This window comes from Streptomyces sp. NPDC059010 (genome assembly GCF_042740355.1).
Taxonomy (GTDB): domain Bacteria; phylum Actinomycetota; class Actinomycetes; order Streptomycetales; family Streptomycetaceae; genus Streptomyces.
This window is the reverse complement of sequence record NZ_JBHYJA010000008.1, coordinates 126,271-182,281: the sequence shown is the minus strand read 5'-3', so window position 1 is coordinate 182,281 and position 56,011 is coordinate 126,271. Positions and strand designations below refer to the sequence as shown.

The 56,011-nt window shown below is 70.7% G+C and carries 49 protein-coding genes (1 of these 49 cut by a window edge); 30 read left to right on the top strand and 19 right to left on the bottom strand.

Features of this window, described 5'->3' with window-relative positions; genetic code table 11:
• Positions 1–253 carry the 3' portion of a rhodanese-like domain-containing protein gene (locus ACFWYS_RS10845; protein ID WP_384765869.1) on the top strand. 77 nt of this gene lie to the left of the window's left edge, so only the last 253 of its 330 coding nucleotides appear in the window; its start codon lies beyond the left edge, outside the window; it ends in the stop codon at positions 251–253.
• Between the two features lie 75 nt (positions 254–328).
• On the opposite strand, the gene ACFWYS_RS10840 is transcribed toward ACFWYS_RS10845, so the two are convergent.
• Positions 329–1,486, bottom strand: a complete 1,158-nt coding sequence (locus ACFWYS_RS10840) for an acyl-CoA dehydrogenase family protein (RefSeq protein WP_384765776.1) — start codon at positions 1,484–1,486, stop codon at positions 329–331.
• A gap of 252 nt (positions 1,487–1,738) precedes the next feature.
• Between ACFWYS_RS10840 and ACFWYS_RS10835 the strand changes: the two genes are divergently transcribed.
• The 3 genes from ACFWYS_RS10835 to ACFWYS_RS10825 are packed head-to-tail and all read left to right on the top strand — an operon-like array spanning position 1,739 to position 4,460.
• Positions 1,739–2,497: a DUF5819 family protein gene (locus ACFWYS_RS10835; RefSeq protein WP_384765775.1), complete on the top strand. Its 759-nt coding sequence runs from the start codon at positions 1,739–1,741 to the stop codon at positions 2,495–2,497.
• Positions 2,494–3,720 (top strand): HTTM domain-containing protein, encoded by a 1,227-nt coding sequence (locus tag ACFWYS_RS10830; RefSeq protein ID WP_384765774.1) that lies wholly within the window; start codon positions 2,494–2,496, stop codon positions 3,718–3,720. Before ACFWYS_RS10835 ends, ACFWYS_RS10830 begins: the two co-directional genes overlap by 4 nt.
• Positions 3,717–4,460, top strand: coding sequence for a TrmH family RNA methyltransferase (locus ACFWYS_RS10825; RefSeq protein ID WP_384765772.1), 744 nt, complete (start codon positions 3,717–3,719; stop codon positions 4,458–4,460). The genes ACFWYS_RS10830 and ACFWYS_RS10825 overlap by 4 nt, the downstream gene beginning before the upstream one ends.
• Positions 4,461–4,464: 4 nt before the next feature.
• Here the strand turns inward: ACFWYS_RS10825 and paaN are convergent, their stop codons facing one another.
• A complete protein-coding gene (gene paaN, locus ACFWYS_RS10820; RefSeq protein WP_384765771.1) occupies positions 4,465–6,156 on the bottom strand; it encodes a phenylacetic acid degradation protein PaaN in 1,692 nt (563 codons plus the stop codon).
• Positions 6,157–6,316: 160 nt separating this feature from the next.
• On the opposite strand from paaN, the gene ACFWYS_RS10815 reads away from it, so the two are divergent.
• Together ACFWYS_RS10815 and ACFWYS_RS10810 are read left to right on the top strand one after the other, a co-directional pair.
• Positions 6,317–7,834 carry a 3-hydroxyacyl-CoA dehydrogenase gene (locus ACFWYS_RS10815; RefSeq protein ID WP_384765770.1) on the top strand — a complete coding sequence of 506 codons (1,518 nt, stop codon included), beginning with the start codon at positions 6,317–6,319 and terminating at the stop codon, positions 7,832–7,834.
• Between the two features lie 16 nt (positions 7,835–7,850).
• Positions 7,851–8,441, top strand: coding sequence for a TetR/AcrR family transcriptional regulator (locus ACFWYS_RS10810; protein ID WP_384765769.1), 591 nt, complete (start codon positions 7,851–7,853; stop codon positions 8,439–8,441).
• Between the two features lie 90 nt (positions 8,442–8,531).
• Here the strand turns inward: ACFWYS_RS10810 and ACFWYS_RS10805 are convergent, their stop codons facing one another.
• The gene (locus ACFWYS_RS10805; RefSeq protein WP_384765867.1) at positions 8,532–9,017 is read right to left on the bottom strand and encodes an Lrp/AsnC family transcriptional regulator; all 486 of its coding nucleotides are present in this window, start codon (positions 9,015–9,017) and stop codon (positions 8,532–8,534) included.
• A 190-nt stretch (positions 9,018–9,207) separates the two neighbouring features.
• On the opposite strand from ACFWYS_RS10805, the gene pdhA (ACFWYS_RS10800) reads away from it, so the two are divergent.
• From pdhA (ACFWYS_RS10800) to ACFWYS_RS10775, 6 genes are all read left to right on the top strand, one after another.
• Positions 9,208–10,344, top strand: coding sequence for a pyruvate dehydrogenase (acetyl-transferring) E1 component subunit alpha (gene pdhA / locus ACFWYS_RS10800; protein WP_384765767.1), 1,137 nt, complete (start codon positions 9,208–9,210; stop codon positions 10,342–10,344).
• Positions 10,341–11,345: an alpha-ketoacid dehydrogenase subunit beta gene (locus tag ACFWYS_RS10795; protein ID WP_384765766.1), complete on the top strand. Its 1,005-nt coding sequence runs from the start codon at positions 10,341–10,343 to the stop codon at positions 11,343–11,345. The genes pdhA (ACFWYS_RS10800) and ACFWYS_RS10795 overlap by 4 nt, the downstream gene beginning before the upstream one ends.
• Positions 11,345–12,817 (top strand): dihydrolipoamide acetyltransferase family protein, encoded by a 1,473-nt coding sequence (locus tag ACFWYS_RS10790; protein WP_384765764.1) that lies wholly within the window; start codon positions 11,345–11,347, stop codon positions 12,815–12,817. Before ACFWYS_RS10795 ends, ACFWYS_RS10790 begins: the two co-directional genes overlap by 1 nt.
• A 64-nt stretch (positions 12,818–12,881) precedes the next feature.
• Positions 12,882–13,970 (top strand): NTP transferase domain-containing protein, encoded by a 1,089-nt coding sequence (locus ACFWYS_RS10785; protein ID WP_384765763.1) that lies wholly within the window; start codon positions 12,882–12,884, stop codon positions 13,968–13,970.
• Positions 13,967–15,397: a molybdopterin molybdotransferase MoeA gene (locus ACFWYS_RS10780; RefSeq protein WP_384765761.1), complete on the top strand. Its 1,431-nt coding sequence runs from the start codon at positions 13,967–13,969 to the stop codon at positions 15,395–15,397. The genes ACFWYS_RS10785 and ACFWYS_RS10780 overlap by 4 nt, the downstream gene beginning before the upstream one ends.
• Positions 15,385–16,491 (top strand): potassium channel family protein, encoded by a 1,107-nt coding sequence (locus ACFWYS_RS10775; RefSeq protein WP_384765760.1) that lies wholly within the window; start codon positions 15,385–15,387, stop codon positions 16,489–16,491. Before ACFWYS_RS10780 ends, ACFWYS_RS10775 begins: the two co-directional genes overlap by 13 nt.
• A 24-nt stretch (positions 16,492–16,515) precedes the next feature.
• Here ACFWYS_RS10775 and ACFWYS_RS10770 read toward each other — a convergent pair whose 3' ends face one another.
• Together ACFWYS_RS10770 and ACFWYS_RS10765 are read right to left on the bottom strand one after the other, a co-directional pair.
• On the bottom strand, positions 16,516–17,364 hold the full coding sequence (locus ACFWYS_RS10770) for an ABC transporter permease (RefSeq protein WP_384765758.1): 849 nt from the start codon (positions 17,362–17,364) through the stop codon (positions 16,516–16,518).
• Positions 17,361–18,359: an ATP-binding cassette domain-containing protein gene (locus ACFWYS_RS10765; protein ID WP_384765756.1), complete on the bottom strand. Its 999-nt coding sequence runs from the start codon at positions 18,357–18,359 to the stop codon at positions 17,361–17,363. The genes ACFWYS_RS10770 and ACFWYS_RS10765 overlap by 4 nt, the downstream gene beginning before the upstream one ends.
• Before the next feature lie 160 nt (positions 18,360–18,519).
• On the opposite strand from ACFWYS_RS10765, the gene ACFWYS_RS10760 reads away from it, so the two are divergent.
• Positions 18,520–19,500 carry an NAD(P)H-quinone oxidoreductase gene (locus tag ACFWYS_RS10760; RefSeq protein WP_384765754.1) on the top strand — a complete coding sequence of 327 codons (981 nt, stop codon included), beginning with the start codon at positions 18,520–18,522 and terminating at the stop codon, positions 19,498–19,500.
• A gap of 93 nt (positions 19,501–19,593) precedes the next feature.
• Here ACFWYS_RS10760 and ACFWYS_RS10755 read toward each other — a convergent pair whose 3' ends face one another.
• Positions 19,594–20,007 (bottom strand): hypothetical protein, encoded by a 414-nt coding sequence (locus ACFWYS_RS10755; RefSeq protein WP_384765753.1) that lies wholly within the window; start codon positions 20,005–20,007, stop codon positions 19,594–19,596.
• 760 nt (positions 20,008–20,767) lie between these two features.
• Here ACFWYS_RS10755 and ACFWYS_RS10750 point away from each other — a divergent pair.
• Positions 20,768–21,328: a PadR family transcriptional regulator gene (locus tag ACFWYS_RS10750; RefSeq protein WP_384765751.1), complete on the top strand. Its 561-nt coding sequence runs from the start codon at positions 20,768–20,770 to the stop codon at positions 21,326–21,328.
• Positions 21,329–21,414: 86 nt separating this feature from the next.
• A complete protein-coding gene (locus ACFWYS_RS10745) occupies positions 21,415–21,957 on the top strand; it encodes a bacterial proteasome activator family protein (protein ID WP_384765750.1) in 543 nt (180 codons plus the stop codon).
• Positions 21,958–22,024: 67 nt separating this feature from the next.
• On the opposite strand, the gene ACFWYS_RS10740 is transcribed toward ACFWYS_RS10745, so the two are convergent.
• Positions 22,025–23,689 carry a protein kinase gene (locus ACFWYS_RS10740; protein ID WP_384765748.1) on the bottom strand — a complete coding sequence of 555 codons (1,665 nt, stop codon included), beginning with the start codon at positions 23,687–23,689 and terminating at the stop codon, positions 22,025–22,027.
• Between the two features lie 352 nt (positions 23,690–24,041).
• On the opposite strand from ACFWYS_RS10740, the gene ACFWYS_RS10735 reads away from it, so the two are divergent.
• From ACFWYS_RS10735 to ACFWYS_RS10720, 4 genes are all read left to right on the top strand, one after another.
• Positions 24,042–25,601: a protein kinase gene (locus ACFWYS_RS10735; RefSeq protein WP_384765746.1), complete on the top strand. Its 1,560-nt coding sequence runs from the start codon at positions 24,042–24,044 to the stop codon at positions 25,599–25,601.
• A gap of 474 nt (positions 25,602–26,075) precedes the next feature.
• Positions 26,076–27,278, top strand: coding sequence for a pyruvate dehydrogenase (acetyl-transferring) E1 component subunit alpha (gene pdhA / locus ACFWYS_RS10730; RefSeq protein ID WP_384765745.1), 1,203 nt, complete (start codon positions 26,076–26,078; stop codon positions 27,276–27,278).
• 1 nt (position 27,279) lies between these two features.
• Complete coding sequence (locus ACFWYS_RS10725) at positions 27,280–28,284, top strand: alpha-ketoacid dehydrogenase subunit beta (RefSeq protein ID WP_384765743.1); 1,005 nt, start codon at positions 27,280–27,282, stop codon at positions 28,282–28,284.
• A 10-nt stretch (positions 28,285–28,294) separates the two neighbouring features.
• Positions 28,295–29,707 (top strand): dihydrolipoamide acetyltransferase family protein, encoded by a 1,413-nt coding sequence (locus ACFWYS_RS10720; protein WP_384765741.1) that lies wholly within the window; start codon positions 28,295–28,297, stop codon positions 29,705–29,707.
• 63 nt (positions 29,708–29,770) lie between these two features.
• Here the strand turns inward: ACFWYS_RS10720 and ACFWYS_RS10715 are convergent, their stop codons facing one another.
• Positions 29,771–30,709, bottom strand: a complete 939-nt coding sequence (locus ACFWYS_RS10715; protein WP_384765739.1) for a D-alanyl-D-alanine carboxypeptidase family protein — start codon at positions 30,707–30,709, stop codon at positions 29,771–29,773.
• A gap of 270 nt (positions 30,710–30,979) precedes the next feature.
• Between ACFWYS_RS10715 and ACFWYS_RS10710 the strand changes: the two genes are divergently transcribed.
• The gene (locus ACFWYS_RS10710; RefSeq protein WP_384765737.1) at positions 30,980–31,525 is read left to right on the top strand and encodes a hypothetical protein; all 546 of its coding nucleotides are present in this window, start codon (positions 30,980–30,982) and stop codon (positions 31,523–31,525) included.
• Positions 31,526–31,604: 79 nt separating this feature from the next.
• Here ACFWYS_RS10710 and ACFWYS_RS10705 read toward each other — a convergent pair whose 3' ends face one another.
• Positions 31,605–32,513: a D-alanyl-D-alanine carboxypeptidase family protein gene (locus ACFWYS_RS10705; protein WP_384765735.1), complete on the bottom strand. Its 909-nt coding sequence runs from the start codon at positions 32,511–32,513 to the stop codon at positions 31,605–31,607.
• A gap of 212 nt (positions 32,514–32,725) precedes the next feature.
• Between ACFWYS_RS10705 and ACFWYS_RS10700 the strand changes: the two genes are divergently transcribed.
• Together ACFWYS_RS10700 and ACFWYS_RS10695 are read left to right on the top strand one after the other, a co-directional pair.
• A complete protein-coding gene (locus ACFWYS_RS10700; RefSeq protein WP_384765734.1) occupies positions 32,726–33,388 on the top strand; it encodes a GntR family transcriptional regulator in 663 nt (220 codons plus the stop codon).
• Positions 33,385–34,683 carry a nitrate/nitrite transporter gene (locus ACFWYS_RS10695; RefSeq protein WP_384765732.1) on the top strand — a complete coding sequence of 433 codons (1,299 nt, stop codon included), beginning with the start codon at positions 33,385–33,387 and terminating at the stop codon, positions 34,681–34,683. Before ACFWYS_RS10700 ends, ACFWYS_RS10695 begins: the two co-directional genes overlap by 4 nt.
• Before the next feature lie 57 nt (positions 34,684–34,740).
• Here ACFWYS_RS10695 and ACFWYS_RS10690 read toward each other — a convergent pair whose 3' ends face one another.
• Together ACFWYS_RS10690 and ACFWYS_RS10685 are read right to left on the bottom strand one after the other, a co-directional pair.
• A complete protein-coding gene (locus ACFWYS_RS10690) occupies positions 34,741–35,535 on the bottom strand; it encodes an SAM-dependent methyltransferase (RefSeq protein WP_384765730.1) in 795 nt (264 codons plus the stop codon).
• 85 nt (positions 35,536–35,620) lie between these two features.
• Complete coding sequence (locus ACFWYS_RS10685; RefSeq protein ID WP_384765728.1) at positions 35,621–36,445, bottom strand: maleylpyruvate isomerase family mycothiol-dependent enzyme; 825 nt, start codon at positions 36,443–36,445, stop codon at positions 35,621–35,623.
• A 202-nt stretch (positions 36,446–36,647) separates the two neighbouring features.
• Here ACFWYS_RS10685 and ACFWYS_RS10680 point away from each other — a divergent pair, with 202 nt between their 5' ends.
• Entirely contained in the window at positions 36,648–37,445 is a 798-nt protein-coding gene (locus tag ACFWYS_RS10680) for a carbon-nitrogen family hydrolase (protein WP_384765727.1), read from the top strand.
• A 47-nt stretch (positions 37,446–37,492) separates the two neighbouring features.
• On the opposite strand, the gene ACFWYS_RS10675 is transcribed toward ACFWYS_RS10680, so the two are convergent.
• Both ACFWYS_RS10675 and ACFWYS_RS10670 read right to left on the bottom strand, forming a co-directional pair.
• Positions 37,493–37,990, bottom strand: coding sequence for an LURP-one-related/scramblase family protein (locus tag ACFWYS_RS10675; protein ID WP_384765726.1), 498 nt, complete (start codon positions 37,988–37,990; stop codon positions 37,493–37,495).
• A complete protein-coding gene (locus ACFWYS_RS10670; RefSeq protein ID WP_384765724.1) occupies positions 37,987–38,976 on the bottom strand; it encodes a GlxA family transcriptional regulator in 990 nt (329 codons plus the stop codon). Before ACFWYS_RS10670 ends, ACFWYS_RS10675 begins: the two co-directional genes overlap by 4 nt.
• Positions 38,977–39,029: 53 nt before the next feature.
• Here ACFWYS_RS10670 and ACFWYS_RS10665 point away from each other — a divergent pair, with 53 nt between their 5' ends.
• Together ACFWYS_RS10665 and ACFWYS_RS10660 are read left to right on the top strand one after the other, a co-directional pair.
• Positions 39,030–39,422 carry a cupin domain-containing protein gene (locus tag ACFWYS_RS10665; protein WP_384765723.1) on the top strand — a complete coding sequence of 131 codons (393 nt, stop codon included), beginning with the start codon at positions 39,030–39,032 and terminating at the stop codon, positions 39,420–39,422.
• 551 nt (positions 39,423–39,973) lie between these two features.
• Complete coding sequence (locus ACFWYS_RS10660; RefSeq protein WP_384765721.1) at positions 39,974–41,830, top strand: NHL domain-containing thioredoxin family protein; 1,857 nt, start codon at positions 39,974–39,976, stop codon at positions 41,828–41,830.
• Here the strand turns inward: ACFWYS_RS10660 and ACFWYS_RS10655 are convergent.
• The 4 genes from ACFWYS_RS10655 to ACFWYS_RS10640 all read right to left on the bottom strand — a co-directional run bounded on the left by ACFWYS_RS10655 (position 41,818) and on the right by ACFWYS_RS10640 (position 46,349).
• Complete coding sequence (locus ACFWYS_RS10655; RefSeq protein ID WP_384765720.1) at positions 41,818–42,069, bottom strand: DUF6458 family protein; 252 nt, start codon at positions 42,067–42,069, stop codon at positions 41,818–41,820. The genes ACFWYS_RS10660 and ACFWYS_RS10655 overlap by 13 nt on opposite strands.
• 66 nt (positions 42,070–42,135) lie before the next feature.
• Positions 42,136–43,434: a M18 family aminopeptidase gene (locus tag ACFWYS_RS10650; protein ID WP_384765718.1), complete on the bottom strand. Its 1,299-nt coding sequence runs from the start codon at positions 43,432–43,434 to the stop codon at positions 42,136–42,138.
• Positions 43,435–43,547: 113 nt separating this feature from the next.
• Positions 43,548–45,374 (bottom strand): acyl-CoA dehydrogenase, encoded by a 1,827-nt coding sequence (locus tag ACFWYS_RS10645; RefSeq protein ID WP_384765716.1) that lies wholly within the window; start codon positions 45,372–45,374, stop codon positions 43,548–43,550.
• Between the two features lie 132 nt (positions 45,375–45,506).
• A complete protein-coding gene (locus ACFWYS_RS10640) occupies positions 45,507–46,349 on the bottom strand; it encodes an intradiol ring-cleavage dioxygenase (protein ID WP_384765715.1) in 843 nt (280 codons plus the stop codon).
• A gap of 181 nt (positions 46,350–46,530) precedes the next feature.
• Here ACFWYS_RS10640 and ACFWYS_RS10635 point away from each other — a divergent pair, with 181 nt between their 5' ends.
• Positions 46,531–47,007: an SseB family protein gene (locus ACFWYS_RS10635; protein WP_384765713.1), complete on the top strand. Its 477-nt coding sequence runs from the start codon at positions 46,531–46,533 to the stop codon at positions 47,005–47,007.
• Positions 47,008–47,042: 35 nt separating this feature from the next.
• Here the strand turns inward: ACFWYS_RS10635 and ACFWYS_RS10630 are convergent, their stop codons facing one another.
• A complete protein-coding gene (locus ACFWYS_RS10630; RefSeq protein ID WP_384765711.1) occupies positions 47,043–47,780 on the bottom strand; it encodes a TetR/AcrR family transcriptional regulator C-terminal domain-containing protein in 738 nt (245 codons plus the stop codon).
• A gap of 134 nt (positions 47,781–47,914) precedes the next feature.
• On the opposite strand from ACFWYS_RS10630, the gene ACFWYS_RS10625 reads away from it, so the two are divergent.
• The 3 genes from ACFWYS_RS10625 to ACFWYS_RS10615 all read left to right on the top strand — a co-directional run bounded on the left by ACFWYS_RS10625 (position 47,915) and on the right by ACFWYS_RS10615 (position 51,824).
• Positions 47,915–49,456 (top strand): MFS transporter, encoded by a 1,542-nt coding sequence (locus ACFWYS_RS10625; RefSeq protein ID WP_384765709.1) that lies wholly within the window; start codon positions 47,915–47,917, stop codon positions 49,454–49,456.
• A gap of 191 nt (positions 49,457–49,647) precedes the next feature.
• Complete coding sequence (locus ACFWYS_RS10620; RefSeq protein WP_384765708.1) at positions 49,648–50,628, top strand: pirin family protein; 981 nt, start codon at positions 49,648–49,650, stop codon at positions 50,626–50,628.
• A gap of 134 nt (positions 50,629–50,762) precedes the next feature.
• Positions 50,763–51,824: an AI-2E family transporter gene (locus tag ACFWYS_RS10615; protein ID WP_384765706.1), complete on the top strand. Its 1,062-nt coding sequence runs from the start codon at positions 50,763–50,765 to the stop codon at positions 51,822–51,824.
• On the opposite strand, the gene ACFWYS_RS10610 is transcribed toward ACFWYS_RS10615, so the two are convergent.
• Positions 51,791–53,941, bottom strand: a complete 2,151-nt coding sequence (locus tag ACFWYS_RS10610) for a SpoIIE family protein phosphatase (RefSeq protein WP_384765704.1) — start codon at positions 53,939–53,941, stop codon at positions 51,791–51,793. The genes ACFWYS_RS10615 and ACFWYS_RS10610 overlap by 34 nt on opposite strands.
• Positions 53,942–54,131: 190 nt before the next feature.
• Between ACFWYS_RS10610 and aspS the strand changes: the two genes are divergently transcribed.
• Positions 54,132–55,895, top strand: a complete 1,764-nt coding sequence (aspS, locus tag ACFWYS_RS10605) for an aspartate--tRNA ligase (RefSeq protein ID WP_384765702.1) — start codon at positions 54,132–54,134, stop codon at positions 55,893–55,895.
• Positions 55,896–56,011 lie beyond the last annotated feature (116 nt).

Sequence of the window (56,011 nt, the reverse complement as noted above, 5' to 3'; positions counted from 1 at the left end):
GGGCCACGCCGAAGGCGCCCTGCACATCCCCATCAGCGAGTTCGTGGCCCGCTACGGCGAGCTGACCGAAGCCGCCCCGCAGGACGGCCGCGTCCATGTGATCTGTCGCTCCGGCGGCCGGTCGGCGCAGGTCACGATGTACCTGGTCCAGCAGGGCATCGACGCCGTGAACGTGGATGGCGGCATGCAGGTGTGGGCGGCGGCCGGACGCCCCGTGACGACGGACGAGGGCAAGCAGGGGTTCGTGCTGTAGCGCGCCCGGCGCCGACGCGACTCCACCGTCGCGACCTCACCGCCGCTACCCCAGCAGCGCGACCTCACCGCCGCCCTACCCCAGCGGATGCGCCGCCAGCAGCTCCCCCAGTGCCTCTTCGTGGGCCGCCGCCGGGCCGAGTGCCAGTTCCAGGTGCTTGGCCCAGGCGTGGTACCGGTGCAGCGAGTAGTCGACGTCGGCGCCGAAGCCGCCGTGCAGATGCTGGGCCGTCTGCACGATCCGCCGGACGCCCTCCGAGGCCCAGATCTTGGCGACGGCGACGTCTCCGGAGGCGGGCAGTGCGCCCCGCGTCCCCGAGGTGATCCGCCAGGAGGCCTGCCACAGGGTGGCCTCCATCGCGCGCAGGTCGATGTAGCGGTCGGCGGACTGCACGGCGACCGCCTGGAACGTGGCGATGGGATGCCCGAACTGCTCCCGCTTGCTCGCGTACTCCGAGGTCATCCCCAGCACCCGCTCGCCCAGCCCGAGCGCCAGCGCACACGTCCCGATGGCGAGCAGCTCCCGCAGCCACTCCCACGCCCCCTCCGCCTCGATGACGTCCCGCGCCGCCAGCCGCACCGACTCCAGCCGCAGCTCCCCCAGCCGCTCCCCGCTGGTCGAGAACTGCTCGGCGAGCGAGACCCCCTCCACGCGCCCGTCCACGCCCCCCTCCACGCCGCGCGCCACCAGCGCGAGGACGGTCCGGTCGGCGGCCGTACGGGCCGGCACGACGACGAGATCGGCGTCGTACGCCCAGGGCACCATGGTCTGCACCCCGTCCAGCACCCACCCGGAGCCGTCCTGCCGGGCGGTCACCGCGAGCTCGGCCGGGTCGTGGCCGGTGCGGCCGTGCGCGGCGACCGTCAGCACGACCTCCCCGCGTCCCGCCCGCGCGAGCAGCCCGGCCTTCAGCTCGGGGCCGCCGTAGGCCTGGACGGCCGCGATCGCCGCGCTGCTCTCCAGCAGCGGCACCCGGGCCAGTACCTTCGCCGACTCGCGCAGCACCAGGCACAGCGCGACGGCGTCGAGGCCTGCACCGCCGTACTCCTCAGCGAGGAGCAGGCTCAGCAGGTCCGCGTCCGCGAGCCGGCCCCACAGCGGGCGGTCGAAGTCGTCGGCGACGGCGCCCGGGGTGAGCGCCGGAGAGGGCACGGCGTCCGGCGCGACCCCGGCGAACACCCCGCGCGCCGCCTCGGCCGCCGCCTGCTGCTCCTCGGTGAAGGTGAAGTCCACGGTCCCTGCCCTTCCACACGCACGGCGATCTGACGGAATCGATCCGACGGTTCGATCTGACGGTGCGTCAAGATAGAACAGGTTCTAGAAGAAGGGAATGCTCCGGGTAAGACGCTCTTACCGCTTCTTGAGACCCCCGTATGGTGTGGGGAAACGGCGGCCCGACAGGGGCTGTGCCCGGCGGGTGTGCCTGAGTACCGTTCCCGGCGAGCGCCCGGAGCAGACGGACCGGAATCGGGGAACGAAACGGAAATGGCAGACGCGCACGCCGCAGGCTCGGCCGCCCGGCACGGGCCCGACGAGGAGCCGCAGGCCGACCCGCCCGCGCCGCCGTCCCCCGAACCCCGCATCGGCGTGGCCGCCCTCTCCCTGCGCTACCAGATCGGTGCCGCCCTCGCCCTCGCGGTCGTCGCGATCGCCGTCTGTGTCCACATCGGCATGGTCTTTCTGCACGTCGCCCCGCCGAACACGGTCACCAAGCAGCACGGCAAGGCGATCGACGACTGGATATACCCGGAGTTCGAACAGAACTGGAAGCTGTTCGCCCCCAACCCGCTGCAGCAGAACATCGCGGTGCAGGTCCGCGCCGAGGTCGCCACCGGCGACGGCGGCACCCGCACCACCGGCTGGTACGACCTGTCCGCCCAGGACGGCCGGGCCATCGACGGCAATCTGCTGCCCAGCCACACCCAGCAGAACGAGCTGCGCCGGGCCTGGGACTTCTTCCTCGCCACGCACGACACCCAGAACCGTCCGGTGGGACTGCGCGGCGCCCTGTCCGAGACATATCTGCGGCACATAGTGGAGCTGCGCCTCGACCGCGCGGACGCGGCCGGTGCGGGCGGCGTCGTCGAACGCGTCCAGGTCCGCTCCCGCACCACCAATGTGCGCCCCCCGAAGTGGAGCGACGAGCAGGTCTCGGACAAGCCGACCTACCGCGTGCTGCCCTGGTGGTGGGTCCCGAAGGACGGGGCCGACGCCGCGGCGGCGACCCAGGAGGTCGCCCGGTGAACCGCTTCGCCCTCGCGATCTCCTCCGCCATCGCCCGCGTCACCGAGTCCGCCCTCGGCCCGTACCAGACGGCCGTGATCCGCATCGGCTTCGCCGCGACCTGGCTGCTGTTCCTGCTGCGTGAGTTTCCCCACCGCCAGGAGATGTACGGCCCCGACGGCCCCTGGGACTTCGACCTCGCCCAGCAGCTGATCGGGACGAACGGCTCCTTCACCGCCCTGATCTGGTCGAGCGGCGGCTTCTGGTTCGAGACCGTCTACGTCTTCGCCGTCCTGACCAGCGTTCTGCTGCTGCTCGGCTGGCGCACCCGGACGATGTCCGTGCTGTTCATGGTCGGCGTGCTCTCCCTGCAGAACCGCTCCATCTTCATGGGCGACGGCGGCGACAACGTCCTGCACCTGATGTGCGTCTACCTCGTCTTCACACGCTGCGGCCAGGTCTGGTCGCTGGACGAGCGCCGGGCCCGGCGCAGCAGCGCGGCACACGCGCGTGGCGAGCGGATCGCGCCGGACCGGATGGGCCCGGCGCTGTGGAGCGTGCTCGGGTTCGTGCTGGTCGCGGTGACCGCGGCCGGCCGTCTGGACGGCGACCTCACCGTGCCGCTGATCCTGTGGCTCGTCTGGCTGTCGCTGGGCGTGTGGTGGATCGTCGGCCGCCGGGCGCGCACGGCCGAGCCCCGGATCCTCCTCGACGTCATCGGCAACATCGTGCACAACGGCGCCCTGCTGGTGATCATGGCCGAGGCGTGCCTGATCTACGCGACCGCCGGCTGGTACAAGATCCAGGGTTCCCGCTGGCAGGACGGCACCGCCGTCTACTACCCGCTGCATCTCGACTACTTCTCCCCCTGGCCCGCCCTCGCCGACCTGCTGTCCTCCAGCGGCGCGATGGTCATGCTGATCACCTACGGCACGGTCCTCGTGCAGGTCGCCTTCCCGTTCACGCTGTTCAACCGGCGGGTCAAGAACGTGCTCCTCGCCGCGATGATCACCGAGCACGCGGTGATCGCGGTCGTCCTGGGCCTGCCGTTCTTCTCCCTCGCCATGATCGCGGCGGACGCGGTCTTCCTGCCGACGACGTTCCTGCGCCGCCTGGGCGGCTGGGCGGCACGCGCGCGTGAACGCCTGTCGCGCCTGGCCCGGCGCGGCGACGACCCCGCGGCGCCTACCGGACCGCGCGCCCCGGAGAACCCCGAGCACGCGCACGTAGGCTTCCCGGCATGACCGTGACCTCCTGGAACCGGCTCGCCGGGACCTCCGTACTGCTCGACGGCTTCCACGCCCTCAAGCACGCCGTCCGCTTCGGCGCCGAGGTCCCGTTGGCGGTGGCCGTGGACCGGGAGGCGGCGCTGGCCCTCGCCGACGAGCTGGCGCCGGACGTGCGGGAGCCGCTGGACGCGCTGCTGACCGAGGTCCCGGAGTCGACGTACACGTCCCTGGTGCCGCGCCCGCACCCCACGGCGGTAGCCGCCCTGGCGGTACGTCCGTCCCGCACGGCCAACCTCGCAAAGCTGGCCCACACCCCGCGCACCGCCCCGGTCGTGGTCCTCGACAACCCCCGCAACCTCGGCAACGCGGGCGCCGTGATCCGCCTGGCCGCCGGCTTCGGCGCGACCGGCGTGGTCACCACCGGCACGCTCGACCCCTGGCATCCGACGGTCGTACGCGGCGGAGCGGGACTGCACTTCGCGACGGCCGTGGAGCGGCTGGACGTGGCCGAGCTGCCGCCGGGACCGCTCTTCGCGCTGGACCCGGAGGGCGACGACATCCGGGGCGTGAAGCTCCCGGACGACGCCGTCCTCGCCTTCGGGTCGGAGCGAAGCGGCCTGTCGGCCGAACTACGCGCGCGTGCCGACCATTTGGTGGCCTTGCCGATGCGCCCCCAGGTCTCCAGCTACAACCTCGCCACCAGCGTGGCGATGACGCTGTACCACTGGAGCGCCGGGTCGGGCAGCGCCCCTTGAGTTCTCAGGCCTCCCGACGCACCTCGACGACCCGGAACCGGTTGGCCACGAACGCCCCGTCGCACAGTGCCGAGTTGGCCGCAGGGTTGCCGCCCGACCCGTGGAAGTCGGAGAACGCGGCCGTCTGATTGACGTACACCCCGCCCGTGAGGTTGAGCGACAGCTGGGCGGCCTCCTCCAGGCAGACCTCCTGGATCGCCGCCTCGACCTCGTCGTCGGTCGTGTACGCGCCGACGGTCATCGCGCCCTTCTCCCGCACGGTCCGCCGCAGCAACTCCACCGCCTCCGCCGCCGAGTCGACCGCGACGGCGAACGACACCGGCCCGAAGCACTCGCTCATGTACGCGGCCTCGTCGTCCGGCTTGGCCCCGTCCAGCTTCACGATCACCGGCGTACGCACGACCGCGTCCGGGAACTCCGGGTTCGCGATCTCGCGGGAGGAGAGGGCGACTTCGCCCAGCCCGGCGGCGGCCTCCAGCCGTGCCTTCACGTCCGGGTTGACGATCGCGCCGAGCAGCGCGTTCGCGCGGGCGTCGTCGCCGAGGAGGCCGTCGACCGAGCGGGCGAGGTCGGCGACGACCTCGTCGAAGGTCTTGGGGCCCTCATCGGTACGGATGCCGTCGCGGGGGATGAGCAGGTTCTGCGGGGTGGTGCACATCTGGCCGCTGTACAGGGACAGCGAGAAGGCCAGGTTGGACAGCATCCCCTTGTAGGTGTCGGTGGAGTCGACGATCACCGTGTTGACGCCGGCCTTCTCCGTGTAGACCTGCGCCTGGCGGGCGTTGGCCTCCAGCCAGTCGCCGAACACGGTCGAGCCGGTGTAGTCGATGATCCGGATCTCGGGGCGGGTGGCCAGGGTCTTCGCGATGCCCTCGCCGGGCCGCTCGGCGGCCAGCGCGACCAGGTTCGGGTCGAAGCCCGCCTCGGCCAGCACCTGCCGCGCGACCTGCACGGTGAGCGCGAGCGGGAGCACCGCGCGCGGGTGCGGCTTCACGAGCACTGCGTTGCCGGTGGCCAGGGAGGCGAACAGGCCGGGGTAGCCGTTCCAGGTCGGGAAGGTGTTGCAACCGATGACCATGGCGACACCGCGCGGGACCGGCGTGAACTGCTTGTTGAGCGCGAGCGGGTCGCGCTTGCCCTGCGGCTTGGTCCACTCCGCCGTGTCGGGGGTGCGGACCTGCTCGACATACGCGTACGCCACCGCCTCCAGGCCGCGGTCCTGCGCGTGCGGGCCGCCCGCCTGGAACGCCATCATGAAGGCCTGGCCGGAGGTGTGCATGACCGCGTGCGCGAACTCGTGCGTCCGGTCGCTGATCCGCTTGAGGATCTCCACGCAGACCACCGCGCGCATCTCCGCGCCCGCGTCCCGCCACTGACGCATGCCCGCCCTCATGGCCGGCAGCAGGACATCGACATCGGCGTGCGGGTACTCGACGCCCAGCTCGATGCCGTACGGGGAGACCTCGCCGGTCACCCAGCCGTCGGTGCCGGCCTGGCCGAGGTCGAGGCGGGTGCCCAGGAGGGCATCGAAGGCGGCCTTGCCCGCAGCCGCGTCCAGGCTGCCGTTCTCGCCGTAGGCCTTGGGGTGCTCGGGGTGCGGTGACCAGTACGCGCGGGTGCGGATCGCTTCCAGCGCCTGGTCGAGGGTGGGCCGGTGCTTGGCGATCAGCTCGTGGGCGGTCAGTTCGGCGGCCATGCGGGACCAACTCCTCGTTTCCTGAGCTCCTCGTCGAGCTCATGACCTGGGCACAGACATGGGCAGGAACAGCCAGACAGAGTTAGAGTAACCGAACGATCGGTCGGGACAAGGGGGTCCGCCGCATCTGTGGAAAACCCCGTGCGGGAGGATCGCGCACATGACAGCAATCGACCTCAGCAGCCCCGTGGCCGTCGTCGGCACCGGCACCATGGGCCAGGGCATCGCCCAGGTCGCATTGGTCGCCGGCCATCCCGTACGGCTGTACGACACTGTGCCCGGACGGGCCCAGGACGCGGCCGACGCGATCGGCGCGCGCCTCGACCGGCTCGTCGAGAAGGACCGCCTCACCGCCGCCGACCGCGACGCGGCCCGCGCGCGGCTGCGCCCCGCCGAGGCGCTCGCCGACCTCGCGGACTGCGCGCTGGTCGTCGAGGCCGTCCTGGAGCGGCTCGACGTCAAGCAGGAGCTGTTCCGCGAGCTGGAGGGCGTCGTCGGCGAGGACTGCCTGCTCGCCACCAACACCTCGTCCCTGTCGGTCACGGCGATCGGCGGCGCCCTCGCCAACCCGGGCCGCCTCGTCGGACTGCACTTCTTCAACCCCGCGCCGCTGCTGCCGCTGGTCGAGGTCGTCTCCGGGTTCGCCACCGACGTCACGTCGGCCACGCGCGCGTACGAGACGGCACGCGCCTGGGGAAAGACGCCGGTCGCCTGCGCCGACACTCCCGGTTTCATCGTCAACCGCATCGCCCGGCCCTTCTACGCCGAGGCCTTCGCGGTCTACGAGGCGCAGGGCGCCGACCCGGCCACCATCGACGCCGTGCTGCGTGAGTGCGGCGGCTTCAGGATGGGCGCGTTCGAGCTCACCGACCTCATCGGGCAGGACGTCAACGAGTCCGTCACGCACTCCGTATGGCAGTCGTTCTTCCAGGACGTGCGCTTCGCGCCCTCGCTCGCCCAGCGTCGCCTGGTCGAGTCGGGCCGGCTCGGCCGCAAGAGCGGGCACGGGTGGTACGACTACGCAGCGGACGCCGAGTCCGCCGAGCCGCACACCGCGGAGAAGGCCGCGCAGCCCGCCTATGTCGTCGCCGAGGGCGATCTGGGCCCGGCTTCCGAACTGCTCGCGCTGATCCGCGAGGCGGGCATCCCGGTGCGCGAGGAGGACGAGGACCACGGCACCCGCCTGGTGCTGCCCAGCGGAGGCCAGCTGGCGCTCGCCGACGGCCAGACGTCGGTGGAGTTCCGCGACGTCGTCTACTTCGACCTCGCCCTCGACTACCGTCGGGCCACCCGGATCGCCCTGTCCGCCTCCCAGGACACCTCGCCGGGGACCCTCACCGAGGCCATCGGCCTCTTCCAGGCGCTCGGCAAGGACGTCAGCGTCATCGGCGACATCCCCGGCATGATCGTCGCCCGCACGGTCGCCCGGGTCGTCGACCTCGCGCACGACGCCGTGGCCAAGGGCGTGGCCACCGAGGAGGACATCGACACCGCGATGCGCCTGGGCGTGAACTACCCGCTCGGCCCCTTCGAGTGGAGCCGCAGGCTCGGCCGCAACTGGGCGTACGCCCTCCTCGACGACCTGCATCTGCGCGACCCCTCCGGGCGGTACGCGCCGTCCCTCGCGCTGTACCGCCACGCGTACGCCTCCGACAAGCGCGAGGGCAGCACCTCATGACCCGGAAGGGCACCCCATGACCACCGCCAAGCGCGACACGTACACGCCGGAGACGCTGCTCTCCGTCGCCGTGCAGGTCTTCAACGAGCGCGGCTACGACGGCACCTCCATGGAGCACCTCTCCAAGGCGGCCGGCATCTCCAAGTCGTCGATCTACCACCACGTCGCGGGCAAGGAGGAGCTGCTGCAGCGCGCCGTCAGCCGTGCCCTCGACGGCCTCTTCGGGATCCTCGGCGAGGAGCACGCGCGCGTGGGGCACGCCGCCGACCGCCTGGAGTACGTCGTACGGCGCATGGTCGAGGTGCTCATATCCGACCTGCCCTACGTGACGCTGCTGCTGCGCGTGCGCGGCAACACCGACACCGAGCGGTGGGCCCTGGAACGGCGCCGCGACTTCGACCACCGGGTCGCCGAGCTGCTCAAGGCGGCCGCGGCCGACGGGGAGGTGCGCGCCGACGTGGAGGTGCGGCTGGCGACCCGGCTCGTCTTCGGGATGATCAACTCGATCGTGGAGTGGTACCGCCCGGACGGTCGCGGCATGAACGAACGCGAGGTCGCCGACACCGTGGTGCGACTGGTCTTCGGGGGACTGCGGCAGGAGGGCTGACCACGTCTTCCGCGGCGGCCGGCTGACCATGTCCTGGGCGGCGGCCGGCTGAGTACGCGCGCGTGGCCGGTGAGTACGCCGCCGATGCGCTCAGCCCTGCGGCTCCAGGTCCTCCTCCTCGAACACCAGCAACGTGCGCGTGCTGAGCACTTCCGGGATCGCCTGGAGGCGGGTGAGGACCAGCTCGCGCAGCGCGCGGTTGTCGGGTGTGTGCACCAGGAGCAGGACGTCGAAGTCGCCGCCCACCAGGGCGATGTGGGAGGCGCCGGGCAACTGGCGCAGCTGTTCGCGGACCGTGCGCCAGGAGTTCTGGACGATCTTCAGCGTGATGTACGCCGAGGTGCCGTGGCCCGCGCGCTCGTGGTTGACGCGGGCGCCGAAGCCACGGATGACGCCGTCCTCGATGAGGCGGTTGATGCGGGCGTAGGCGTTGGCGCGCGAGACATGGACCCGCTCGGCGACCGACCGTATCGACGCGCGGCCGTCGGCCTGGAGCATCTGCAGGATGTCCTGATCGATGGCGTCGAGCGGACGCGGCGGCGGCAGGGGGGCTCCGCCGTCCTGGCTCTCGGCCATTTGTTCAGGAGCCATGTCCCCCCACCTTCCTCCCGTGGACGTACTGCGTTCATTGGAGGCTGTGGAGAACCGTTTGTCCACAGCCTGAGGGGGCCTGTAGCCAAAATGTGCCGACGACCGAACAATCGGTAGGTGAGGCGCCTCACAGTCGACGCGCCTCCCGTAGCCACTCCCACGAGGAGGTGCCGTCATGACGGTCATGGAGCAGCGGGGCGCGTATCGGCCATCGCCGCCGCCCGCCTGGCAGCCCCGTATGGACCCCGCGCCGCTGCTGCCCGACGCCGAGCCGTACCGCGTCCTCGGCACGGAGGCGGCCGCGAAGGCCGACCCCGGCCTGCTGCGCCGGCTGTACGCCGAGCTGGTGCGGGGCCGTCGGTACAACGCGCAGGCGACCGCGCTCACGAAGCAGGGCCGCCTCGCGGTGTATCCGTCCAGCACCGGCCAGGAGGCCTGCGAGGTCGCCGCCGCGCTCGCCCTTGAGGAGCGCGACTGGCTCTTCCCGAGCTACCGCGACACCCTCGCCGCCGTCGCCCGCGGCGTGGACCCCGTCGAGGCGCTGACCCTGCTGCGCGGTGACTGGCACACCGGCTACGACCCGCGCGAGCACCGCGTGGCCCCCCTGTGCACGCCGCTCGCCACCCAGCTTCCGCACGCCGTCGGCCTCGCCCACGCCGCCCGCCTCAAGGGCGACGACGTGGTCGCGCTCGCCATGGTCGGCGACGGCGGCACCAGCGAGGGTGACTTCCACGAGGCGCTGAACTTCGCCGCCGTATGGCAGGCGCCGGTCGTCTTCCTGGTCCAGAACAACGGCTTCGCGATCTCCGTCCCGCTCGCCAAGCAGACCGCGGCCCCGTCGCTGGCCCACAAGGCCGTCGGCTACGGCATGCCCGGCCGCCTGGTCGACGGCAACGACGCGGTCGCGGTGCACGAGGTGATCGGCGACGCCGTACGGCACGCGCGTGCGGGCGGCGGTCCCACGCTGATCGAGGCGATCACCTACCGCATCGACGCCCACACCAACGCCGACGACGCGACCCGCTACCGCGGTGACACCGAGGTGGAGACCTGGCGCGGGCACGACCCGATCGCCCTCCTGGAGCACGAGCTGACCGAGCGCGGCCTGCTCGACGAGGACGCCAAGCAGGCCGCGCGGGACGCCGCCGAAGCGATGGCCGCCGACCTGCGCGAACGCATGAACCAGGACCCGGCGCTCGACCCGATGGACCTGTTCACGCACGCCTACGCCGAGCCCACCCCGCAACTGCGCGAACAGCAGGCCCAGTTGCAGGCGGAGCTGCACGCCGAGTCGGAAGGCCCGCACCGATGACCACCGTCGCCGTCAAGCCGGCCACCATGGCGCAGGCCCTCACGCGCGCGATGCGCGACGCCATGGCCGCCGACCCCACCGTGCATGTCATGGGGGAGGACGTCGGCACCCTCGGCGGTGTCTTCCGCGTCACCGACGGGCTCGCCAAGGAGTTCGGCGAGGACCGCTGCACGGACACGCCGCTGGCCGAGGCGGGCATCCTCGGCACCGCCGTCGGCATGGCCATGTACGGCCTGCGCCCGGTCGTGGAGATGCAGTTCGACGCGTTCGCCTACCCGGCGTTCGAACAGCTCATCTCGCACGTCTCACGCATGCGCAACCGCACCCGCGGCAAGATGCCGCTGCCCATCACCGTGCGCGTGCCCTACGGCGGCGGCATCGGCGGCGTCGAGCACCACAGCGACTCCTCCGAGGCGTACTACATCGCGACCCCGGGGCTCCATGTCGTCACGCCCGCGACCGTCGCGGACGCCTACGGGCTGCTGCGCGCCGCCATCGCCTCCGACGACCCGGTCGTCTTCCTGGAACCCAAGCGGCTGTACTGGTCGAAGGACTCCTGGAACCCGGAGGACCCGCAGAGCGTTGAACCGATTGGCCGCGCGGTGGTGCGGCGCTCGGGGAGGAGCGCCACGCTCATCACGTACGGACCGTCCGTGCCCGTCTGCCTCGAAGCCGCCGAGGCGGCCCGGGAGGAGGGGTGGGACCTGGAAGTCGTCGACCTGCGCTCGCTGGTGCCGTTCGACGACGAGACGGTCGCCGCCTCGGTACGGCGGACCGGACGGGCGGTCGTCGTACACGAGTCGGGCGGGTTCGGCGGACCGGGAGGGGAGATCGCGGCCCGGGTCACGGAGCGCTGCTTCCACCATCTGGAGGCGCCGGTGCTGCGCGTGGCCGGGTTCGACATCCCCTATCCGCCGCCGATGCTGGAGCGTCACCACCTGCCCGGCGTGGACCGGATCCTGGACGCCGTGGGGCGTCTGCAGTGGGAGGCGGAGAGCTGATGGCCCAGGTGCTGGAGTTCAGGCTGCCGGATCTCGGCGAGGGCCTGACCGAGGCGGAGATCGTCCGCTGGCTGGTGGAGGTCGGTGACGTCGTCGCCGTCGACCAGCCGGTCGTCGAGGTGGAGACGGCCAAGGCGATGGTCGACATCCCCTGCCCCTACGCCGGTGTGGTCACGGCCCGCTTCGGCGAGGAGGGCACCGAACTGCCCGTCGGGGCGCCGCTGGTGACCGTGGCGGTGGGCGCGTCGGCCTCCGACGGCGAGACCGAGGGCTCGGGGAACGTGCTGGTGGGGTACGGCACCTCCGAGGCACCGGCACGGCGCCGCAGGGTGCGGCCGGCCGCACCGACGCCGCCCGCCGCTGCGACGCCGCCGGTGGCGAACGGCGCCGTCGCGCGTGAGGTCACGCCGCCCGCCGAGAGCGTGGCGCGGCCGGTCGGGACCGGGGCGGGGCACGGCACGACCGGTCATGACACCACCGCTCAGGCCCCCGCCGTCCACGGACGTGGCACGGCACCGGCTGACGAGGAGACCCGTAGCGACGGTCCCGTGCCCGTGATCTCCCCGCTCGTGCGCCGCCTCGCCCGCGAGAACGGCCTCGATCTGCGGGAGCTGCACGGTTCCGGGCCGGACGGGCTCATCCTGCGGGCCGACGTCGAGTACGCCCTGCGGGCCGCCGAGGTGCACGGCCGCGGAGCGCAGCCGACGGCCGAGCCGCACACCCGTGTGACGCCGACGACCCCGGCGCCCGCGCAGGCCCCCGCCCGCTCCTCCGCGCCCCCCGCCGGCATCCGCGTCCCCCTCAAGGGCATCCGCGGCGCCGTCGCCGACAAGCTCTCCCGCAGCCGGCGGGAGATCCCGGACGCGACCTGCTGGGTGGACGCCGACGCCACGGAGCTCATGCGGGCGCGCACGGCGATGAACGCCGCCGGTGGACCGAAGATCTCCCTTCTCGCCCTGCTGGCCCGTATCTGCACCGCCGCCCTGGCCCGGTTCCCCGAGCTCAACTCCATGGTCGACATGGAGGCCAGGGAGATCGTCCAGCTCGACCATGTGCACCTCGGATTCGCCGCGCAGACCGAGCGAGGGCTCGTGGTGCCGGTCGTCCGGGACGCACACGCGCGGGACGCGGAATCGCTGACCGCGGAGTTCGCCCGGCTCACGGAGGCGGCCCGCACGGGCACCCTCACACCGGCGGAACTCACCGGCGGCACCTTCACGTTGAACAACTACGGCGTGTTCGGCGTCGACGGCTCCACACCGATCCTCAACCACCCCGAGGCCGCGATGCTCGGCGTCGGCCGCATCATCCCCAAGCCGTGGGTGCACGAGGGCGAGCTGGCGGTGCGCCAGGTCGTCGAGCTCTCGCTCACCTTCGACCACCGGGTCTGCGACGGCGGCACGGCAGGAGGCTTCCTGCGGTACGTGGCGGACTGCGTGGAACACCCGGCGGTGCTGCTGCGCACACTGTGACGGTGCCACGACCCGTCCCCTCCCCTGCGTTCCCTGTGATCGTGAGGGCACGCATACTCGGGGGGTGACCGCGTACGAGCCGACGGGCGCGCAGGGCGCCGCCGACACCGGGAACGACGTCGCGTACGACGCCGTCGTGCTGGCCGGCGGCGGTGCCCGGCGCCTCGGCGGTGTGGACAAGCCCGCCCTGCGCGTCGGCGGGCGTGCCCTGCTCGACCGGGTGCTCGCCGCCTGCGCCGACGCGCACACCACGGTCGTGGTCGCGGACCCCCGGCCCACCGCACGGCCGGTGCTCTGGGCGCGCGAGGACCCGCCCGGCGGTGGCCCGCTCGCCGCCCTGGACGCCGGGCTGCGGCACACCACGGCCGAGTACGTCGTCGTCCTCTCGGCCGACCTGCCGTTCCTCGACGAGGGCACGGTCCGCCGGCTGCTGACCGCCCTGCGCACCAGCGGCGCCGACGGCGCGCTGCTCACCGACGCCGACGGCCGCGACCAGCCGCTCGTCGCCGCGTACCGCGCGTCCGCGGTACGCCGCGAACTGGCCGCGCTCGCTCATGGGCAGGACGGCATCACCGGCCCTCGGGGCGCCGGCCGCGCCGGTCCTGCGGACGGTGCCCGCACCGGTTCCCCAGACGCCGCCCGCACCGCTTCTCAAGCCCCCGGTCCCCCCAGTCCCCCCGGTCTCACCGGTCTCCCCCTGCGCCGGCTGACCGGCGTGCTGGACCTCACCCGCGTCCCCGACCCCGTCGCGTCGTTCGACTGCGACACCTGGGACGACATCGCCACCGCCAGGGCACGCATCAGGGAGCATGGTCACGTGTTGGATGAATGGATTTCCGCAGTCAAGGACGAACTGGGCCTCGACCTCGACGTCGACACCAAGGTGCTGCTGGACCTCGCCCGCGACGCCGCCCACGGCGTGGCCCGGCCCGCCGCCCCGCTGACCACCTTCCTCGTCGGATACGCGGCGGCACAGGCCAAGGGCGGCGAGGGTGGCCCCGAAGCCGTCGCCGAGGCATCCCGCAAGGCCACCGCCCTCGCCCTGCGCTGGGCGGAGGAGGCGGCCGCAGCCAAACCCGACGCCGCCAAGCCCGCCGCAGCCGAGCCCGATGCCCCCGAGGCCACCCCCGACACCCGTCCGGACGCCGGATGACCGCCCGCGGCATCCAGGCGGACGAGGGCGCCGAGGACCTCGACGTCGAGGAGGTGCTCGCCCTAGTGAACGACCACACCGGCCACCACGGCCCCGGCGACCACGGCCCCGGCCACCCCAGCAGCGGCCACCACGCCTCCGGCGACCACGTGCCCGCCCCCACCCCGCACGCCCCGGGCAGCCACCCCCCGAGCCCTCACTCCCCAGACCGCCACCACAAGGCCACCCCCTGGCCCGAGGCCCGCGACATCGCCGCCCGAGCCGCCCGCAACGCCACCCGGGCCGCCGGCCGCGCCCCCGTCTCGGTCCCCCTGGACGCCGCCCTCGGCCTCACCCTGGCCGCTCCCCTCACCGCCCTCACCGACCTGCCCTCCTTCGACACCTCGGCGATGGACGGCTGGGCGGTCGCGGGCCCCGGCCCCTGGGACGTACGGGACGAGGGCGTCCTGGCCGGCCACGGCGAGTCCGAGCCGCTCACCGACGGCGAGGCCGTCCGTATCGCGACCGGTGCCCGCATCCCCCCCGACACCAACGCCGTCCTGCGCAGCGAACACGGCCGCTCGGACAGCCAGGGCCGTCTGTACGCCACCCGTGAGGTCCAGCCCGGTCAGGACATCCGCCCGCGTGGCCAGGAGTGCCGTAACGGCGACCAACTGCTGGCCGTGGGCACCGTCGTGACCCCGGCCGTGCTCGGTCTCGCCGCGGCCGCCGGATACGACACCCTCACCGCCGTACCCCGCCCCCGCGTCGAAGTCCTCGTCCTGGGCGACGAGTTGCTCACCGAGGGGCTCCCGCACGACGGCCTGATCCGGGACGCCCTCGGCCCGATGCTGCCGCCCTGGCTGCGCGCCCTCGGTGCCGAGGTCATCGGCCTGCGCCGGATCGGCGACGACGCCAAGGCCCTGTACAAGGCCCTCACCAAGTCGGACGCCGACCTCATCGTCACCACCGGCGGCACCGCGGCCGGCCCCGTCGACCATGTCCACCCCACCCTGGAGCGCATCGGCGCCGAACTCCTCGTGGACGGCGTGAAGGTGCGACCCGGCCACCCCATGCTGCTGGCCCGCACCAAGGAGGACCAGCACCTCGTCGGCCTGCCCGGCAACCCCCTCGCCGCCGTCTCCGGCCTGCTCACGCTCGCCGAACCCCTGCTGCGCACGCTCGCCGCACGCCCGGCCCCGGAGCCGTACACGCTGTCCCTGAAGGAGGCGGCGCACGGGCATCCCTACGACACCCGGCTGATCCCCGTCGTGCTGCGCGGTGACCACGCGGTGCCGTTGCACTACCACGGTCCGGCCATGCTGCGGGGCATGGCGGCGGCCGACGCCATCGCCGTCGTACCACCGGGCGGCGCACGGGCCGGTCAGGAGTCCGAGCTGCTCGATCTGCCCTGGGCGACCGCCGGCATCGAGGTGTGTTTCACGTGAAACTTCCGGGCCAGGACGCGATAGCCCGTGAGGCGGATGAGCGGGTCGCGACCTATCGGGTCAAGCTCCCCAAGAAGATCGTGGAACATCCGTTCCGCCAGGTCGCCAAGCGGGTGCTGATCGCCCTGGGGCTGCTGGTCGCGACCGCCTTGATCGTCTACGCCGATCACGACGGCTACAACGACAACTCCGACGGCGCCGTCGACCTCCTCGACGCCTTCTACTACGCGACCGTCAGCCTCTCGACCACGGGATACGGCGACATCACCCCGGTCAGTGACGCCGCCCGGCTCACCAATATCTTCGTCATCACGCCCCTGCGCGTGCTGTTCCTGATCATCCTGGTCGGCACCACGCTGGAGGTCCTCACCGAACGGACCCGCGAGGAATGGCGTCTGAATCGCTGGAGGTCCACCTTGCGTGACCACACCGTCGTCATCGGCTTCGGTACGAAGGGCCGTTCGGCGATCCAGACCGTCTGCGCGACGGGCCTGCGGAAGGACCAGGTCGTCGTGGTCGACCCGAGTTCCAAGGTCATCGAGGCGGCCGTGGCCGACGGGTACGCCGGGGTCACGGGGGACGCGACGCGCAGCGAGGTTCTGAAGCGTGCCGAGGTGCACAAGGCGCGGAAGATCATCATCGCGACCCAGCGCGACGACACCGCCGTCCTGGTCACGCTGACGGCCCGGCAGCTCAACCGCGGGGCGAAGATCGTGGCCGCGGTGCGTGAGGAGGAGAACGCCCCGCTGCTGAAGCAGTCCGGCGCCGACGCGGTCATCACCAGCGCCAGCGCGGCCGGCCGGCTGCTCGGCCTCTCCGTGCTCAGCCCCGCCGCCGGCATGGTGCTGGAGGACCTGATCCAGCAGGGCAGCGGGCTCGACATCATCGAACGGCCGGTCGTGAAGGCCGAGGTGGGCAGGAAACCGCGGCAGACGGACGACCTGGTGGTGAGCGTCCTGCGCGGGCACCGGGTGCTCGGATACGACGATCCGGCCGTCGGGACACTGGAGTTGACGGACCGGCTGATCACGATCGTACGGGCGACGCCGAGCGCCCAGGTCGCCCCGGACACCCGGCGTCTGCTGGAGGGCTGACGCCCCGCCCGACAGCCCGTTCGGCTACTTGCGGTTGTACAGCCGCATCGTGATCGGCCCGAAGACCAGCACGAACAGGCCTGCCCAGCCCAGCGACCAGGCGACCTCGTCCGCCGGCCAGTCGCCCGCCATCAACCCGCGTACGGCGGAGGACAGATGGGTGATCGGGCTGTTGTTGACGAAGGCCTGGAGCCAGCCCGGCATGGTCTTCGGGTCGACGAAGACGTTGGACAGGAAGGTCAGCGGGAAGATCACCATCATGCTGACGCCCATCACCGACTTCTCGGAGCGCAGCATCAGCCCGAACATCGTCCAGATCCACGAGAACGCGAACGAAAAGGCGACCAGCAACGCGATCCCGGCGAGCACTCCGGCCACGCCGCCGTCCGGGCGGTAGCCCAGGATGATGCCGACAGTGAGCATCACGACGGACGCGATGGTGTAGCGCAGGGCGTCGCCGAGCAGATAGCCGACCATCGTCGACGGCCGCCAGATGGGCAGCGAACGGAAGCGGTCGAAGACGCCCTTCTCGATGTCGGTGTTCACCGAGACACCGGTGTACATCGTGATCATCACGACCGACATCACGAGGATGCCCGGCAGCAGGAACTGGATGTACTCCTTCGGTGACCCGGCCAGGGCGCCCCCGAACAGGTACGTGTACATCAGCACCATCATGATCGGGAACGCGGTGACGTCGAAGAGCTGCTCCGGGACGTGCTTGATCTTGAGGATCGCCCGCCAGCCGAAGGTCAGCGAGGCCGACCAGGCACTCGGACGCGGCGGCCGCTGACCGCCGACGAGCAGCGCGGCCAGCGACTCGGCGCTGACGGGGGCGAGATCCTGGGTGTCGGTGCTCGTCGCGGTGCTCATGCCGCCACCTCGTCCTTCGGGCTCTGGGTGTCGTGTCCGGTGAGGGCGAGGAACACCTCGTCCAGGCTGGGCTGCCCCAGCGAGAAGTTGTCCACGGTGATGCCGCCGCGGGCCAGTTCGCCGAGCGCCCGGGCGGCCTGCTCGGCGGCGATGCCACTGGTCGCGGTGGAGACCCGGGCGGTCAGGGCGACCGGGTCGGGCTCCAGCTGCACCTGCGCGTCCAGGGTCCGGCGCAGCACCTCGGCCGCCTCGGGCCGCTGCTCCGCGTCCCGCAGCCGTACATGCACGGACCCGGCGCCGACCGACGCCTTCAGTTCGCCCTTCGTCCCCTCGGCGATGACCTTGCCGTGGTCGATGACGGCGATACGGGACGCCAGTTGGTCGGCTTCGTCCAGATACTGCGTGGTCAGCAGCACGGTGGTGCCCTGCGCGACGACCGCGCGGACGATGTCCCACACCTGGTTGCGGCTGCGCGGGTCGAGACCGGTCGTCGGCTCGTCGAGGAAGAGCAGGTCAGGGGTGTTGAGAATGGACGCGGCGATGTCGATACGGCGCCGCATACCGCCGGAGTAGTGCTTGACCTGCTTCCCGGCCGCCTCCGTCAGCCCGAAGGCCTCCAGGAGTTGCGCCGAACGCTCCCGCGCGGCCTGCTTGCCGTGCCCGAGGAGCCGGCCCAGCAGGACCAGGTTCTCGGTGCCGGTGAGGTCCTCGTCCACGGAGGCGTACTGGCCGGTGAGGCTGACCCGGCCGCGCACCTCGTCGGCCTCACGGACGACGTCGTGCCCGAAGACATGGGCCTCGCCGCCGTCGGGTCGCAGGAGGGTGGCGAGCATCTTCACCGTGGTGGTCTTGCCGGCGCCGTTCGGGCCGAGGACGCCGTAGACCGCACCGGCCGGAACCGCGAGGTCCACGCCGTCGACGGCCCGTGTCTCACCGAACGTCTTCACCAGGCCGGCGGTCTCGATGGCGAGACCGGACGTCGTCTGCGTGCTCATGCTTCGGGTCCTTCCGAGTGGTCCTTCCGCGTTCTTGGGCTACGCATGGAGAGACTTTTACGGTCGCGCAAACTCATCGGTCGCGCACCGGGATTTCTCACGGGACCCGCCCAAGGACCGAGCGGAAGGAGACCGGAGACCGAGGAGTAGCGTCCTGCCCATGCATGCGATCACGATTCCCGAACCTGGTGGGCCCGAGGCGCTGGTGTGGGACGAGGTCCCCGATCCCGTGCCCGGCGAGGGCGAGGTACTGGTCGAGGTGGCGGCCGGGGCCGTCAACCGCGCCGACATCCTGCAACGGCAGGGCTTCTACAACCCGCCGCCCGGCTCCTCCCCCTACCCCGGCCTGGAGTGCTCCGGCCGGATCGCCGAGATCGGCCCCGGTGTCTCCGGCTGGGCCGTCGGCGACGAGGTGTGCGCGCTGCTCGCGGGTGGCGGCTACGCCGAGAAGGTCGCCGTACCGGCCGGTCAGCTGCTGCCCGTGCCCAAGGGCATGAGCCTGACGCAGGCCGCCGCGCTGCCCGAGGTGGTCTGCACGGTCTGGTCCAACGTGTTCATGGTCTCCCACCTGCGCCCCGGCGAGACCCTGCTCGTGCACGGCGGCTCCAGCGGCATCGGCACCATGGCCATCCAGCTCGCCAAGGCCGTCGGCGCCAAGGTCGCCGTCACCGCGGGCTCCAAGGAGAAGCTGGACCGGTGTGCCGAGCTGGGCGCCGACATCCTCGTCAACTACCGGGAACAGGACTTCGTCGCCGAGGTCAGGAAGGCCACCGACGGGGCCGGAGCCGACGTCATCCTCGACAACATGGGCGCCAAGTACCTCGACCGCAACGTCCAGACCCTCGCCGTCAACGGGCGCCTCGCGATCATCGGTATGCAGGGCGGCGTCAAGGGCGAGCTCAACATCGGCGCGCTGCTGGCCAAGCGCGGCGCCATCAGCGCGACCTCGCTGCGGGCCCGTCCGCTCGCCGAGAAGGCGGCGATCGTCGCGGCCGTACGCGAGCATGTCTGGCCCCTGCTGGACGCCGGCCACGTCCGTCCGGTCGTCGACCGCGAGCTCCCGATGAACGAGGCGGCCGAGGCACACCGGGTCGTGGAGGAGAGCGGCCATGTCGGGAAGGTGCTGCTGGTCGTGCCGTAGGGGTACGGGCCGGGGGTCTGCCTGATCCGGAACACCTCAAGGCATCCGGAACACCTCACCGGAACACCTCAAGGGAAGGCCGGAAGGCACCCGCTAGCCGCGTCGCAGCCGTAGTCCGACGAAGGCCAGGCCCAGACCGAGTCCGATCAGCACCAGCCCCGCGCCGAGGGGCAGGATCTGCAGGACGGGCTCGGTGGGGTCCGCGGCGTGCGGGACGGGATGCCGTACGGAGTGGCCCGCCGGGGCGGACGGGCCGGTGGCGGCGTCCCCGGCGGGGTCGTCGGAGGCACCCGCGCTCTCGGGCGCGCTCCCGCCGTCGTCCTCGCCCTCCGCCTCGCGCGACGTCGAGCCGTCCCGTTCCTCGCCCCTCTCACGGCGGTCCCGCTCGCCCCTCTTCGCCTCCTCGTCCTCCAGCGGCCCCTTCTCACGCCCCGGCCGCTTGCGCCCCTCACCCGCCCGGCTGCCAGCCCGGGACGGATCGTCGGAGGGGTCGGGACGCCCGCTCACGGGCCCGTGAGCGGGAGAGGGCGACGTCCGCGCCGTTCCGGACTCGCCGGACTCGTCGGACTCGCCGGAACCAGCGGATTCCCGAGGCTCTCCGGACCCCTCGTCGGACCCCTCCTCGGACTCCTCGGGCCCGGCGGAGGGGACGGAGGCCCCCTCGGACGCGTCCCCGGAGTCGGAGGAAGGCCGGGAGTCCACAGAGGACCCGGAGGGCCCGGAGGAGTCGGAGGAATCGGAGGATTTCCCGGAAGAGCCCTCAGATGAGCTCCCAGAAGAGCTCTCAGCCGAATCCCCCGAAGTCCCCTTGGCGGAGTCCTCCGAAGACCCCTTGGCGGAATCCCCGGCCTTCCCGCCTTCCCCGCCTTCTCCGGCGGCCTCCGTGGGTTCCCCCGTAGGCCCGGACGGCCGCCCCCAGGACGCAGCCGCAGCCGCGGACGAAGCCGCGGACGAAGACGCAGCCGCAGCCGTGGCGCCGACGGAAGCCCCGGCCCCGAGCCCCGCCGCGCCATGCAGCCCCTCGACGCCGTACGACACCTCAGCCCCGCACAGCCCCACTATCACCCCCATCCCCACCCCGACCAGCACTCTCCCTGCACACGGCGAGGGGACGAGGGCCCGCGGGCCACCGAAGGCGGCGCGCGGCCGCACCCGTCGCTTTCGCACCACGGTTGGCCATGCAGTCATGGAAACAACCCTCACAGCACCCCGCACACCCGGCATTCCGGACTCCGCCACCCGACCGAATCCGGCGCACAATCCGGTTATGTCGATACGACACGGGCTGCTGGCGCTCCTGGAACCCGGCGCCCGCTACGGCTCGCGACTGCGCACCGAGTTCCAGGAGCGCACGGGCGGGACCTGGCCGCTGAACATCGGGCAGGTCTACACGACCCTCGGCCGACTGGAGCGGGACGGCCTGGTCGTCCAGGAGGGCGTGGACGAGGCGGGGCGGGTGCTCTACGCCCTGACGGAGGCGGGCCGCACCGAGCTGCGGGCCTGGTTCACACGGCCGGTGCAGCGGTCGAGTCCGCCCCGCGACGAGCTGGCGATCAAGCTGGTGATGGCGGTCGGGGCGCCCGGCGTCGACATACGCGAGGTCGTGGGGGCGCAGCGCAGGCATGTGGCCGAGGCCCTGCACGGCTATGTACGGCAGCGGGCCGAGGCGCTGGCCAGGGCGCACGAGCACCCGCAGGAGATGGCCCGGCTGCTCGTCCTGGAGCAGCTCGTCTTCCACGCCGAGGCGGAGAGCCGCTGGCTCGACGTCTGTGAGGTGCGGCTGCTGCGGCTGAGCCGGGACGGAGGGGCTGCGGGGGCGCCGGAGTGACGGAAAGTCCCGCAACGTAAACGGTGGATCTCTCCCCACCGGGGGCACCACGATGATGAGCTGTACGGGTGCGAGAGAATGGCGGCATGGAGATGCCGAGGAACGACAGGCAGCCCGAGCACCCCCAGATCCTGGTCGTGGGCCAGGACGGGATGGCGCTCAGCGGCGGCAACGGAGACGAGGACTCCCGCGAGGTCCCGGTGACGGAGCAGGTCGAGCAGCCTGCGAAGGTCATGCGGATCGGCAGCATGATCAAGCAGCTGCTCGAAGAGGTGCGCGTGGCTCCCCTGGACGAGGCGAGCCGGGTCCGGCTGAAGGAGATCCACGCCAGCTCGGTGAAGGAGTTGGAGGACGGCCTGGCCCCGGAACTCGTCGAGGAGCTGGAGCGGCTCTCCCTGCCGTTCACGGACGAGGCGACCCCGAGCGACGCGGAACTGCGGATCGCGCAGGCCCAGTTGGTCGGCTGGCTGGAGGGCCTCTTCCACGGCATCCAGACCACGCTCTTCGCCCAGCAGATGGCTGCCCGGGCCCAGCTGGAGCAGATGCGCCGCGCCCTGCCGCCGGGAGTCGGCGGCCACGAGGACGGTGAACACATCCAGGGCGGCCGCGCGGGAGGACCGTACCTGTAGCCACCGCCCCCCCGATACGCCAAGGGCCCGGCAGCCGACGCTGCCGGGCCCTGTCACATCAGGGGTGTCACTGGGGGTTGCCCGTCGAGACCTCGATCGTGATCTCCGGCGGGTTGTCCGGATCGAAGTCCTCGGTCGACTTGGGCGTCTGCCGCATGACGGTGCCCTGGCCGAACGTGTTCTCGTCCACGTCCTGCTTCTCGTACTTCCACCCGGCGGCCTTGAGGCATTCCTCGACCGACGGCCAGTACTTGAACGAGAAGTCCGGCATCCGCACCTTGTCGGGGTCGAGGTACGACTCCTGCGGCTCGGTGCACTCGGACGTCTCGATCGTCCTTGAGGTGTCACCCTCGCGGTACCCGGCCTTCTTCGTCACCGACGGCGTCGCGCTCGCGGTCGAGCCGCCGCTGCCGCCCCCGTCGTCCTCGGTGCCGCCGCCGTTCAGCGTCAGCGCCGCGATCAGGCCGCCCACCGCGAGGATGGAGACGACGATCGAGCCGATGATCACCGGCCGGTTGTTCTTCCCGCCGCCCGAAGTGCCGGGCCGCTGGGGCGAGATGGTGTACGGCGGCGGGGTCGCGAGGCCCTGCTGCGGGGCGTAACCGGCCGGCGGCGTCTGGAACCCGGCCGGCGCCGGCGTCTGGTAGCCGGGCTGCTGCGGGTAGCCGTACGCCGGCGAGGGCATCGACGGCGGCGGGGTGCCGTACGGCGCCGGGGGCGGGGTCTGCTGGTACGGCGTCTGGACGGGGCCCGCGGGCGGGGGCGTCTGGCCGACCGGCGGGAACACCGCGGCGCCGACGCCCTGACCGCTCTGCGTGTGCGCGCCGGGCACGATGCTCGGCGGGGCCGCCTGGAAGGACGCGGCCACCCGCTGGCACTCCTCGCGCATGGCGTCGGCGCTCGGGAAGCGTTCGTTCGGATTCTTCTTCAGTGCACGGGCGACCAGCGCGTCCACGGCCGGCGGCAGGGCGCGGTTGATCGAGGACGGAGCCACCGGCTCCTCCTGCACATGGGCGTACGCGATCGCCAGCGGCGAGTCCGCGTCGAACGGAAGCCGCCCGGTGACGAGTTGGAACAGCATGATGCCGACCGAGTACAGGTCGGAGCGGGCGTCGACCGCCTTGCCGAGGGCCTGTTCCGGCGAGAGGTACTGGGGGGTGCCGACCACCATGCCGGTCTGTGTCATGGATGTCACACCGGACTGCATGGCCCGCGCGATGCCGAAGTCCATCACCTTGACCACGCCACGCTTGTTCAGCATCACGTTGCCCGGCTTGATGTCCCGGTGGACCAGCCCCATCTCATGGCTGATCTCCAGCGCCGCGAGCACATCCGAGGTGATCTTCAGCGCCTTGTCGACGGGCACCGCGCCGAACTGCCGCACGTCCTCGTCGAAGACCGAGCTCAGCGGCCGGCCCTCGATGTACTCCATGACGATGTACGGCGTCGTCATCCCGTCGAGGCTGTCCTCGCCGGTGTCGAAGACGGAGACGATGTTGGTGTGCGTGAGCTTCGCCACGGCCTGGGCCTCGCGCCGGAAGCGCTCGCGGAACGCCTGCTCACGGCCGAGTTCGGTGTGCAGCGTCTTGATCGCGACCTGCCGGTCGAGCACGCTGTCGTAGGCGAGGTGCACCGAGGCCATGCCGCCCTCGCCGAGCAAGTCGCGCAGCTGATAGCGGTTACCGGCGAGTGACCGACCCGCGTACCGGCCCTGTGCGCCGTCCTGGCTCATGTTCTGCGTCCCCCGTAGCCTCTTGGGCGCCTGCGGTTCCCGTGGATCGGGTGATCCGCGTGATCCAATGTGCTATTCCCGGCCAAGTCTGCCCCACGGCACTGACAGGTCAAGCGCGGTGCCCGTTCCGTGACCGTACGCGAAGGGAGCGTCGCGGAAGCGTTACAGGGGCTGTACGGCCGGTGCACAGAATTTGCACGAGGGGCCGGGGTACCGGTTTGATGGCCGGTCCGGCTCCTTCCGGTTTGGGGCGACCGTCTCGGACCGACGCCTTGCGCGAAGGCTGTAGCGTGGCCGACGGAGACCGTAACAACACCGCGCGCACCGCGGGCAGAAACGACGGCGAGGACTGATGGCACAGCAGCAGCGCGCTCAGGGCCCGTCCGACCCCGAGGCGGCTGGCGGCGGTATGTCAGACGCGCCGGAAATGTGGGGTAATGGCGGACTTGTCGGGGACGGCCGTTATCGGCTGACCCGCAGACTCGGCCGGGGCGGCATGGCCGAGGTGTTCGCGGCCGAGGACGTGCGCCTCGGACGCACCGTGGCGGTCAAGCTGCTGCGCTCCGACCTTGCCGAGGACCCGGTGTCCAAGGCCCGCTTCACGCGCGAGGCCCAGTCGGTGGCCGGCCTCAACCACCATGCGATCGTGGCCGTTTACGACTCCGGCGAGGATGTCGTGGGCGCGCACAGCGTGCCGTACATCGTCATGGAGATCGTCGAGGGCCGCACCATCCGCGACCTCCTCCTCAACGCCGAGGCGCCCGGCCCCGAGCAGGCCCTGATCATCGTCTCCGGTGTGCTGGAGGCCCTCGCCTACTCGCACCAGCACGGCATCGTGCACCGCGACATCAAGCCCGCCAACGTCATCATCACCAACAACGGCGCCGTGAAGGTGATGGACTTCGGCATCGCCCGTGCCCTGCACGGCGCGCAGTCGACGATGACCCAGACCGGCATGGTCATGGGCACCCCGCAGTACCTCTCGCCGGAACAGGCCCTCGGCAAGGCGGTCGACCACCGCTCCGACCTGTACGCGACGGGCTGCCTCCTCTACGAACTCCTCGCGCTGCGCCCGCCGTTCACCGGTGAGACCCCGCTGTCGGTGGTCTACCAGCATGTCCAGGACATCCCGACCCCGCCGTCCGAGGCCTCCGACGCGGTGCCGCCGGAGCTCGACGGCCTGGTCATGCGCTCGCTCGCCAAGGAGCCGGACGACCGCTTCCAGACCGCCGAGGAGATGCGCGGCCTCGTCCAGTACGGCCTGCAGATGCTGTACGACCAGGGCGGCCACACCGGCACCTGGAACACCGGCCCGGTGGCCATGCACGAGGGCCGGCACACCCCGGCCGCGGGCTTCGCGAACACGACCGTCATGGGGCACCCCCATGACTCCGGCTCCGGTACGACGCAGATCCCGCAGCCGATCCTGCCGAACCGGTACGGCGGCGGGGACGACGACGGCTTCGAGGGGCACGGCAACCGGGGCAGCGGCCGCGGCAAGCTGTGGCTCCTCGCCGTCCTCGCGGTGATCGCCATCGCGGCCGGTGTCGCGTGGGCGGTGAACCACGGCGGCGGTGACGGCGGCGGCGGGGGCACCAAGCAGACGCCGACCACCTCGCAGACCACCGACGAGGACAAGGCCACCGAGACGCCGAGCGACGAGCCGACCGAGGAGCCGACCGAGGAGGCCACCGACGACGGCACGGGTACGGGCACCGACCCGACCTACGAGCCGACCGAGGACCCCACGTACGAGCCGACCCAGGATCCGACGTACCAGCCGACCGAGGACCCGACCACGGCCGAGCCGACCGAGGAGCCCACGGAGGAGCCCACCGAGGAGCCGACGGAGGAGCCCACCGACCCGGCGACGCTGCCGACGGATCCGACGGGCGACACCGGCGGCGTCTGACCGGCCACCGGCACGGTCCGGCCGAAGAGAACATCCCCACGCGCGCGTGCGGCCCGGAAACGGGCTCCACGCGCGCGTGTCGTTTCAAGGCCGAGCCGGCCCATTCATACGATCTTGGCCCGTTTGTGTATGTGACTGGCGTCACGCGACTTCGGTGATCCCGACCTCGGTGACTCTTCCCGTGACCTGGGTCACCGATATAACGTGCCGTTGTTCCGGCCCCCTGCAAGGCTGTGACCAGGAGTTGTTCCCGGCTTCCGCGATTTACTTGGATATCCAAGCAAAATCGCAGGTCAGGAGGGGTTTCACAGAAATGTGGAGCACTGGGTAACGTGCATTTTGCAGGGCGCTCGCCGGGGCACCTGTCACGCCTGTTCCCGTACGAGCGCTCCCACCCTGTGCGCCCCGAGGGTTGCAGGTGAGCCGCACTGGCACCCGGCGAACCCGGGTAGCCGGACCGACGGAGGAGCACACGTGACCGTGGAGAGCACTGCCGCGCGGAAACCGCGACGCAGCGCCGGTACCAAGAGCACGGCCGGCAAGCGCACGACCGCAACGAAAACCACGAGCCAGGACCCCGAGCTCGTACAGCTGCTGACGCCCGAGGGCCAGCGCGTCAAGAACGCCGAGTACGACAAGTACGTCGCCGGCATCACCCCCGAAGAGCTCCGCGGCCTCTACCGCGACATGGTGCTCACCCGACGCTTCGACGCCGAGGCCACCTCCCTGCAGCGCCAGGGCGAGCTGGGCCTGTGGGCGTCGCTGCTCGGCCAGGAGGCCGCCCAGATCGGCTCCGGCCGGGCCACCCGCGAGGACGACTACGTCTTCCCGACCTACCGTGAGCACGGCGTCGCCTGGTGCCGCGGGGTCGACCCCACCAACCTGCTGGGCATGTTCCGCGGCGTGAACAACGGCGGCTGGGACCCCAACAGCAACAACTTCCAGCTCTACACGATCGTCATCGGCTCCCAGACGCTGCACGCCACCGGCTACGCGATGGGCATCACCAAGGACGGCGCCGACAGCGCGGTCATCGCCTACTTCGGCGACGGCGCCTCCAGCCAGGGCGACGTGGCCGAGTCCTTCACCTTCTCCGCGGTCTACAACGCCCCCGTGGTGTTCTTCTGCCAGAACAACCAGTGGGCGATCTCCGAGCCGACCGAGAAGCAGACCCGGGTGCCGCTCTACCAGCGCGCGCAGGGCTTCGGCTTCCCCGGCGTCCGCGTCGACGGCAACGACGTCCTGGCCTGTCTGGCCGTGACGAAGTGGGCGCTGGAGCGTGCCCGCAGCGGCGAGGGCCCGACGCTGGTCGAGGCGTACACGTACCGCATGGGCGCCCACACCACCTCCGACGACCCCACCAAGTACCGGGCCGACGAGGAGCGCCAGGCCTGGGAGGCGAAGGACCCGATCCTGCGCCTTCGCCGGTACCTGGAGGCCTCAAACCACGCGGACGAGGGATTTTTCGCGGAACTGGAGGCCGAGAGCGAGGCGTTGGGCAAACGAGTGCGCGAAGCGGTCCGCGCCATGCCGGACCCGGACCACTTCGCCATCTTCGAGAACGTGTACGCGGACGGGCATGCGCTCGTCGACGAGGAGCGCGCCCAGTTCGCCGCCTACCAGGCATCGTTCGCGACGGAATCTGACAGCGGCTTCGCCGCGGGCTCGGGGGTCTGACATGGCAGCGGACAAGATGGCTCTGGCCAAGGCGATCAACGAGTCGCTGCGGCGCGCCCTGGAGACCGACCCCAAGGTCGTCATCATGGGCGAGGACGTCGGCAAGCTCGGCGGCGTCTTCCGGGTGACGGACGGCCTGCAGAAGGACTTCGGCGAGAGCCGTGTCATCGACACCCCGCTCGCCGAGTCGGGCATCGTCGGCACCGCGATCGGCCTGGCCCTGCGCGGCTACCGCCCGGTCGTGGAGATCCAGTTCGACGGCTTCGTCTTCCCGGCGTACGACCAGATCGTCACGCAGCTCGCGAAGATGCACGCCCGCTCGCTGGGCAAGGTCAAGCTGCCGGTCGTCGTCCGTATCCCCTACGGCGGCGGCATCGGCGCGGTCGAGCACCACTCGGAGTCCCCGGAGGCGCTCTTCGCGCACGTGGCGGGCTTGAAGATCGTCAGCCCGTCGAACGCCTCCGATGCGTTTTGGATGATGCAGCAGGCCATCCAGTGCGACGACCCGGTGATCTTCTTCGAGCCCAAGCGGCGCTACTGGGACAAGGGCGAGGTCACGTGGTCCACTAGCGGCTCCGCCGCGGACGAGGCGATCCCCGGACCGCTGCACAAGGCCGAGGTCGTCCGCGAGGGCACCGACCTCACGCTGGCCGCCTACGGTCCGATGGTGAAGCTCTGCCAGGAGGTCGCCGACGCGGCCGCCGAGGAGGGCCGGAACCTGGAGGTTCTGGACCTGCGCTCGGTCTCCCCGATCGACTTCGACTCCATCCAGGCCTCCGTCGAGAAGACCCGCCGACTGGTCGTGGTCCACGAGGCCCCGGTGTTCTTCGGCTCGGGCGCGGAGATCGCCGCCCGGATCACGGAGCGCTGCTTCTACCACCTGGAGGCCCCGGTGCTGCGGGTGGGCGGCTATCACGCCCCGTATCCGCCGGCGCGTCTGGAGGAGGAGTACCTGCCGGGCCTGGACCGGGTGCTCGACGCCGTCGACCGTGCCCTGGCGTACTGAGGAGAGGGTCGTGACGACGATGACTGAAGCGTCCGTGCGCGAGTTCAAGATGCCCGACGTGGGCGAGGGACTCACCGAGGCGGAGATCCTCAAGTGGTACGTCCAGCCGGGCGACACGGTCACCGACGGCCAGGTGGTGTGCGAGGTCGAGACGGCCAAGGCGGCCGTGGAACTGCCCATCCCGTACGACGGGGTGGTCCGTGAACTGCACTTCCCCGAGGGCACGACGGTGGACGTCGGTATCGCGATCATCGCGGTGGACGTCGCGGGCGGGACGGCACCCGCCGTCGAGGCACCCGTCGCCGAGGCACCGGCCGCACAGCCGGAGGCCCCCGCGGAGGAACCCGAGCCAAAGGGCTCGGGCCGCCAGCCGGTGCTGGTCGGCTACGGCGTCGCCCAGACCTCCACGAAGCGCCGCCCGCGCAAGGGGGCCGAGGGCGCGCCCCAGGAGCCGGCGGCGCAGGCCCTGCAGTCCGAGCTGAACGGCCACGGTCCCGCGGTGACGGTGACGCCGCCGCGCCCGCTGGCGAAGCCCCCGGTGCGCAAGCTGGCGAAGGACCTGGGCGTCGACCTGGCCACGGTGACGCCGACCGGCCCCGACGGCATCATCACGCGCGAGGACGTACACGCGGCGGCGGCCCCGGTCGCCGAACCGGTGCCGCAGGCCGCCCCGGTCGCCGCGCCCGCCGCCACCGCGGCGCCGCCTGCCACGTACGACACGGCGCGTGAGACCCGTATCCCGGTCAAGGGCGTCCGCAAGGCGACGGCGGCGGCGATGGTCGGCTCGGCATTCACGGCACCGCATGTCACGGAGTTCGTGACGGTGGACGTGACGCGCACGCTGAAGCTGGTCGAGGAGCTCAAGGAGGACAAGGAGTTCGCGGGCCTGCGCGTGAACCCCCTGCTGCTCATCTCCAAGGCCCTGCTGGTCGCGATCAAGCGCAATCCGGGCGTCAACGCGTCCTGGGACGAGGCCAGCCAGGAGATCGTGCAGAAGCACTACGTCAACCTGGGCATCGCCGCGGCGACCCCGCGCGGCCTGATCGTCCCGAACATCAAGGACGCCCACGCCAAGACACTCCCGCAACTGGCCGAGTCGCTCGGCGAGTTGGTGTCCACGGCACGGGAGGGCAAGACCACGCCGGCCGCGATGCAGGGCGGCACGGTCACCATCACCAACGTCGGCGTCTTCGGCGTCGACACCGGCACGCCGATCCTCAACCCCGGCGAGTCCGCGATCCTCGCGGTCGGCGCGATCAAGCTCCAGCCGTGGGTCCACAAGGGCAAGGTGAAGCCCCGTCAGGTCACCACGCTGGCGCTCAGCTTCGATCACCGCCTGGTGGACGGCGAGCTGGGCTCCAAGGTCCTGGCGGACGTGGCGGCGATCCTGGAACAGCCGAAGCGGCTGATCACCTGGGCGTGAGCCGAGGACGGCCCCCGCGTCGAGCGGGGGCCGTCGTCTTTTTCAGTCCCGGGTCAGTCCCGGTCAGTCCCGCTGTGCGCCCTGCGGCAGCGTGCGCAGCTGCATCGTGGTCGCCGAGCTGGAGCCGAAGGCGTAGTCCATCAGCTTGGCGGCGTCCGTGAAGCGGTTCGTGTCGTTGAGGAGGACGCCGACGACCGACTTGCCGTTGCGGGTGCCTGCGAAGACGAGGCAGGGTCCGGCCGGGGTGTTGGTGCCGGTCTTCACGCCGGTCGCGCCGCTGTAGGAGCCCAGCAGCTTGTTCGTGTTGTACCAGGTGTAGGTGCGGGTGCCGCCGGTGCTGGTGGTCGCGTACGTCACAGTCTTCGTGCGCTTCACGATGCCGGTGAACGTCGAGTACGTCATCGCGCTGCGGGTGAGCTTGGCGAGGTCGCGCGGGGTCGTGTAGTTCGTGTTCTGCGTCGAGTTGCCGTCGAACGAGTCGAAGTGGGTGTTCGTCAGGCCGAGGTCCTTGGCCTTGGTGTTCATCTTGCCGATGAAGGACTTGGTGCGCGCCGAGACCGTCGTGCCCGTGCCGAAGGTGTCCGCGAGGGCCATCGCCGCGTCGCAGCCGGACGGCAGCAGCATCGCGTGCAGCAGCTGGCGGACGGTGACCTTGTCGCCGGTCTTCAGGTCCGCGCTGCTCGCGCCCCTGGCGGCGATGTAGTCGCGGTAGGCCTGCTTGACGGTGATCTTGCGGTCGAGGTTCAGGTTGGGGGTGCTCAGGACGACCCGGGCCGTCATGATCTTGGTGGTGCTCGCCATCGGCCGCTTGGTGTCGCCGTACTTGCTGTAGAGCGTGGAGCCCGTCGCACTGTTGAGCATGAACGCGCCCTTGGCGCTGACCGTGGGGGCGGTCGCCGCCTGGGCGGGCGCACTCAAGGCGCCGCCCGCCACCAGCGCGCCGGTCGTGGCGACGACGGCTGCGGCTCTGCGGAAACGTACGCCCTTGATGCCGGTTATCACTATGAACGCTCCGAATATGCGAGATGCCCAGGGAGGGCACCTCAGAATTGGAGGGGGGAGGCTCTGAGGAGACCCCCGAGGGGCGTGAAGGGTTGTACGACGGGCGAGGGAAAAGAATCAGCCAACATGTGGGGATCTGGACAAGATCCTGTGGCTCATGTGCGCCCCTCTCGTGGCGACATATGATCGCTCCGTCGATCGGTCGACCAGCCGTTCGATTCGGATGGTCCATCAACCGTCCGGCAAACACGGGGAATCAGGGGGAAACTCATGAAGGTCGCAAAGTCTCTCAGCGCGCTCGCGCTCGCCGGCGGCATTCTCGCCGGAGGCATCGCGTTCGCCTCTCCGGCGGCCGCCGTCAGCTCGTGCTCGGACTCCTTCGCGCACCAGTTCAACATCATCTTCCCGGGTCAGAAGCCCGCGACGACCTACTACATCGAGAACTGCGCCGACGTCACCTCGGGGAAGGTGACGGCGTCGAGCTCGGTGACCTGGAACATCGTCGACGACCAGGTGATCGACAACAGCAAGAGATTCACCTCGTTCAAGATCACGACGCGGGTCGAGTCGCGCGACGACTCGGGCGCCACCGACAAGATCGTGGCGTCGAAGACGTGCGACTGGACGTCGCTGTTCAACGCCGACTACTCGGGTCCCGGGGAGGTCACCCCCGCGAGCGTCTGCACCGTGCCGTCGGTGACGTACGACAAGAACCTGTACTGGTCCTCGGACTCGACGGTCGTCTACGACATCGAGGGTGACGGCAAGGGCGCCATCACCAAGCAGCTGGTCGGCTCGCCGCTGATGCACGGCTGAGTCCGGCAGCCGGTCCGCGAACAGACGAAGGGGCCTGCCGCGCCTGCGGCAGGCCCCTTCGCCCGTGTCCTGGCCGGCGTCAGCCGAGCTTCGCGAAGCCGTAGTTCATCATCTTCTTCGCGTCCGTCTCGCGCTGGGCGACCGAGGTCGACGCGAGCACGGTGCCGATGACGGTCTTGCCGTTCCGGGTGGCGGCGAAGACCAGGCAGAACTTGGCCTCCGGACCCGAGCCGGTCTTCACGCCGATCGTGCCGCTGTAGCCGTTGAGCAGGCCCTTGTTGGTGTTCTCCCACGGCGCCATGGTGCGGACGCTGCCGGACTTGGTGATCGTCTTGGCGGTGTACTTCTTCGTCTTGACGACCGTGCGGAACATCGAGTTCTTCATCGCGCTGCTGGCGATTTTCGTCAGGTCGCGCGGCGTCGAGTAGTTCGAGCCCTTGCCGATGCCGTCGAAGGAATCGAAGTGCGTGTTCTTCAGGCCGAGGTTCTTCGCGGCCGTGTTCATCTTGCCGATGAACGACTTCACGCGTGCGGCCCGCGTCGAGCCCGTACCGAACTTGTCGGCGAGGGCGTACGCGGCGTCGCAGCCGGACGGCAGCATCAGGCCGTACAGCAGCTGGCGCACGGTGACCTTGTCGCCGACGATCAGCTTGGCGTTGGAGGCCCAGTCGTTCGCGACGATGTAGTCGCTGTACGCCTTCTGGATCGTCACCTTGGCGTCAAGGTTGAGGTTCGGCTGCGACAGCACGACCTTGGCGGTCATGATCTTGGTCGTGGAACCGGTGGAGCGCCTGGTGTCCGCGGCCTTGGTGTACAGCGACGTGCCGTTCGCGTTGTTCATCACATAGCCGCCCTTGGCGGCGACCGAGGGTGCGGTGGCGGCCTGCGCGGGCATGGCGGAGAGGACCGCGCCCGCGAGCATGGCGCCGGTGGTCACGGCGACAGCGCTTGCCCTGCGGAGACGGCTGCCCTGGATGTCGGTTATCAACGGAAGTACCCCGATTGCTTCGAATGCCCCTGATGTGCGGTCCAGTTGAAGTATGGCGGCCCGGGAGGTGAGCGGGGCTGAGAGGTGAGCGGGACCGCACATGCGTGACACGTAATTAGCACAGAAGGTTGTGTGGCGGTTGAGGCGGGGGTGCCCGTCCGTATCGTGGAACGGATGCATCTATGCGTACGTGTTGTATCTAAGATGTGCACATGCCATCAGCACCGCCCGCCCCGACCAAGCAGCCCCCCGCCGCCGACCGCGTCTACACCCACGTCAAACAGGGTGTCCTGGAACGCCGTTACGAGGGTGGCACGCTGCTCACCGAAGGCGAACTCGCCGAGGCCGTAGGGGTGTCCCGCACCCCGGTGCGCGAGGCGCTGCTGCGGCTGGAGGTCGAGGGGCTGATCAAGCTCTACCCGAAGAAGGGAGCCCTGGTCCTGCCGGTCTCCGCGCAGGAGATCAAGGACGTGGTGGAGACGCGGATGCTCGTGGAGGAGCATGCGGCGCGCAAGGCCGTCCCCGCGCCCCCCGGGCTCATCGCGCGCCTGGAGGAACTGCTCGCCCAGCAGAAGGCCCAGGCCGCCGCCGGCGACCTCGCCGGAGCCGCCGTCACCGACCGCTGCTTCCACGCGGAGATCGTCCGCAGCGGCGGCAACGAGATCCTGTCGCGGCTCTACGACCAACTGCGCGACCGGCAACTGCGGATGGGCGTCGCCATCATGTACTCCCACCCCGACCGGATCGCCAAGACCCTCGCCGAGCACGAGGAGATCCTTCAAGCGCTGCGCTCCGGGGACACCGAGGCGGCCGTGGGCACCGTCCACCGGCACATCGGCTGGTTCTCCCACCTCGCGCGAGGTGAGGAGCGATGAGGCCCGCCACCGCACTGCCCGGCGATCCGCCGGGCGGTCGCCGCGCCGCAGCCGTCTGGGGCATAGGCGTCTCGGTCTACTTCGTCGCCGTCATCTTCCGTACGTCCCTCGGTGTCGCCGGCCTCGACGCCGCCGACCGCTTCGACGTGAACGCCTCGGCTCTGTCGACGTTCTCGATCCTCCAACTGCTCGTGTACGCGGGCATGCAGATACCCGTCGGCCTCCTCGTCGACCGGCTCGGCACCAAGAAGGTGCTGGCCATCGGCACGGTGCTGTTCACCGTGGGCCAACTGGGCTTCGCCTTCTCACCGTCGTACGGCACCGCCCTCGCCTCGCGCGCGCTGCTGGGCTGCGGTGACGCGATGACGTTCATCAGCGTGCTGCGGCTCGGCACCCGCTGGTTCCCGGCCCGGCGCGGCCCGCTGATCGCCCAGCTCGCGGGTCTGGCCGGCATGGCCGGCAACCTCGTCTCCACGCTGGTGCTGGCACGGCTGCTGCACGGGGTGGGCTGGACGGCGGCGTTCGCGGGCAGCGCGGGCGCGGGCGCCGTCGTACTCGTGCTGCTGCTCCTGTTCCTGAAGGACCACCCCGAGGGCCACGAGCCGGCGCCGCTGCCGCACCAGGGCGCGGCGTACGTACGACGCCAGATCGCCACCTCCTGGCGGGAGCCCGGCACCCGGCTCGGGCTGTGGGTGCACTTCACGACGCAGTTCCCGGCGATGGTGTTTCTGCTGCTGTGGGGGATGCCGTTCCTGGTCGAGGCGCAGGGGCTGTCCCGGGCGTCGGCCGGTGAACTGCTCACCCTCGTCGTCCTGTCGAACATGGTCGTGGGCCTGGTCTACGGCCAGATCGTCGCCCGGCACCACGAGGCGCGGCTGCCGCTGGCGCTCGGCACCGTCGGGGCGACGGCGGTGGTGTGGGCGACGACGCTGGCCTGGCCCGCCGATACGGCGCCGATGTGGCTGCTGGTCGTGCTGTGCACCGTGCTCGGGGCATGCGGGCCGGCCTCGATGCTCGGCTTCGACTTCGCGCGGCCGGCGAATCCGCCGGAGCGGCAGGGGACGGCGTCCGGCATCACCAACATGGGCGGGTTCGTCGCCTCGATGACGACGCTGTTCGCGGTCGGAGTGCTGCTGGACGCGACCGGGGACGACTACTCGATCGCCTTCTCCGTGGTGTTCGTGCTCCAGGCGCTGGGAGTCAGCCAGATTCTGCGGCTGCGGAGGCGGGCGGCTCGCAGGGAGCGGGAGCGGCTGGTCGCGAGCAGGGTGGAGACGGTGCACGTGCCGGCGTGAGCCGGTGAGCCCGCACCTCAGCGGGCCGGTACGGGCGCTCAGCGGGCCGACGAGTGCTCAGCGGGCCGGGACGAGTGTGAGGTACGCGAGGCCCAGTACGCCGCGGTAGCTCATCCACTGGGCGCGGTGGCGGTCGAGGCGCTCGCGGGTCTCGGCGGCCAGCGGGTGGTCGGGGTGCCGGGCCAGCCATACCTCGGTGTCCGCCTGGTACGCCGACTCGAACTCCTCCCACTCGTCCGCGTTCGCCGTCTCGGTCCACTCGGGGCGGAAGCCGGCGGCGACCGCGAGGTCGAGGAGGGTGGCGAGGTCGTGGTGGTCGGACGCGGCGGCCTGCGGCCACATGCCGGAGAGTTCGGCGGGGGCCGGAGGGTGCTGCCAGAAGCCCTCGCCGAGCAGTACGCGGCCGTCGTCGGTGACCAGGCGGCGTAGCTCGCGGAGGGCCTCGGCGGTGTGGTGGGGCGGCTCGGTCGTGGTCAGGGCCTGGCTCGCGCCGATGCACAGGACCAGGTCGGCGGGGCCGCGGGAGGTTCCGGTGGCGGACTCCTCGATGAATTCGGCCCGTTGGGCCAGCCCTCTGGCCCCGGCGTTGTCGCGGGCGCGGGTGAGGTCCTCGGTGTTGAGGTCGATGCCGAGTCCCGTCGCCCGCGGTGCGGCGGCCAGGACGCGGAGCATCAACTCGCCCCAGCCGCAGCCGATGTCCAGGACCGTGGTGGGGTTCGTGCGTATGAGCCGCTGCACCATGCGGTCCGCCCGGGCTTCCGACAGAGGGCCGTGGAAGGTCAGACGGGTGAGGCGTGGGGGGTTGGTGGGCGTTCGGGTGGGCGTCTGCGGGTGCGTCTCGGTGTCGGTCACGGCGGGACGTTAGCCGTGGGCGGTGAGTGGGCGACAGCGGTTTTCCGCCCCCGCCGCCCCTACCCGTCCCATCCAGAACCCGCTTCTACGGCGTCACCGTGAAGTTGCGCAGGATCGCCGCCGTCAGGCCTGTGTCCCCCTCCGCCTTCACGCGGTCAGTCACCGCCTCCAGTGTGACGCGGCCGCAGGCCAGGCGGACGTAGGTCTCCCAGTCGAGGGTGAGGGTGGCGGCGGGGCCGAGGGCGGGGGCCGTTTCGAGGGTGCCGCGGCCCTGGATGTCGATGCGGATCGTGCGCAGGAACTCGATCGGGCCGTGCACGTCGAAGACGATCGCCGAGCTGCGGGGCGCATTGGCCTTGGTGGCGACGATGTCGGGCAGCTTGCCGAGGAGGGCGTCGCGAGCCACGTGGGCGCCGGGGGAGTCGAGGTTGCCGGGGCGGCCGAGGGCGGCGCGCAGGTCCTGTTCGTGCACCCACACGTCGAAGGCGTGGCCCCGCATGGACTCTTCGAGGGTGAGCTCCGCGCCGAGCGGGCCGCGCACCTTCGTGCCGGGGTCGCGGGACTCGTTCCGCAGCTGGCGGTTGCGGCGGATGATCGTGTACTCCAGCTCGGACGTCATCTCCGGCGCCGTGTGATGGCGGCGGACGTCGACCTGCATCTCCATGTACCGCTGGCTGTCGTTGGTGACGTGGAAGAGGTCGCGCGGGAGCGTGTGGATGGGGCGCGGGTCGCCGAGCATCTCGCAGTCCAGGCCGATGACATGCGACACGACGTCGCGGACGGACCAGCCGGGGCACGGTGTCCGCCGGTTCCACTCACCCTCGACAAGCGGCGTCACCAGCTCGGATATCGCGTCGATGGAGTGGGTCCAGGCGTCGGCGTGGGGCTGGAGGGTGGGATGCAGACTCACGGAACGGGACCCCTCGGCGGTTGGTGCGTCGGTACGCGGGCAGGTTGTGGCGTCGTTGCCAGTGGGCGGCGGCTGCTGTCGGCGGGTGTCTTGAAACGCTAAGTTACGCTGCTGTGAGGCACCCCGGCAGTGCTTTCGTGTGACGATCGTAGGCCCGTAGGGAAGCCCGTGTGGACCGCTCGAATGCCAGGACGGTGGTAGTGTGCGCGCCTCTTTGCTCCAGATCGATGTCAATGAGGGCGAAACGGTCGAATCGCGCCGAGTGAGGACGGCCTCTCTCGTGCGGGAACAGGCCGGGTCGGCCGACCTCGTCGTCCTGCCGGAGCTGTGGACCACCGGGGCGTTCGCCTACGAGGAGTTCGCCGGTGAGGCCGAGCCGCTCGAAGGGCCGACGTACGAGGCGATGGCGAAGGCCGCGAGCGACGCGGGTGTGTGGCTGCACGCGGGCTCGATCCCCGAGCGTGACCCCGAGGGCCCCCTCTACAACACCTCTCTCGTCTTCTCACCCTCCGGTGATCTGGTCGCCGCGTACCGCAAGATCCATCGGTTCGGCTTCGACAAGGGCGAGGCCGTGCTGATGGGCGCGGGCGAGGAACTGGTGACGGTCCGGCTGCCCGAGACGACTCTTGGCGTGGCCACTTGCTACGACCTCCGTTTCCCCGAACTCTTCCGCGGCCTCGTCGACGCCGGCGCCGAGACCCTGGTCGTCCCGGCGGGCTGGCCGGAGCGCCGCCGGGCGCACTGGACGCTGCTGGCTCAGGCGCGGGCGGTGGAGAACCAGGCGTTCGTGCTCGCCTGTGGAACGGCCGGGACGCATGCGGGAGTTCCGCAGGCCGGTCACTCGATCGTGGTCGATCCGTGGGGCGAGGTGCTGGCACAGGCCGGGGCGGGGGAGCAGGTCCTCACGGTGGAGTTCGACCCGGCGAAGGTGGCGGCGACCCGGGACCAGTTCCCGGCGCTGAAGGACAGGATGCTGGGCCTGGCGCCCCCACGCCGCTGACGCCCCCTCCCCCTTTCCCCCTGCCCTTCCCTCTCCGCTCCCCCTCCTCAGTCGTCTCCGTGCTCCTTCTCGGCGAGGTGGATCACGCACACCGCCACCGCGATCAGCAGCGCCGGATCCGCGTCATCGCGTACGACGTCCACGCCGTACGTCTCCCGGATGTGCAGCCACCGCCGGGAGACGACGGCCAGCAGTTCGCCGTCGTACTCGATGGCGAACTCCCGGTCGAGGATCTTGCCGCTGACGTCGAGTTCCGTGCTGCCGTCGGCCAGGGACACCCGGTAGTGGTTGCGCAGCAGGGACATCCGTTTGCGGCGGATCTTCGCGAGCGGCTGTCCGTCCCGCTCGATCACCATCGTGTCGCGCAGGGCGAGCATCTTCTGGTGGATGTCGATGAGGACGTGCCCCTGCGTGTCCTTCAGCTCGAAGGTGTCCCGCAGCCGCATCGCCTTGCCGTCGACGAGGAACACCCTGTTGCCCCGGTCGTCCTCGATCCAGTAGTCGTCACCGATGCCGAGGATCCGATCGCGTACGAGGAATCTCATGAGACGAGGGGTTCCCCGCTGCCGGGTCCGAAACGCCGCCTGTAGGCCGACGGGCTGAGCCCCGTCTCGCGCCGCACACGCACGCGTAGGTTCGCCGCGGTGCCGAGCCCGCTCCTGGCCGCCACCACGTCCAGCCGCTCCTCCCCGCGTTCGATCAGCCGGCACGCCAACGCCACCCGCTCTCCGGTCAGCCAGGCCAGCGGCGTCGTCCCCAACTGGGTACGGAAGCGGCGGTGCAGGGTCGCCGGTGACACCGACGCCCGCCCCGCCAGGTCGGCCACCGTGAGCGGCTCGCCCAGCCGTTCCTGCGCCCAGGCGAGCAACGGCCCCAGCGACTCGTCCGGCACGTCCGGCACCGGCCGCTCCACGAACTGCCGCTGACCGCCGTCGCGGTGGGCGGCGAAGACGAGCCGACGGGAGACGTGGTTGGCGATCTCGGCGCCGTGGTCCCGTCGTACGACATGCAGGCCCAAGTCGAGTGCCGAGGCGCTGCCGGAGGCGGTGAGGATGTCCCCGTCGTCGACGAACAGCACATCGGGCTCCAGACGGACCTTCGGGAACCGCGCCCGGAACGACTCCGCCCACATCCAGTGGCATGCCGCGCGCCGCCCGTCCAGCAGTCCGGCCTCCGCGATGGTGAAGGCACCGGAGCAGAAGCCGAGCAGCCGGGCGCCACGCGCGTGTGCCCGGCGCACGACCTCCAGCACCTCCGGTGCGCGGGGCGTACCGGTGTCGGGCCGGTTCGGGACGATCAGCGTGTCCGCCTCCTCGGCAGCCTCCAGCCCCGCGACACCGGTGAGCGTGAAGAAGCCGTCCCGCATACGGGTCAGGGGCCGGGCGGCGCACAGCCCGAAGTCGTACAGCTCCCGGCCCAGTTCCGGTCTGCGCAGTCCGAAGACCTCGATCGCGCAGCTCATCTCGAACGGATTGGAGTTCTCGTCGACCACGAGAACCACGCGATGCGGCTGAGAGGATCCTTGCGGCATGTGCGATTTCTAGCACTCGTGCCGGTGCCGGGCCACCGCCGAGCATGACGGACATGACCAGCGAACCCATCTCCCTTGCCCAGGCCCTCGCCTCCTTCACCGACCGGTGGAGCCCTCGCATCATCACCACCGTCAACGACTACGACGTACGCGTCGCGAAGGTGGAGGGCGAGCATCTCTGGCATGTGCACGACCACACCGACGAGTTCTTCCTCGTCCTGGAGGGCGAACTGCACATCTCCCTGCGGGAGCCGTCCGGGGAACGCACGGTCGTCCTCCGCAAGGGCAGCGTCTTCACCGTCCCGCGCGGCACCGAGCACAAGCCGTACGCCCCGGCGCCCGCCGAGATCCTGGTCCTGGAACCCACCGGCACCCTCACCGTCGGCGACCGCCACGACGAGGTGCCGGACCATGTGGACGCCACCACCGGGCATGCGCTGCCTTGACCGGCAGATGAGTTCATCACCTTTGACGGTCTGGTGGTTCGCCAGGTTCACATCGACCGAGGGAAGTCCGGCTACAAGGACGTTGCCCGACAGGGCTCCCTGCACCGCGCGGGGGCCTGTGGCAGGTGGGTTCGCTGTCCCAACTGCTGAGAGCCCCGGCTTTCGCGGGTCTGCTCCCACAGAACAGAGGCGAATTGCCGCGGAATTGCGGGCAAGGACGCCGCTTCGAAGTGACGGCGTAAGCATCCTGCCCGCGGGCCGGTTCACCTGCTGACCGGGCAACCTGCCCAGGAGCACGAGCGATGGCGACCTGCGTGGAGGAGGTCGTCGTCAACGCATTCCTGTACCGGAATCCGATGCTTGCGACGCAGTGGGACAAGAGCGATGTCCGGCAGCGGCGGTCTCTTTTGTTCTCAGCCATGGAGCGGGTCTGGGTGGCAAGGGCCCCCGGCCGTGGGCACAGGTTCGATCCTGAGAGGCGTCTGCGCATCGTCTGGACCGGTGAGATGCATACGAAATAGCGCGAGGCGCGTATGTGATTGGCTGAGCGCATGGCAAAGCGCGTACGTGTCCGCGCCCCCGAGCTGGTGGGCAAGGGCGGCTGGATCAACACAGGTGGCCGGGAACTCGACCTCGCAGGGCTTCGAGGACGCATCGCAATTGTTGATTTTTGGACGTTTTGTTGCGTGAACTGCCTGCACGTCCTGGACGAACTCAGGGAGCTGGAGAGGAAGCACCGGGACACGGTCGTCGTCATCGGGGTGCACTCGCCGAAGTTCGTGCACGAGGCCGAGCACCAGGCGGTCGTGGACGCCGTGGAGCGGTACGGCGTCGAGCACCCCGTCCTGGACGACCCCGAGCTCGCCACCTGGAAGCAGTACGCGGTGCGGGCCTGGCCGACGCTCGTCGTGATCGACCCGGAGGGGTACGTCGTCGCGCAGCACGCCGGTGAGGGGCATGTGCACGCCATCGAGCGGCTGGTGACGGAGCTGGAGGCCGAGCACGAGGCGAAGGGGACGCTGCGGCGCGGCGACGGGCCGTACGTGGCGCCGGAGCCGGAGCCGACGGTGCTGCGTTTCCCGGGCAAGGTGCTGCTGCTGCCGTCCGGGAACTTCCTGGTCAGCGACACCACCCGGCATCAGCTGGTGGAGCTGGAGGCGGACGGGGAGACGGTCGTCCGGCGGATCGGTCAGGGCAGCCGTGGGTCCACCGACAGCACCTCGGTGCGTTCGCGGTTCAACGAGCCGCAGGGTCTGGCCCTGTTGCCGGACGGTTCCGTGGTCGTCGCCGACACGGTGAGCCACGCGATCAGGCGCTTCGACCCGGAGAGCGGCCGCACCACCACCCTGGCGGGCACCGGCTACCAGTGGATGCAGGGCGACGCCGTGTCGGGCCCCGCGCGCGAGGTCAACCTGTCCTCACCGTGGGACGTGGCGTGGTGGCACGGCAAGGTCTGGATCGCCATGGCCGGCATCCACCAGCTGTGGGCTTACGACCCCGCCGACGGCACCGTCTCCGTCATCGCCGGCACCTCCAACGAGGGCCTCGTCGACGGCCCCGGCGCCGAGGCCTGGTTCGCGCAGCCGTCCGGCCTCGCGGTCTCGGCGGACGGGGACCGTCTCTGGCTCGCCGACTCCGAGACGAGCGCCCTGCGCTGGGTGGACCGCGACGGCGCCGTCCACACCGCCGTCGGCACCGGCCTCTTCGACTTCGGCCATCGCGACGGAGCCGCCGAACAGGCCCTGCTGCAGCACCCGTTGGGCGTCACGGCACTCCCCGACGGCTCGGTCGCGATCAGCGACACCTACAACCACGCCCTGCGCCGCTACGACCCCGCGACCGGCGAGGTCACCACCCTGGCGACGGATCTGCGGGAGCCGTCGGGCGCGGTGCTGGCCGGCGACGACATCGTGGTGGTCGAATCGGCCCGGCACCGGCTCACGCGGCTGCGTCTGCCGGAGGAAGCGGTGCAGGTGGCCTCGGTGGCTCACCGTACGCAGCGTGCCGCCACCGAAGTCGCCCCGGGCAAGCTCCGGTTGGACGTGATCTTCCAAGCCCCGGCAGGTCAGAAGCTCGACACCAGATACGGCCCCTCGACCCGCCTGCTGGTCTCCGCCACTCCCCCCGAGCTGCTGCTCGCGGGCGAGGGTGCGGGGACCGATCTCTCCCGCACCCTCGAACTCGACCCTTCCGTCCCGCAGGGCGTCCTGCATGTCTCGGCGATGGCCGCCTCCTGTGACGACGACCCGGCCAACGAGTACCCCGCCTGCCATGTCCACCAGCAGGACTGGGGCGTGCCGGTCCGTCTCACCGAGGGCGGCGCCGACCGCCTGCCCCTGGTGCTCGCCGGAATGGACGCCGGGACGGAGGGAGGGACGGACGACGGGGCGGAGCCTCAGGCGCCGTAACCGTCGTTGTACCCGTCCCGCCGATGGTGGTGCCCCTCCTCGTCGACGACCGGCGTCGAGGGTGGCACCACTACGCGCCTGCGCCGGGCGATGCTGCTGAACGTCGTGGTGCCGATCAGCCCCACGATCATCAGGATGACGCCGACCAGGTCGAGGTTGACCCCCTCCATCTCCCAGTCGGTCGCGAACGTGAGGATGGCTCCCGCGGCGATGAGAATGATGCACCCGCCGAGGCCCATGAGTGTCGCCTCCCTGTCCGGTGTCCGGTGGTTCCGGTCGGAGGCGAGTACCCCACCCTGGTCGAACTACCCTTCCAGGAACGCCACCAGAGAGTTCGCCAGCAGCCACGGGTCGTCCGCGCCGCACAGCTCGCGCGCACTGTGCATCGACAGGATCGCCACACCGATGTCGACGGTCTTGATGCCGTGCCGGGCCGCGGTGATCGGGCCGATGGTGGTGCCGCAGGGCATGGAGTTGTTGGAGACGAAGGACTGGAAGGGGACGTCCGCCTTCTCGCAGGCCGCCGCCCACACCGCGCGGCCCGAACCGTCGGTCGCATAGCGGTTGTTGACGTTGACCTTGAGGATCGGCCCGCCGTTGACCCGCGGGTGGTGCGTCGGGTCGTGGCGCTCGGCGTAGTTGGGGTGCACGGCGTGGCCCGTGTCCGACGACAGGCAGACCGTGCCCGCGAAGGCCCGCGCCCGGTCCTCGTACGAGCCCCCGCGCGCGAACACCGAGCGCTCCAGGACGCTGCCCAGCAGCGGCCCGTCCGCACCCGTGTCGCTCTGCGAGCCGTTCTCCTCGTGGTCGAAGGCGGCCAGCACCGGGATGCACGGCAGCCCGGCGCCCGAGCCGGCCACCCCTGCCAGCGCCGCCGCCCCCGCGTGCACCGAGAGCAGGTTGTCCATCCGCGGGCCCGCGACCAGCTCCTTGTCGCGGCCCAGGTACGCCGGTGCCTCCACGGAGTGGACCATCAGATCCCAGCCGGTGACCTCGCCCGCGGCCAGCCCGGCCGTCTCCTCCAGGTACGCGATCAGGTCGCCGTCGCGCACATCGTTGCCGAGACCCCAGATCGGCTGGAGGTGGCGCTGCTTGTCGAGCTTGAGCCCCTCCGCCGACACCGAGCGGTCCAGATGGATGGCGAGCTGGGGGACGCGCAGCAGCGGACGGTCCACGTTCACCAGCCGCGACGAGCCGTCCCGCAGCGTCAGCCGGCCCGCGAGGCCCAGGTCGCGGTCGAGCCAGGAGTTGAGCAGCGGTCCGCCGTAGATCTCCACGGCGACCTGCCGCCAGCCGTGCGCCCCGGTGTCGGGCAGCGGCTTCACCCGCAGATTGGGGGAGTCCGTGTGCGCCCCGACGATCCGGAACGGCGTGTGCGGCGCCGCGCCCTCGGGCACGTACCAGGCTACGATCGCGCCACCGCGCAGCACGTACTTGCCGCCGCTCGACCCGTCCCACGCGTCCGTCTCCGAGACCTGCCGGAAGCCGGCCTTTTCCAGCCGCTCGGCGGTGTTCGCCACGGCGTGGTACGGCGACGGGCTCGCCGCCAGGAAGGACATGAGGTCGTCGGTGTGGCCGCGGTCGAAGCGGGGGGGTTCGCTCATGGGGTTCACCTTAACGACGTACGAGGGCCCGCTCCCGGTGAAGGAGAGCGGGCCCTCGTGAGGGCGATGTGGATTGTCCGTGAGTGACCGGAACGAGTGGCCGGAACCCTTGCTTAGAAGGCCGCCTCGTCCAGCTCCATCAGGTCCAGCTCGACACCCTCGGCGAGCTTGCGCGCACCGGTGACACCCGGCAGGACGTTGGCAGCGAAGAACTTCGCCGCCGCGATCTTGCCCTGGTAGAAGGACTTGTCCTTGGCGGAGGCCGACGCCAGCTTCTCGGCGGCGACCGCGGCACCCTTGAGCAGCAGGTAGCCGACGACGACGTCACCGGAGGCCATCAGCAGGCGGGTGGTGTTGAGGCCCACCTTGTAGATGTTCTTGGTGTCCTGCTCGGTGGCCGCGAGGTCGGTCAGCATCAGACCGACGATCGCCTCCAGCTCCACGGCCGCCTTGGCGAGCTGCTCGCGGGCCGTGCCGAGCTCCTCGCCGCCCTCGCCGAGCGCCAGGAACTTCTTGATGTCTTCGGCGAGCGAGTTCAGCGCGGCGCCCTGGTTGCGGACGATCTTCCGGAAGAAGAAGTCCTGGCCCTGGATCGCCGTGGTGCCCTCGTACAGGGTGTCGATCTTGGAGTCACGGATGTACTGCTCGATCGGGTACTCCTGCAGGAAGCCGGAGCCGCCGAAGGTCTGCAGCGACTGGGCGAGCTGCTCGTAGCCCTTCTCGGAGCCGTAGCCCTTGACGATCGGCAGGAGCAGGTCGTTGAGCGCGTGCTCGGCCTTCGCGTCCTCGCCCGCCGCCTCCTTCACCGCGATCGCGTCCTGGACCGAGGCCGTGTAGAGGACCAGCGCGCGCATGCCCTCCGCGTACGCCTTCTGCGTCATCAGCGAGCGGCGGACGTCCGGGTGGTGCGTGATGGTGACCTTGGGCGCGGCCTTGTCCATGAAGTTCGCGAGGTCCGTGCCCTGGACGCGCTCCTTGGCGTATTCCAGCGCGTTCAGGTAGCCCGTCGACAGCGTGGAGATCGCCTTCGTGCCGACCATCATGCGGGCGAACTCGATGATGCGGAACATCTGGCGGATGCCGTCGTGCTTGTCGCCGATCAGCCAGCCCTTGGCGGGGTGGCGGTCGCCGAAGGTCATCTCGCAGGTGTTGGAGGCCTTCAGGCCCATCTTGTGCTCGACGTTCGTGGCGTAGGCGCCGTTGCGCTCGCCCAGCTCGCCGGTCTCGAAGTCGAAGAGGTACTTCGGGACCATGAAGAGGGACAGGCCCTTGGTGCCGGGGCCGGCACCCTCGGGACGCGCCAGCACGTAGTGGAGGATGTTCTCCTCCATGTCGTGCTCACCGGACGTGATGAAGCGCTTCACGCCCTCGATGTGCCAGGAGCCGTCCTCCTGCTGGATCGCCTTGGTGCGGCCGGCGCCCACGTCCGAACCGGCGTCCGGCTCGGTGAGCACCATGGTCGAACCCCAGGTCCGGTCCACGGCGATCTGCGCGATCTTCTTCTGGACGTCGTTGCCCTCGTCGTAGAGGATCCCGGCGAACGCCGGGCCGGAGGAGTACATCCACACGGCCGGGTTCGAGCCGAGGATCAGCTCCGCGTACGACCAGATCAGGGACGGCGGCGCCGTCGTGCCGCCGATCGCCTCGGGGACACCGAGACGCCAGTACTCGGAGTCCATGAAGGCCTTGTAGCTCTTCTTGAAGGACGGCGGGACCGGCGCGGTGTTGGTCTCCGGGTCGAAGACCGGGGGGTTGCGGTCGGCGTCCGTGAAGGACTCGGCCAGCTCGTTCTCGGCGAGCCGGGTCAGCTCCTCAAGGATGCTCTTCGCGGTCTCGACGTCCATCTCCTCGAACGGACCCGTGCCGTACAGCTTGTCGCGGCCGAGTACTTCGAAGAGGTTGAACTCGATGTCGCGCAGATTCGACTTGTAGTGCCCCATGGTCAACGACTCCGTAGAGAGGGATCGGCGAGGCACTTGGATCCTCGCGCTAGTTCACGTACCAACAAGTAGCTACGATGATGCTACCCGTCAGTAATAAGACGCAACCCCGATCCCGTCATCTGTGACAGGTCACACCGGAACGGTCAGCGTCGCGGTGTAGCCCTGCCCGGCGCTGCCGGACATCGCAGCGAGCTGCTGGTCGTAACCGTCGCTGAAGATGCCGTCCGTCTCCAGGGAGATACGGCGGAGATTCGTCACACTTTGGCCGTAGCCGTCCGTGGCGTACACCGCGTCGCAGGTGTCCTTGGGGAAGGCGAGCTGCGAGGTGCTGGTGATGGACGTGGCCGCCGTGGCGTCGGCCAGGCTGCCGTAGACCTCGAAGTGGATGTGCGGCCAGCGGCCGTCGTAGCAGCCGGGGAAGACGCTGGTGAAGGTGACCTGGCCCTTGTCGTCCGTCTCCTGGACGCCCCGCAGGTAGTTCTCCTCCGTGATGCCCTCCGAGTACAGCGAGTACTTGCCGTCGCGGTCGGCGTGCCACAGGTAGACGGCGGCGCCCTTCTTGGGCGTCCCGCAGCCGGAGGCGGCGTCCACGACCGTGAGCGTGACGGTCAGGGGCACGCCTTCGGCGGTGCCGCCCGCGGAGTCGCCGAAGCTCTTGGTGATGTCGCCGCGCACCACACCGCTCTCCTTGAGGACGTTCACGCCGTTCGAACCGTCGCCCGGGTAGGGCCCGGCGGTCTCGCTCGGGATGGTCGCGCACTCGGCGGACGAGGAGGAGCCGGCGGAGGACGCGGCCGAGGAAGAGGAGGACGAGGACGACGCCGAGGTGTCCTCGTCCGCGCTGCATCCCACCAGCGGGACCAGGCTCGCGCCCGCCATCAGCCGGATCATGCGGCGGCGGGCGAGGACGGGAAGGTCGTAGGAGAGGCCTCTGTCGTGCTCGTGGACCTCGTCGTCATGGTGTCGGTGCATGGCTGTCCCCTTGCTGGTGAGGTGCCGTGTGGGGGCACTTCCCGTCGATGCCACAGACGCTAGGAGCGGAACCTGTGGGAAACCGGCGAGGCCGCTGTCGAGTCGCTGTCAAGTCACTGTCGGTTTCCCGGCGAGCCGGTACCGGCTCGCCCTCCCGGCCGCTCTCGGTACGCTTGCGCCCATGTACGGCTACGACCAGAACGTCGGTGCACAGCAGCAGGGGTACGCCCCGCCGCAGCAGCCCATGGCCGGCGGAGTGGGCGGGTACGGCCAGCAGCCGCCGCTCTACCCCGAGCCGTCTCCACCCTCCCTCGCGGACGCGGTGCGGGCCTTCACCACCGGGCAGATGGCCGCGGAGGACTTCCAGCAGGTCTTCGCGACGTCGAAGGTCTACTGCCCGCGCGGTGACAACCCCGGCTTCCTCGCCCTGCACAACACCCAGCAGCCGGTGATCCCGATGTTCACCTCGCTCAAGGAGCTGCGGCGGTACGCGGGCAAGGAGTCCAAGTACTTCGTCATCACCGGCGCCGAGGTGATCGACCTGCTCCCGACCGGCTACGGCTTCGTCCTCGACATGGAGGGCGAGCACCGCATGGTCTTCGACGCGAAGGCCGTGGAACAGATGGTCGAGTTCGCGATGCGCCGGATGTACGGCTGAGTCAGGATGTACGGCTGAGTTCTGCGGGCGCCGGGTCAGCGGGCGAGCCGTAGCGCCAGCCCGTCGAGCACGATGTCCAGGGCCGCCGTGAACTTCGCGTCCCGCATGGCCGCCGGGTCGGTGGTGGCGGCCTTCTCCGCCTCGGCGTAGCCCTTCGCCAGGTGTTCGTGATCCGCGACCGCCTGCTGCGCCGCCGGCATCAGGCGGGCGATGAAGCCTGCCTCCGTCTCTCCGGCGCGGGCGACCGTGATGAGCCAGGCGGCCTCGGTGGTGCTCATGCCGATGACGTACGACATCACGGCGTCGATCGCGATCGTGGGATCCGTGAATCCGGCCGCCGTGAACAGGGCGGCCAGCCGCTCCGAGTACGCCATCAGGTTGGGGCCGAGGTAGGCGAGCCCCGCCTGGCCGAGCAGTGAGCCCAGCCATGGGTGCCGTAGCGCCGTCGTACGGAAGGAGTGCGCGGCCTCGCTGACGGCCGCACGCCAGTCGGAGCCGTCCGCCGCCGGTACGTGGATCTCGGCGGCGACCTCGTCGACGGCCAGCTCCATCAGCTCGTCCTTGGTCGCCACGTGCCGGTAGAGGGAGGCGGCGCCGGCGTTCAGGCGGGTGGCGAGCTTGCGCATGCTCAGCGCCTCCACGCCCTCGGCGTCCAGCATGACGATCGCCTCGCGCACGATCGTGGCGCGGCTGAGCGTGGGCTGGTCGGGCTCGCGCTGGGGGCGGGCCCAGACGGAGGGGATGGGGCTCTGCTTCGTCGATTTGGCGGCCATCGGCACTCCTTCGCATCCCTGCGTACATCGTTCGCGTCGAGCGTACAGGAATCGAGGGTTGCGAACACTGTTCCGCCATGCGTACAGTGTTCGCAACGAAGGAACGGTGTTCACGAACCGGAGGGGAATCCGTCATGGATGTCAAGGAAACCCGTGATCCACGCCGCTGGTGGATCCTGATCGTGCTCTGCCTGAGCACGCTGGTGCTGGTCGTCGACAGCATGGCGCTGACCGTCGCGGTGCCGGTGATGACCGGGGAGATCGGGGCGAGCGCCCAGGAGACCCAGTGGATCCTGGACTCCTACATCCTGGTGTTCGCGGGGCTGCTGCTCACCTCCGGCAGCCTCGGGGACCGGTTCGGACGCCGGAAGGTGATGCTGATCGGGCTCCTGCTCTTCGGGGCGGCCTCACTGGCCGCGACCTGGTGCACGAACCCCGGCGAGGTGATTGCCGTCCGCGTCGCGATGGGTGTCGGCGGGGCACTGATCATGCCGTCCACGCTGTCGATCCTGATCACCGTCTTCGACGAGGACGAGCGCGGCAAGGCGATGGCGGCATGGAGCTCGGTGTCGATGCTCGGCCTGGTCGGCAGCCCGGTGCTGGGCGGTGTCCTGATCGAGCACTTCTCCTGGCAGTCGATCTTCTTCATCAACGTGCCGATCGTGGCGCTCGCCGTCGTCGCCGGTCTGACGCTGATGCCGGAGTCCAGGGCGCCCTGGCAGAAGCCGGACCCGCTGGGCGCGGTGCTGTCGGCGGTCGGGATGACGGCCCTGGTCTGGTGGATCATCGAGCTCCCGCAGCACGGGGTGTGGACCGTTGCCCTGCCCGTGGCCCTCGTGTCCCTGGCCGGGTTCGTGATCTGGGAGAACGTCACCAAGTCGCCCATGGTCCCGCTGGTCCTGTTCAGGCACCGCAACTTCAGCGGCGGTTCGATCTCCCTGGCCCTGGTCCAGATCGGCAACGGCGGTCTGCTGCTGGTCCTCACGCAGTATCTGCAGTTCGTGCTCGGCTACTCGCCGATCAAGGCGGGCCTCGCCTTCCTGCCGCTGGCGATCACGGCCCTCGTCGGCAACGGCGTCGGCGTCAAGCTCGCCGCCAAGTACGGCAACCGGTGGGTGATCTTCGCGGGGATGCTGGTGATGGTGGCCTGCTTCGCCCTGCTGAGCACGGTCTCGGCGGACTCCGGCTTCACGGTCCCGGCGGTGGCGCTCGGTCTGCTCGGGCTCGGCGCGGGTCTGGCGATGCCGGCCGCGGTGGGCGCGCTGATGGGCACCATCCCCGAGGACAAGGCGGGCGTCGGCTCGGCCCTGAACGACACCATCCAGCAGGCCGGTACCGCGCTGGGCATCGCGATCCTGGGCTCGCTGCTGTCGAGCGGCTTCGCGGACCGGATGCCCGAGGGGGCGCCGCAGGAGGCCAGGCACTCGATCGCCGGTGCGGTCGCCGGTGGCGACGCGGGTCTGATCGCCACCGCCCGCGAGGCCTTCACCGCCTCGATGTCCACCACCTTCACGGTCAGCGCGATCGGTGTCGCGGCGGCGGCCCTGCTGGCGACGCTGGTCATGCGGGACGACCGCCGGAAGCCGGACGCCGCGGACCGTACGCCGGACACGGCAGACCGCACGCCGGACACCGCGGACCGTACGGCGGAGAACCGGCCCGAACCGGTCGTCTGACCCCACCGCTCCGGCTCTTCCTGACACACTGAGCCGCCACCGAACCACCGGGACCTCGTGACGAAGGCCGACGCCCACCCCGGGCGTCGGCCTTCGGTCGTGCCCGGCGGGAATGGATGGCGCGCCTCTCCCGTTAGGGGTGGCAGGAAGTTCAATGCTCAACTAAACTGGCCGCACAAGGAGGTACCGACATGCCTGCAGTGACCGTCGAGAACCCGCTGACGCTGCCCCGTGTCGCCGCGCCCGCGGAGGCCGTGGCCCGTCCCGTGCTCGCCGTCACGACCGCGCCGAGCGGTTTCGAGGGCGAGGGCTTCCCGGTGCGCCGTGCGTTCGCCGGGATCAACTACCGCCATCTGGACCCGTTCATCATGATGGACCAGATGGGCGAGGTGGATTACGCGCCGGGCGAGCCCAAGGGCACCCCCTGGCACCCGCACCGGGGCTTCGAGACCGTCACCTACATCATCGACGGGATCTTCGACCACCAGGACTCCAACGGCGGTGGCGGCACCATCACCAACGGCGACACCCAGTGGATGACGGCCGGCTCGGGCCTGCTCCACATCGAGGCGCCGCCGGAGTCCCTGGTCATGTCCGGCGGCCTCTTCCACGGCCTGCAGCTGTGGGTGAACCTCCCGGCCCGCGACAAGATGATGCAGCCGCGCTACCAGGACATCCGCGGCGGCAACGTCCAGCTGCTCACCACCCCCGACGGCGGCGCGCTGCTGCGGGTCATCGCGGGTGAGCTGGACGGCCACCAGGGTCCCGGCATCACCCACACCCCGATCACGATGATCCACGCGACGCTCGCGCCGGGCGCGGAGATCACCCTGCCGTGGCGTGAGGACTTCAACGGTCTGGCGTACGTCCTCGCCGGCCGGGGCGCGGTGGGTGCGGACCGCCGTCCGATCCACCTCGGCCAGACCGCGGTCTTCGGCGACGGCGGCTCGCTGACGGTCCGCGCGGACGAGAAGCAGGACTCCCACACGCCGGACCTGGAGGTCGTCCTGCTGGGCGGCCGGCCGATCCGTGAGCCGATGGCCCACTACGGCCCCTTCGTGATGAACACCCGGGAAGAGCTCCAGCAGGCCTTCGACGACTTCCAGAAGGGCCGGCTCGGGACGATACCGGCGGTGCACGGGATGAGCGAGAGCGGGCCGTCCCAGGTCTGACCCCGCCTGCTCTCCGCCTGAGACGACGAGGCCCGGAGCCGCGCCCTGTGGTGCGGATCCGGGCCTTTCGTCACCGTCACCCACCCGGTCCGCCCGCGCACGACAACCCCGCCCGGCCATGATCCGCTGGAGAGGTGCAGGCCCCCGCCCCGCTGCTCCCCGCCCCCGTTCGGCGGCTCGCCGCCTGGTGTGTCGTCGTGCTGCTGGTCGCCGGGGTCGTCTACGTCGGGATCCGGCTGGCCGACGAGTTCCGTACGGCCGTCGTGCCCGTGCTGCTCGCGCTGCTCGGGACGGCGTTGCTCGGGCCGCTGCACCGGCGGCTGGTGAAGGCCAAGGTCAATCGGTCGGTGGCCGCCGGGCTCACCTGTGTCGCCGTCGTGGCCGTCGTCGGCGGGGCCGTGTACATCGTCGTCGCCGCGATCGTCGAGACCGGCGACCAGATCGTCGCCGCGCTCAAGCAGGCCGCCGAGGATCTCGCCGACCACTTCGGGGCCGCCGGGACCTCGCTGGACGATCTCGCCTCCAACTCCCGGGAGTTGCTCACCAAGTTCGGCGGGACGGCCGCCTCCGGTGTCATCAGCGGGGTCAGCGTCGTGGGCGAGAGCATCGCCATGGCCGTACTCGCCCTGTTGCTGGTGTTCTTCTTCCTGCGGGACTCCGACCGGGCCGCCGATGCCCTGCGGTCCGTCGTCCCGGGCGGGAGCGGGGACGCCGTGGAGGCCATGGCCCGGCGGGCGTTCCAGGCCGTCGAGGGGTTCATGCGGGGGACCACCCTCGTCGCCCTGATCGACGCCCTCTGCATCTCCGTCGGGCTGCTCGTCCTCGATGTGCCGGGCGCGGTCGGGCTCGGTGCGCTCGTCTTCGTCGGGGCCTACATCCCCTACCTGGGTGCCTTCATCTCGGGGGCCGTCGCGGTGCTGGTCGCGCTCGCCGACCGGGGGTTCGTGATCGCGCTGTGGGTGCTGGCCATCGTGCTCGCCGTGCAGGTCCTGGAAGGGCATGTGCTCACGCCCATGATCCAGAGCCGCACCGTGCAGATGCACCCGGCCGTCGTCATGGTGGCGATCACCGCCGGAGCCTCCGTCGCCGGAATCCTCGGCATGCTGCTGGCCGTACCGCTCACCGCCGCCGCCTTCGGTGTCCTGCACGAGCTGCAGGAGCGTTACGCGACGTCGGAGCCGTCCGCCGACTCGTAGAGCTCGACCCAGGTGCTCTTGCCCTCGCCGCGCGGGTCCACGCCCCACGCCTGCGCCAGCAGCTCGATCAGCAGCAACCCCCGCCCGGACGACGCCAGTTCCCCCGGCCGGCGCTTGTGCGGCAGGTCGTCGCTGGTGTCCGTCACCTCCACACGCAGCCGACGGCCCCCCGGCTCGCCCCGTACCTCGGCGAGCACCAGCGCGTCGGCGTCGGTGTGCACGAGGACGTTGGTGAGCATCTCGGACAGCAGCAGGACCGCCGAGTCGACCTGGTCTTCGGAGGCCCAGTCGTGCAGCAGCTCCCGCAGCTGCTGCCGGGCGACCGCGACCCGCTCCGGCTCGGCCTGCGCCACCGACAGCATGGTGCGCCGGATCGTCAGCGGTACGGCGGCCGTGCCTTGCCCGTGGGCAGAACCGCCGCCGCGCCCGTCGCCCTGCCGGCGCAGCAGCAGGACCGCTATGTCGTCCTCGCGCCGGTCGGCGAGCGGGCCGGTGGTGTGGTGGGACGACGGGCCGTGCACGGCCTGGACGAGGCCGTCGGCGAGTTCCTCCAGGTCGCCGTCGTGGTCCTCCAGGATCGTACGGATGCGCTTCCAGCCGGTCTCCAGGTCGTGGCCGCCGGTCTCGATCAGCCCGTCCGTGCAGATCAGCATGGTCTCGCCGGGTTCCAGGGTGATCCTGGTCGTCGGATAGTCGGCGTCCGGGTCGATGCCCAGCGGGAGTCCGCCGGCCGTGGGGCGGGAGAGCACCGTGCCGTCGCTCATCCGGATCGCCGGGTCCGGGTGCCCGGCGCGGGCGATGTCCAGCAGGCCGGTCGTGGGGTCGACCTCGACGTAGAGGCAGGTCGCGAAGCGCAGCTCGGACGGGTCCTCGTCGAGGGAGCCCAGCGTCATCCCGTGCAGAAAGCGGGAGGCGCGGGAGAGGACCGCGTCGGGGCGGTGGCCCTCGGAGGCGTAGGCGCGCAGGGCGATCCGGAGCTGGCCCATCAGGCCCGCCGCCCGCACGTCATGGCCCTGGACGTCGCCGATGACCAGGGCGAAGCGGCCGTTCGGGAGCGGGATCATGTCGTACCAGTCGCCGCCGACCTGGAGGCCGCCGCCGGTCGGGACATAGCGGGCGGCGACGCGCATGCCCGGTATCTCGGGGCCCAGCTTGGGCAGCATCGAGCGCTGGAGGCCGTCCGTCAGCTCCTGCGCGGACTCGGTGGCCTCGGCACGGGAGAGGGCCTGGGCGAGCATGCGGGCCACGGTCGTCAGCACGGACCGTTCGTCCGGGGTGAACGCGACCGGATAGGCGAACGCCGCCATCCAGGCGCCCATCGTGCGCCCGGCCACGGTCAGCGGCAGGAACGCCCAGGACTGCCGGTTGAAGGGCGCGGCGAGCGGCCAGGTGACCGGGTAGCGGTCCTTGTACCGCTCGGGTGACGAGAGATAGACGGCACGGCCGGTGCGCACGACCTCGGCGGCCGGATAGTCCGTCTCCAGGGCCATATGTGTGAAGGGGTCCTCGTCACCGGGCTGATGGCCGTGGTGGCCGATGATCGTCAGGCGGTCGCCCGTGACGCCGAAGACCGCGAGCCCGTCCGGTGAGAAGCCCGGCATCGACAGCCCGGCCGCGACCCGCAGCACCTCCGCCGTGGAGCGTGCCTCGGCCAGCGCCCGGCCCGCGTCCAGCAGGAACGCCTCCCGTGAGCGCCGCCAGTCGCCGGTGACCGCCGTACGCCCCGCCGAGGTACCCGGCGCCGGTTCGCTGACCTCCTGGAGGGAGCCGGTCACCTCGTACGACCGCTTCTCGCGGTCGAAGGAGGCGTGGAAGCGGCTGCGGCCGACCCGGATGACCCGGCCCCGCTCATCCATGATCCGCACCCGTGCCTCGCCGAGCGTGCCCTCGGCCACGGCGAGCTGGATCACCCCGCTGATCTCGTTCCAGTCGACCGGGTGCAGGCGGGAGCGCACCTGGGCCTGGCTGAGGGTGGCCTGTTCGGGGGGCAGCCCGAGCAGCCGTGCCGCCTCCGAATCGACCGTGACCAGTCCGGTGGCGGTGTTCCAGTGCCACAGTCCGGTCGCGAGGGCGGCGAGAACCTCCCCCACGGCGGGCAGGGGCTCACCAGTGCGCATTGCCCCACTCTAAGAAGAGGTGATCGCACACTGCCACCGAAGCTGTACGGGGCATCTGGTCGGGCGGAGCCCGAGGACGGGCCCACGGGCGCGGCAAATGGTGGGGAGCCGATCTTGGTGTCCCCGGTAGGCTTGGGGGGAGTTTCACGTGAAACACGCCCCCCGATCCGCGAAGACTGGATGAACGACGATGCATCGGTACAGGTCCCACACCTGCGGCGAGCTCCGCTCCTCTGACGTCGGCACCGACGTCCGGCTGAGTGGCTGGCTGCACAATCGGCGCGACCTGGGCGGCATCCTCTTCATCGATCTGCGCGACCACTACGGCATCACGCAGCTCGTCGCCCGTCCCGGCACGCCCGCGTACGAGGCCCTCGACAAGCTCTCCAAGGAGTCGACCCTCCGTATCGACGGCAAGGTCGTCTCCCGCGGCGCCGACAACATCAACGCCGACCTGCCCACCGGCGAGGTCGAGGTCGAGGTCGGCGAGGTCGAGCTGCTCGGCGCGGCCGCCCCGCTGCCGTTCACGATCAACACCGAGGACGGGGTCAACGAGGAGCGGCGCCTTGAGTACCGCTTCCTGGACCTGCGCCGCGAGCGCATGCACCGCAACATCCTGCTGCGTACGGCGGTCATCTCCGCGATCCGCCACAAGATGACGGCGCTGGGCTTCAACGAGATGGCGACGCCGATCCTGTCCGCGACCTCCCCCGAGGGCGCCCGCGACTTCGTCGTCCCCTCCCGTCTGCACCCGGGCAAGTTCTACGCCCTCCCGCAGGCGCCGCAGCAGTTCAAGCAGCTGCTGATGATCTCCGGCTTCGACCGCTACTTCCAGATCGCGCCCTGCTTCCGCGACGAGGACGCGCGCGCCGACCGCTCGCCGGGCGAGTTCTACCAGCTCGACGTCGAGATGAGCTTCGTCGAGCAGGAGGACGTGTTCCGCCCGATCGAGCAGCTCATGACGGAGCTCTTCGAGGAGTTCGGCGGCGGCCGCCACGTCACCTCCCCCTTCCCCCGCATCCCGTTCCGCGAGGCGATGCTGAAGTACGGCTCCGACAAGCCGGATCTGCGCGCCCAGCTGGAGCTTGTCGACATCACCGACATCTTCGAGGGCTCGGAGTTCAAGGCGTTCGCCGGCAAGCACGTGCGCGCGCTGCCGGTGCCGGACGTGTCCGCCCAGCCGCGGAAGTTCTTCGACCAGCTCGGTGACTTCGCGGTCTCGCAGGGCGCCAAGGGCCTGGCCTGGGTCCGCGTCGCCGAGGACGGCTCGCTGTCCGGCCCGATCGCCAAGTTCCTCACCGAGGAGAACGTCGCCGAGCTGACCAAGCGGCTGTCGCTGGCCGCCGGTCACGCCGTGTTCTTCGGAGCGGGCGAGTTCGAAGAGGTCTCGAAGATCATGGGCGCGGTGCGGGTCGAGGCCGCCAAGCGTGCCGGGCACTTCGAGGAGGGCGTCTTCCGGTTCTGCTGGATCGTCGACTTCCCGATGTACGAGAAGGACGAGGACACCGGCACGATCGACTTCTCGCACAACCCGTTCTCCATGCCGCAGGGCGGTCTGGAGGCCCTGGAGACCCAGGACCCGCTGGACATCCTGGGCTGGCAGTACGACATCGTCTGCAACGGCGTCGAGCTGTCCTCCGGCGCGATCCGGAACCACGAGCCGGAGATCATGCTCAAGGCGTTCGAGATCGCCGGGTACGACCGCGACACGGTCGAGGAGAAGTTCGCCGGCATGCTGCGCGCCTTCCGCTTCGGCGCCCCGCCGCACGGCGGCATCGCCCCCGGCGTCGACCGCATCGTCATGCTGCTCGCCGACGAGCCCAACATCCGCGAGACCATCGCCTTCCCGCTCAACGGCAACGCCCAGGACCTGATGATGGGCGCGCCGACGGAGCTGGAGGAGGCGCGGCTGAAGGAGCTGCACCTGTCGGTGCGCAAGCCGCAGCCGAAGTAGGCGGCATCTCGTGAAGTGGGGGGGTTGCCCGGGCGGGTAGCGGCCACAGAAAATTTTACAGCCGCGGAGCCCCGGGAGGCGCCGCCCGAGACATAACACCCCAAAAGCCCCCCGCG

Bases quoted from the DNA above. Each gene is read 5' to 3' on its own strand.
- ACFWYS_RS10835 (WP_384765775.1), top strand. From the start codon at position 1,739: ATGGCAGACGCGCACGCCGCAGGCTCGGCCGCCCGGCACGGGCCCGAC.
- ACFWYS_RS10825 (WP_384765772.1), top strand. From the start codon at position 3,717: ATGACCGTGACCTCCTGGAACCGGCTCGCCGGGACCTCCGTACTGCTC.
- paaN (WP_384765771.1), bottom strand. From the start codon at position 6,156: ATGGCCGCCGAACTGACCGCCCACGAGCTGATCGCCAAGCACCGGCCC.
- ACFWYS_RS10815 (WP_384765770.1), top strand. From the start codon at position 6,317: ATGACAGCAATCGACCTCAGCAGCCCCGTGGCCGTCGTCGGCACCGGC.
- ACFWYS_RS10810 (WP_384765769.1), top strand. From the start codon at position 7,851: ATGACCACCGCCAAGCGCGACACGTACACGCCGGAGACGCTGCTCTCC.
- ACFWYS_RS10805 (WP_384765867.1), bottom strand. From the start codon at position 9,017: ATGGCCGAGAGCCAGGACGGCGGAGCCCCCCTGCCGCCGCCGCGTCCG.
- pdhA (WP_384765767.1), top strand. From the start codon at position 9,208: ATGACGGTCATGGAGCAGCGGGGCGCGTATCGGCCATCGCCGCCGCCC.
- ACFWYS_RS10795 (WP_384765766.1), top strand. From the start codon at position 10,341: ATGACCACCGTCGCCGTCAAGCCGGCCACCATGGCGCAGGCCCTCACG.
- ACFWYS_RS10790 (WP_384765764.1), top strand. From the start codon at position 11,345: ATGGCCCAGGTGCTGGAGTTCAGGCTGCCGGATCTCGGCGAGGGCCTG.
- ACFWYS_RS10780 (WP_384765761.1), top strand. From the start codon at position 13,967: ATGACCGCCCGCGGCATCCAGGCGGACGAGGGCGCCGAGGACCTCGAC.
- ACFWYS_RS10770 (WP_384765758.1), bottom strand. From the start codon at position 17,364: ATGAGCACCGCGACGAGCACCGACACCCAGGATCTCGCCCCCGTCAGC.
- ACFWYS_RS10765 (WP_384765756.1), bottom strand. From the start codon at position 18,359: ATGAGCACGCAGACGACGTCCGGTCTCGCCATCGAGACCGCCGGCCTG.
- ACFWYS_RS10760 (WP_384765754.1), top strand. From the start codon at position 18,520: ATGCATGCGATCACGATTCCCGAACCTGGTGGGCCCGAGGCGCTGGTG.
- ACFWYS_RS10750 (WP_384765751.1), top strand. From the start codon at position 20,768: ATGTCGATACGACACGGGCTGCTGGCGCTCCTGGAACCCGGCGCCCGC.
- ACFWYS_RS10745 (WP_384765750.1), top strand. From the start codon at position 21,415: ATGGAGATGCCGAGGAACGACAGGCAGCCCGAGCACCCCCAGATCCTG.
- ACFWYS_RS10740 (WP_384765748.1), bottom strand. From the start codon at position 23,689: ATGAGCCAGGACGGCGCACAGGGCCGGTACGCGGGTCGGTCACTCGCC.
- ACFWYS_RS10735 (WP_384765746.1), top strand. From the start codon at position 24,042: ATGGCACAGCAGCAGCGCGCTCAGGGCCCGTCCGACCCCGAGGCGGCT.
- ACFWYS_RS10725 (WP_384765743.1), top strand. From the start codon at position 27,280: ATGGCAGCGGACAAGATGGCTCTGGCCAAGGCGATCAACGAGTCGCTG.
- ACFWYS_RS10710 (WP_384765737.1), top strand. From the start codon at position 30,980: ATGAAGGTCGCAAAGTCTCTCAGCGCGCTCGCGCTCGCCGGCGGCATT.
- ACFWYS_RS10700 (WP_384765734.1), top strand. From the start codon at position 32,726: ATGCCATCAGCACCGCCCGCCCCGACCAAGCAGCCCCCCGCCGCCGAC.
- ACFWYS_RS10695 (WP_384765732.1), top strand. From the start codon at position 33,385: ATGAGGCCCGCCACCGCACTGCCCGGCGATCCGCCGGGCGGTCGCCGC.
- ACFWYS_RS10675 (WP_384765726.1), bottom strand. From the start codon at position 37,990: ATGAGATTCCTCGTACGCGATCGGATCCTCGGCATCGGTGACGACTAC.
- ACFWYS_RS10670 (WP_384765724.1), bottom strand. From the start codon at position 38,976: ATGCCGCAAGGATCCTCTCAGCCGCATCGCGTGGTTCTCGTGGTCGAC.
- ACFWYS_RS10665 (WP_384765723.1), top strand. From the start codon at position 39,030: ATGACCAGCGAACCCATCTCCCTTGCCCAGGCCCTCGCCTCCTTCACC.
- ACFWYS_RS10660 (WP_384765721.1), top strand. From the start codon at position 39,974: ATGGCAAAGCGCGTACGTGTCCGCGCCCCCGAGCTGGTGGGCAAGGGC.
- ACFWYS_RS10655 (WP_384765720.1), bottom strand. From the start codon at position 42,069: ATGGGCCTCGGCGGGTGCATCATTCTCATCGCCGCGGGAGCCATCCTC.
- ACFWYS_RS10650 (WP_384765718.1), bottom strand. From the start codon at position 43,434: ATGAGCGAACCCCCCCGCTTCGACCGCGGCCACACCGACGACCTCATG.
- ACFWYS_RS10645 (WP_384765716.1), bottom strand. From the start codon at position 45,374: ATGGGGCACTACAAGTCGAATCTGCGCGACATCGAGTTCAACCTCTTC.
- ACFWYS_RS10640 (WP_384765715.1), bottom strand. From the start codon at position 46,349: ATGCACCGACACCATGACGACGAGGTCCACGAGCACGACAGAGGCCTC.
- ACFWYS_RS10635 (WP_384765713.1), top strand. From the start codon at position 46,531: ATGTACGGCTACGACCAGAACGTCGGTGCACAGCAGCAGGGGTACGCC.
- ACFWYS_RS10630 (WP_384765711.1), bottom strand. From the start codon at position 47,780: ATGGCCGCCAAATCGACGAAGCAGAGCCCCATCCCCTCCGTCTGGGCC.
- ACFWYS_RS10625 (WP_384765709.1), top strand. From the start codon at position 47,915: ATGGATGTCAAGGAAACCCGTGATCCACGCCGCTGGTGGATCCTGATC.
- ACFWYS_RS10620 (WP_384765708.1), top strand. From the start codon at position 49,648: ATGCCTGCAGTGACCGTCGAGAACCCGCTGACGCTGCCCCGTGTCGCC.
- ACFWYS_RS10610 (WP_384765704.1), bottom strand. From the start codon at position 53,941: ATGCGCACTGGTGAGCCCCTGCCCGCCGTGGGGGAGGTTCTCGCCGCC.
- aspS (WP_384765702.1), top strand. From the start codon at position 54,132: ATGCATCGGTACAGGTCCCACACCTGCGGCGAGCTCCGCTCCTCTGAC.